52 protein-coding genes (1 of these 52 running past the window's edge) are annotated in these 57671 nt (G+C 69.6%); 14 read left to right on the forward strand and 38 right to left on the reverse strand.

Annotated elements, in window-relative coordinates; all coding sequences use genetic code 11:
* Window positions 1-33: 33 nt before the first annotated feature.
* The 3 genes from ACFUEJ_RS10185 to ACFUEJ_RS10195 all read right to left on the reverse strand — a co-directional run bounded on the left by ACFUEJ_RS10185 (window position 34) and on the right by ACFUEJ_RS10195 (window position 4166).
* Window positions 34-2337 (reverse strand): polyribonucleotide nucleotidyltransferase, encoded by a 2304-nt coding sequence (locus ACFUEJ_RS10185; RefSeq protein ID WP_058250140.1) that lies wholly within the window; start codon window positions 2335-2337, stop codon window positions 34-36.
* 470 nt (window positions 2338-2807) lie between these two features.
* On the reverse strand, window positions 2808-3077 hold the full coding sequence (gene rpsO, locus ACFUEJ_RS10190; protein WP_004021887.1) for a 30S ribosomal protein S15: 270 nt from the start codon (window positions 3075-3077) through the stop codon (window positions 2808-2810).
* Between the two features lie 120 nt (window positions 3078-3197).
* The gene (locus tag ACFUEJ_RS10195) at window positions 3198-4166 is read right to left on the reverse strand and encodes a bifunctional riboflavin kinase/FAD synthetase (RefSeq protein WP_078112280.1); all 969 of its coding nucleotides are present in this window, start codon (window positions 4164-4166) and stop codon (window positions 3198-3200) included.
* A gap of 100 nt (window positions 4167-4266) precedes the next feature.
* Between ACFUEJ_RS10195 and ACFUEJ_RS10200 the strand changes: the two genes are divergently transcribed.
* Window positions 4267-4935, forward strand: coding sequence for a metal-dependent transcriptional regulator (locus ACFUEJ_RS10200; protein WP_082652845.1), 669 nt, complete (start codon window positions 4267-4269; stop codon window positions 4933-4935).
* 22 nt (window positions 4936-4957) lie between these two features.
* Here the strand turns inward: ACFUEJ_RS10200 and truB are convergent, their stop codons facing one another.
* The 10 genes from truB to rimP form a co-directional block, all read right to left on the reverse strand.
* Window positions 4958-5857 (reverse strand): tRNA pseudouridine(55) synthase TruB, encoded by a 900-nt coding sequence (truB, locus tag ACFUEJ_RS10205; protein WP_259937589.1) that lies wholly within the window; start codon window positions 5855-5857, stop codon window positions 4958-4960.
* 1 nt (window position 5858) lies between these two features.
* A complete protein-coding gene (locus tag ACFUEJ_RS10210) occupies window positions 5859-6515 on the reverse strand; it encodes a 4'-phosphopantetheinyl transferase (protein ID WP_058250136.1) in 657 nt (218 codons plus the stop codon).
* Entirely contained in the window at window positions 6512-7513 is a 1002-nt protein-coding gene (locus ACFUEJ_RS10215) for a metallophosphoesterase (RefSeq protein WP_175404254.1), read from the reverse strand. The genes ACFUEJ_RS10210 and ACFUEJ_RS10215 overlap by 4 nt, the downstream gene beginning before the upstream one ends.
* Before the next feature lie 28 nt (window positions 7514-7541).
* Window positions 7542-8894 carry an MATE family efflux transporter gene (locus tag ACFUEJ_RS10220; protein WP_175404253.1) on the reverse strand — a complete coding sequence of 451 codons (1353 nt, stop codon included), beginning with the start codon at window positions 8892-8894 and terminating at the stop codon, window positions 7542-7544.
* Between the two features lie 38 nt (window positions 8895-8932).
* Window positions 8933-9889 (reverse strand): bifunctional oligoribonuclease/PAP phosphatase NrnA, encoded by a 957-nt coding sequence (locus ACFUEJ_RS10225; protein ID WP_058250134.1) that lies wholly within the window; start codon window positions 9887-9889, stop codon window positions 8933-8935.
* Complete coding sequence (gene rbfA / locus ACFUEJ_RS10230; RefSeq protein WP_065628950.1) at window positions 9886-10341, reverse strand: 30S ribosome-binding factor RbfA; 456 nt, start codon at window positions 10339-10341, stop codon at window positions 9886-9888. The genes ACFUEJ_RS10225 and rbfA overlap by 4 nt, the downstream gene beginning before the upstream one ends.
* 194 nt (window positions 10342-10535) lie before the next feature.
* On the reverse strand, window positions 10536-13394 hold the full coding sequence (infB, locus tag ACFUEJ_RS10235; protein ID WP_272499192.1) for a translation initiation factor IF-2: 2859 nt from the start codon (window positions 13392-13394) through the stop codon (window positions 10536-10538).
* A gap of 99 nt (window positions 13395-13493) precedes the next feature.
* Window positions 13494-13778 carry a YlxR family protein gene (locus tag ACFUEJ_RS10240; RefSeq protein ID WP_058250131.1) on the reverse strand — a complete coding sequence of 95 codons (285 nt, stop codon included), beginning with the start codon at window positions 13776-13778 and terminating at the stop codon, window positions 13494-13496.
* Window positions 13779-13879: 101 nt separating this feature from the next.
* The gene (gene nusA / locus ACFUEJ_RS10245) at window positions 13880-14890 is read right to left on the reverse strand and encodes a transcription termination factor NusA (RefSeq protein WP_058250130.1); all 1011 of its coding nucleotides are present in this window, start codon (window positions 14888-14890) and stop codon (window positions 13880-13882) included.
* Window positions 14891-14906: 16 nt separating this feature from the next.
* A complete protein-coding gene (gene rimP / locus ACFUEJ_RS10250; RefSeq protein ID WP_165630191.1) occupies window positions 14907-15500 on the reverse strand; it encodes a ribosome maturation factor RimP in 594 nt (197 codons plus the stop codon).
* A gap of 96 nt (window positions 15501-15596) precedes the next feature.
* Between rimP and ACFUEJ_RS10255 the strand changes: the two genes are divergently transcribed.
* Window positions 15597-16160 carry a hypothetical protein gene (locus tag ACFUEJ_RS10255; protein ID WP_058250128.1) on the forward strand — a complete coding sequence of 188 codons (564 nt, stop codon included), beginning with the start codon at window positions 15597-15599 and terminating at the stop codon, window positions 16158-16160.
* Window positions 16157-16642 (forward strand): ferritin-like domain-containing protein, encoded by a 486-nt coding sequence (locus tag ACFUEJ_RS10260; protein ID WP_159370651.1) that lies wholly within the window; start codon window positions 16157-16159, stop codon window positions 16640-16642. The genes ACFUEJ_RS10255 and ACFUEJ_RS10260 overlap by 4 nt, the downstream gene beginning before the upstream one ends.
* 6 nt (window positions 16643-16648) lie before the next feature.
* On the opposite strand, the gene ACFUEJ_RS10265 is transcribed toward ACFUEJ_RS10260, so the two are convergent.
* Window positions 16649-18379 (reverse strand): proline--tRNA ligase, encoded by a 1731-nt coding sequence (locus tag ACFUEJ_RS10265; RefSeq protein ID WP_388029215.1) that lies wholly within the window; start codon window positions 18377-18379, stop codon window positions 16649-16651.
* Between ACFUEJ_RS10265 and yaaA the strand changes: the two genes are divergently transcribed.
* Window positions 18378-19160, forward strand: coding sequence for a peroxide stress protein YaaA (yaaA, locus tag ACFUEJ_RS10270; protein WP_388029067.1), 783 nt, complete (start codon window positions 18378-18380; stop codon window positions 19158-19160). The two genes, ACFUEJ_RS10265 and yaaA, sit on opposite strands and share 2 nt — an antisense overlap.
* A gap of 22 nt (window positions 19161-19182) precedes the next feature.
* On the opposite strand, the gene ACFUEJ_RS10275 is transcribed toward yaaA, so the two are convergent.
* The 5 genes from ACFUEJ_RS10275 to ACFUEJ_RS10295 all read right to left on the reverse strand — a co-directional run bounded on the left by ACFUEJ_RS10275 (window position 19183) and on the right by ACFUEJ_RS10295 (window position 24040).
* Complete coding sequence (locus ACFUEJ_RS10275; RefSeq protein ID WP_068971273.1) at window positions 19183-19728, reverse strand: pyridoxamine 5'-phosphate oxidase family protein; 546 nt, start codon at window positions 19726-19728, stop codon at window positions 19183-19185.
* A 30-nt stretch (window positions 19729-19758) separates the two neighbouring features.
* Window positions 19759-21204: a DHA2 family efflux MFS transporter permease subunit gene (locus ACFUEJ_RS10280; protein ID WP_176455899.1), complete on the reverse strand. Its 1446-nt coding sequence runs from the start codon at window positions 21202-21204 to the stop codon at window positions 19759-19761.
* 187 nt (window positions 21205-21391) lie between these two features.
* On the reverse strand, window positions 21392-22696 hold the full coding sequence (cobA, locus tag ACFUEJ_RS10285; protein WP_277243936.1) for a uroporphyrinogen-III C-methyltransferase: 1305 nt from the start codon (window positions 22694-22696) through the stop codon (window positions 21392-21394).
* 28 nt (window positions 22697-22724) lie between these two features.
* On the reverse strand, window positions 22725-22961 hold the full coding sequence (locus tag ACFUEJ_RS10290; protein WP_277244019.1) for a hypothetical protein: 237 nt from the start codon (window positions 22959-22961) through the stop codon (window positions 22725-22727).
* A 71-nt stretch (window positions 22962-23032) separates the two neighbouring features.
* Window positions 23033-24040 carry an acyl-ACP desaturase gene (locus ACFUEJ_RS10295; protein ID WP_058250123.1) on the reverse strand — a complete coding sequence of 336 codons (1008 nt, stop codon included), beginning with the start codon at window positions 24038-24040 and terminating at the stop codon, window positions 23033-23035.
* A 138-nt stretch (window positions 24041-24178) separates the two neighbouring features.
* Here ACFUEJ_RS10295 and ACFUEJ_RS10300 point away from each other — a divergent pair, with 138 nt between their 5' ends.
* Window positions 24179-24874 carry a response regulator transcription factor gene (locus ACFUEJ_RS10300; RefSeq protein WP_226513099.1) on the forward strand — a complete coding sequence of 232 codons (696 nt, stop codon included), beginning with the start codon at window positions 24179-24181 and terminating at the stop codon, window positions 24872-24874.
* A gap of 1 nt (window position 24875) precedes the next feature.
* On the opposite strand, the gene ACFUEJ_RS10305 is transcribed toward ACFUEJ_RS10300, so the two are convergent.
* Genes ACFUEJ_RS10305 through mqo form a run of 6 tightly spaced genes read right to left on the reverse strand, consistent with a single transcriptional unit; the run spans window position 24876 to window position 32708 of the window.
* A complete protein-coding gene (locus ACFUEJ_RS10305) occupies window positions 24876-26534 on the reverse strand; it encodes a GAF domain-containing sensor histidine kinase (protein ID WP_277243937.1) in 1659 nt (552 codons plus the stop codon).
* On the reverse strand, window positions 26534-28003 hold the full coding sequence (locus tag ACFUEJ_RS10310; protein WP_388029072.1) for a cobyrinate a,c-diamide synthase: 1470 nt from the start codon (window positions 28001-28003) through the stop codon (window positions 26534-26536). Before ACFUEJ_RS10310 ends, ACFUEJ_RS10305 begins: the two co-directional genes overlap by 1 nt.
* Window positions 27997-28614 carry a cob(I)yrinic acid a,c-diamide adenosyltransferase gene (gene cobO / locus ACFUEJ_RS10315; protein WP_288815688.1) on the reverse strand — a complete coding sequence of 206 codons (618 nt, stop codon included), beginning with the start codon at window positions 28612-28614 and terminating at the stop codon, window positions 27997-27999. The genes ACFUEJ_RS10310 and cobO overlap by 7 nt, the downstream gene beginning before the upstream one ends.
* 41 nt (window positions 28615-28655) lie before the next feature.
* The gene (locus tag ACFUEJ_RS10320) at window positions 28656-30635 is read right to left on the reverse strand and encodes a VWA domain-containing protein (protein ID WP_388029074.1); all 1980 of its coding nucleotides are present in this window, start codon (window positions 30633-30635) and stop codon (window positions 28656-28658) included.
* Complete coding sequence (locus ACFUEJ_RS10325; protein WP_277243941.1) at window positions 30632-31135, reverse strand: GNAT family N-acetyltransferase; 504 nt, start codon at window positions 31133-31135, stop codon at window positions 30632-30634. Before ACFUEJ_RS10325 ends, ACFUEJ_RS10320 begins: the two co-directional genes overlap by 4 nt.
* Before the next feature lie 46 nt (window positions 31136-31181).
* Window positions 31182-32708: a malate dehydrogenase (quinone) gene (gene mqo, locus ACFUEJ_RS10330; RefSeq protein WP_388029077.1), complete on the reverse strand. Its 1527-nt coding sequence runs from the start codon at window positions 32706-32708 to the stop codon at window positions 31182-31184.
* A gap of 196 nt (window positions 32709-32904) precedes the next feature.
* Between mqo and ACFUEJ_RS10335 the strand changes: the two genes are divergently transcribed.
* A complete protein-coding gene (locus tag ACFUEJ_RS10335; RefSeq protein WP_065628966.1) occupies window positions 32905-33933 on the forward strand; it encodes an alpha/beta hydrolase in 1029 nt (342 codons plus the stop codon).
* Window positions 33930-35327, forward strand: a complete 1398-nt coding sequence (gene mtr, locus ACFUEJ_RS10340) for a mycothione reductase (protein WP_388029080.1) — start codon at window positions 33930-33932, stop codon at window positions 35325-35327. Before ACFUEJ_RS10335 ends, mtr begins: the two co-directional genes overlap by 4 nt.
* A gap of 21 nt (window positions 35328-35348) precedes the next feature.
* Here mtr and ACFUEJ_RS10345 read toward each other — a convergent pair whose 3' ends face one another.
* Both ACFUEJ_RS10345 and ACFUEJ_RS10350 read right to left on the reverse strand, forming a co-directional pair.
* Window positions 35349-36152, reverse strand: a complete 804-nt coding sequence (locus tag ACFUEJ_RS10345) for an alpha/beta fold hydrolase (RefSeq protein ID WP_078112257.1) — start codon at window positions 36150-36152, stop codon at window positions 35349-35351.
* Between the two features lie 75 nt (window positions 36153-36227).
* Complete coding sequence (locus ACFUEJ_RS10350) at window positions 36228-37823, reverse strand: cobyric acid synthase (protein WP_388029218.1); 1596 nt, start codon at window positions 37821-37823, stop codon at window positions 36228-36230.
* Between the two features lie 153 nt (window positions 37824-37976).
* Here ACFUEJ_RS10350 and ACFUEJ_RS10355 point away from each other — a divergent pair, with 153 nt between their 5' ends.
* Window positions 37977-40202, forward strand: coding sequence for a protein kinase (locus tag ACFUEJ_RS10355; RefSeq protein ID WP_388029083.1), 2226 nt, complete (start codon window positions 37977-37979; stop codon window positions 40200-40202).
* A gap of 42 nt (window positions 40203-40244) precedes the next feature.
* Here the strand turns inward: ACFUEJ_RS10355 and map are convergent, their stop codons facing one another.
* Window positions 40245-41108, reverse strand: coding sequence for a type I methionyl aminopeptidase (gene map, locus ACFUEJ_RS10360; protein WP_058250111.1), 864 nt, complete (start codon window positions 41106-41108; stop codon window positions 40245-40247).
* Between the two features lie 120 nt (window positions 41109-41228).
* Here map and ACFUEJ_RS10365 point away from each other — a divergent pair, with 120 nt between their 5' ends.
* From ACFUEJ_RS10365 to ACFUEJ_RS10375, 3 genes are read left to right on the forward strand one after another with little or no spacing between them, the layout of a single operon-like run.
* Window positions 41229-42251 (forward strand): hemin ABC transporter substrate-binding protein, encoded by a 1023-nt coding sequence (locus tag ACFUEJ_RS10365; RefSeq protein ID WP_388029086.1) that lies wholly within the window; start codon window positions 41229-41231, stop codon window positions 42249-42251.
* On the forward strand, window positions 42248-43384 hold the full coding sequence (locus ACFUEJ_RS10370) for an iron ABC transporter permease (RefSeq protein ID WP_058250109.1): 1137 nt from the start codon (window positions 42248-42250) through the stop codon (window positions 43382-43384). The genes ACFUEJ_RS10365 and ACFUEJ_RS10370 overlap by 4 nt, the downstream gene beginning before the upstream one ends.
* Complete coding sequence (locus tag ACFUEJ_RS10375) at window positions 43378-44181, forward strand: heme ABC transporter ATP-binding protein (protein ID WP_388029089.1); 804 nt, start codon at window positions 43378-43380, stop codon at window positions 44179-44181. Before ACFUEJ_RS10370 ends, ACFUEJ_RS10375 begins: the two co-directional genes overlap by 7 nt.
* Before the next feature lie 27 nt (window positions 44182-44208).
* Here the strand turns inward: ACFUEJ_RS10375 and ACFUEJ_RS10380 are convergent, their stop codons facing one another.
* The 5 genes from ACFUEJ_RS10380 to dxr form a co-directional block, all read right to left on the reverse strand.
* Entirely contained in the window at window positions 44209-46050 is a 1842-nt protein-coding gene (locus ACFUEJ_RS10380; protein WP_388029092.1) for a penicillin-binding transpeptidase domain-containing protein, read from the reverse strand.
* Window positions 46051-46108: 58 nt separating this feature from the next.
* The gene (locus tag ACFUEJ_RS10385) at window positions 46109-46945 is read right to left on the reverse strand and encodes a GNAT family N-acetyltransferase (protein WP_065628972.1); all 837 of its coding nucleotides are present in this window, start codon (window positions 46943-46945) and stop codon (window positions 46109-46111) included.
* A 32-nt stretch (window positions 46946-46977) separates the two neighbouring features.
* A complete protein-coding gene (ispG, locus tag ACFUEJ_RS10390; protein WP_078112440.1) occupies window positions 46978-48165 on the reverse strand; it encodes a flavodoxin-dependent (E)-4-hydroxy-3-methylbut-2-enyl-diphosphate synthase in 1188 nt (395 codons plus the stop codon).
* A 70-nt stretch (window positions 48166-48235) separates the two neighbouring features.
* A complete protein-coding gene (locus tag ACFUEJ_RS10395; RefSeq protein ID WP_078112253.1) occupies window positions 48236-49468 on the reverse strand; it encodes an RIP metalloprotease in 1233 nt (410 codons plus the stop codon).
* 51 nt (window positions 49469-49519) lie between these two features.
* Window positions 49520-50695 (reverse strand): 1-deoxy-D-xylulose-5-phosphate reductoisomerase, encoded by a 1176-nt coding sequence (gene dxr / locus ACFUEJ_RS10400; protein WP_388029096.1) that lies wholly within the window; start codon window positions 50693-50695, stop codon window positions 49520-49522.
* Between the two features lie 143 nt (window positions 50696-50838).
* Here dxr and ACFUEJ_RS10405 point away from each other — a divergent pair, with 143 nt between their 5' ends.
* Window positions 50839-51141 carry a DUF2631 domain-containing protein gene (locus ACFUEJ_RS10405; protein ID WP_065628975.1) on the forward strand — a complete coding sequence of 101 codons (303 nt, stop codon included), beginning with the start codon at window positions 50839-50841 and terminating at the stop codon, window positions 51139-51141.
* A gap of 101 nt (window positions 51142-51242) precedes the next feature.
* Here the strand turns inward: ACFUEJ_RS10405 and rlmN are convergent, their stop codons facing one another.
* The gene (gene rlmN, locus ACFUEJ_RS10410; RefSeq protein ID WP_065628976.1) at window positions 51243-52349 is read right to left on the reverse strand and encodes a 23S rRNA (adenine(2503)-C(2))-methyltransferase RlmN; all 1107 of its coding nucleotides are present in this window, start codon (window positions 52347-52349) and stop codon (window positions 51243-51245) included.
* Window positions 52350-52379: 30 nt separating this feature from the next.
* Here rlmN and ACFUEJ_RS10415 point away from each other — a divergent pair, with 30 nt between their 5' ends.
* Window positions 52380-52787, forward strand: a complete 408-nt coding sequence (locus ACFUEJ_RS10415; RefSeq protein WP_058250101.1) for a lipopolysaccharide assembly LapA domain-containing protein — start codon at window positions 52380-52382, stop codon at window positions 52785-52787.
* A gap of 25 nt (window positions 52788-52812) precedes the next feature.
* On the opposite strand, the gene ACFUEJ_RS10420 is transcribed toward ACFUEJ_RS10415, so the two are convergent.
* From ACFUEJ_RS10420 to ACFUEJ_RS10435, 4 genes are all read right to left on the reverse strand, one after another.
* On the reverse strand, window positions 52813-53664 hold the full coding sequence (locus ACFUEJ_RS10420; protein ID WP_159370638.1) for a phosphatidate cytidylyltransferase: 852 nt from the start codon (window positions 53662-53664) through the stop codon (window positions 52813-52815).
* On the reverse strand, window positions 53661-54218 hold the full coding sequence (gene frr / locus ACFUEJ_RS10425; protein WP_058250099.1) for a ribosome recycling factor: 558 nt from the start codon (window positions 54216-54218) through the stop codon (window positions 53661-53663). Before frr ends, ACFUEJ_RS10420 begins: the two co-directional genes overlap by 4 nt.
* 57 nt (window positions 54219-54275) lie before the next feature.
* Window positions 54276-55010 (reverse strand): UMP kinase, encoded by a 735-nt coding sequence (gene pyrH, locus ACFUEJ_RS10430; RefSeq protein ID WP_058250098.1) that lies wholly within the window; start codon window positions 55008-55010, stop codon window positions 54276-54278.
* 99 nt (window positions 55011-55109) lie between these two features.
* On the reverse strand, window positions 55110-56141 hold the full coding sequence (locus tag ACFUEJ_RS10435; protein WP_388029101.1) for an alpha/beta hydrolase: 1032 nt from the start codon (window positions 56139-56141) through the stop codon (window positions 55110-55112).
* Window positions 56142-56443: 302 nt separating this feature from the next.
* Between ACFUEJ_RS10435 and ACFUEJ_RS10440 the strand changes: the two genes are divergently transcribed.
* Window positions 56444-57671, forward strand: partial view of a condensation domain-containing protein gene (locus ACFUEJ_RS10440; protein WP_388029104.1) — the 5' portion only. The gene runs 194 nt beyond the window's last position; only the first 1228 of its 1422 coding nucleotides appear in the window; it begins with the start codon at window positions 56444-56446; its stop codon lies beyond the right edge, outside the window.

Here is a 57671-nt window from a genome sequence, read left to right on the forward strand (position 1 = left end):
ATGGACGGCGGGCCCCGGTGGGTCGTTCTCAGATCAGGCGTCGGCCTTCACCGCGTCATCCTTGACCGCGTCGGGGGCGGGCGCGTCGGCCTTGTCGGCGTCGTCGTCGACCGGGACGAGGCTGATCTTGCCGCGCTCGTCGATGTCGGCGATCTCGACGCGGAGCTTGGAGCCCACGTTGACCACGTCCTCGACCTTGTTGATGCGCTTGCCCTTGCCGAGCTTCGAGATGTGCACGAGGCCGTCGCGACCCGGGAGCAGCGACACGAAGGCGCCGAATGCGGTGGTCTTGACGACGGTGCCCAGGAAGCGCTCCCCGACCTTGGGCAGCTGCGGGTTGGCGATCGCGTTGATGCGGTCGATCGCCGCCTGCGCGGACGGACCGTCGGCCGCGCCGACGAACACGGTGCCGTCGTCCTCGATGGAGACGTTGGCGCCGGTCTCCTCGGTGATGCCGTTGATCGTCTTGCCCTTCGGGCCGATCAGCTCGCCGATCTTGTCCATCGGGATCTTGATGGTGGTGATCCGCGGCGCGAACGGGCTCATCTCGTCGGGCTCGTCGATGGCCTCGGCCATGACGTCGAGGATGGTCAGTCGGGCGTCCTTGGCCTGGCTGAGCGCACCCGCGAGCACCTGCGACGGGATGCCGTCGAGCTTGGTGTCGAGCTGCAGGGCGGTCACGAAGTCCTTGGTGCCCGCGACCTTGAAGTCCATGTCGCCGAAGGCATCCTCGGCGCCGAGGATGTCGGTCAGTGCGACATAACGGGTTTCGCCGTCGACGGTGTCGGAGACGAGGCCCATGGCGATACCGGCGACCGGGGCGCGCAGCGGCACACCGGCATTCAGCAGCGACATGGTCGACGCACAGACCGAGCCCATCGAGGTCGAACCGTTGGAGCTCAGCGCCTCGGACACCTGGCGGATCGCGTACGGGAAGTCCTCGACGCTCGGCAGCACCGGCATCAGGGCACGCTCGGCGAGCGCACCGTGGCCGATCTCGCGACGCTTGGGCGATCCGACGCGACCGGTCTCGCCGGTCGAGTACGGCGGGAAGTTGTAGTGGTGCATGTACCGCTTGGACGTCTCGGGTCCGAGCGAGTCGATCTGCTGCGCCATCTTGACCATGTCGAGGGTGGTGACACCCATGATCTGGGTCTCGCCACGCTCGAACAGCGCACTGCCGTGGGCGCGCGGGATGATCGCGACCTCGGCCGAGAGGGCACGGATGTCGGTGATGCCGCGGCCGTCGATGCGGAAGTGGTCGGTCAGGATGCGCTGCCGGACGAGCTTCTTGGTCAGCGACCGGTAGGCCCCGCCGATCTCCTTCTCGCGGCCCGCGAACTGCTCGCCGAGCTGCTCGAGGACGTCGGCCTTGAGCTCGTCGGTCTTGTCGTCGCGCTCCTGCTTGCCGGCGATCGTCAGGATCTCCGACAGGCGATCGGTGGCGGCAGCCGCCACGGCGTCGTAGGCATCCGACTGGTATGCCGGATACAGCGGGAACTCGGCGGTCTCCTTGGCCGCGGCGGCGGCCAGGGACTTCTGCGCCTCGCAGAGGCGGGCGATGAACGGCTTGGCGGCTTCGAGGCCCTCGGCGACGATCGCCTCGGTCGGTGCCTGCGCGCCGCCGGCGATGAGGTCGATGACGTTGTCGGTGGCCTCGGCCTCGACCATCATGATCGCGACGTCGGCGCTGTCACCGGAGCCGGCGACGATGCGGCCCGCGACGACCATGTCGAACACGGCGCCCTCGAGCTGCTCGACGGTCGGGAACGCGACCCACTGGCCGGCCTTGTTCTCCTCGGTCGGGATGAGCGCGACGCGCACGCCGCCGACCGGACCGGAGAACGGGAGACCCGCGAGCTGGGTGGAGGCGGACGCGGCGTTGATCGCGACGACGTCGTAGAGGTCGTTCGGGTTCAGCGAGAGGACGGTCACGACGACCTGGATCTCGTTGCGGAGACCGTCGACGAACGACGGACGCAGCGGACGGTCGATGAGACGGCAGGTCAGGATCGCGTCGGTCGAGGGGCGGCCCTCGCGACGGAAGAACGATCCGGGGATGCGGCCGGCGGCGTACATCCGTTCCTCGACGTCCACGGTCAGCGGGAAGAAGTCGAAGTGCTCCTTCGGGTGCTTCGACGCCGCGGTGGTCGAGAGCAGCATGTTCTCGTCGTCGAGGTAGGCGGTCACCGAACCGGCGGCCTGCAGCGCGAGGCGTCCGGTCTCGAACCGGATCGTGCGGGTGCCGAAGCTCCCGTTGTCGATGACGGCGGTCGCCTCGGTGATCGCGTCGTCGTAGTCGTCGGCGAAGTCTTCGGTGGTGTTCACATCTGTCATGTGGGGTGGAATCCCTTCGTAGCGGCTGCCGGTGGCGGCCGTCTGACGCGGCCACGAGAAGGTGGCCGCTTGTGCGGTTGGGGGTGGCCTTCGCGGAGGTGCGCAGCACGAACTCACGTGTGACGTCGAGCGGGCTCGCACAGGAGCGCACGCGCGGATCGGACCTACCCAGAACGCGCCGAGAATGTGCGGCAGCACGGTGAATGGCGCAGCGTGTCTGCGCCGGCTGAGTGCTCAGACGGCCTTCGATCGAAGCGGCCGGAATCCTGCGCGCCCGAGGGTTGCCCGGGCGAGGGTTCCGGCGGCCACTACCGAGGACCGATCTGGCTGGTCGTTCCGCACTGCCTCGAGTTCCGGCACGATCCGTCTGTCAGCGTATCACCGCCGACTGTCGATACCTCAATACGACAACCCCCGATACGACAAACCGGCCGCCCCCGTTTCGGGGGCGGCCGGTGGAAGTCGGGAGATCAGCGACGCAGGCCGAGACGCTCGATGAGCGAACGGTAGCGGTTGATGTCGACCTTGGCGACGTACTTCAGCAGACGACGGCGACGGCCGACCAGCAGCAGCAGACCGCGGCGGCTGTGGTGATCGTGCTTGTGCTGCTTCAGGTGCTCGGTGAGGTCGGTGATGCGCTTGGTCAGCATCGCGACCTGGGCCTCGGGCGAGCCGGTGTCGGTCTCGTGCAGACCGTACTCGGCGAGGATTTCCTTCTTCTGCTCGACAGTCAAAGCCATGGAGATACTCCTGTTTCTCAGTACCGCGTCCGAAACAACCACGGTGCGCCACCGCGGACTGCAGCAACACCGACTGATCAGGCTACCGCCCGGGTGGCACCCGGCCCAAATCCACCGGGCTCAGCCCTCGGCCGCCGCCAGGATCTCGCGCGTCTTCGTCACGTCGTCGCCCATGGCGGTGATCAGGTCGTCGACCCCGTCGAACTGTTCCATCCCGCGGATGCGGTGCACGAAGTCGACGGCGACGTGCTGCCCGTAGAGGTCGGCGCTCTTGTCCAGGACGAACGCCTCGACCGTTCGGGTGCGGCCGGAGAAGGTGGGGTTGGTGCCGACCGACACCGCGGCCTGGTAGCGCTCCCCCGGTTCGACCTCGCCGACGACCGGACCCGCGCCCAGGATCGTGAACCAGGCGGCGTAGACCCCGTCGGCGGGGATCGCGGCGTACATCGGCGGGGCCACGTTGGCCGTCGGGTATCCGAGGTCGCGGCCACGGCCGTCGCCGCGCACCACCACACCCTCGACCCGATGCGGGCGTCCGAGCGCCTCGGTCGCGCGGTCGACGTCACCGGCCGCGACACACGAGCGGATGTAGGTCGACGAGAAGGTCACCGCATGTTCACCGAACAGCGAGACCGATTCCACCGAGAAGCCGAACTTCCCACCGAGTTCGGCGAGCTTGGCCACGTCGCCGGCCGCCTTGCGCCCGAACGTGAAGTTGTCGCCGACGACCACGACGGCCGCGTGCAACGTCTCCACGAGGATGTCGTGGGCGAAGTCCTTGGGCGACCGGGCGGCGAGTTCGGGTGTGAACGGCATGACGCAGAAGACGTCGATGCCGAGCTCCTCGGCCAGCTCGGCGCGTCGTGTCAGCGTCGTCAGTTGCGGCGGATGGGATCCCGGGCGGACCACCTCGGACGGGTGCGGGTCGAACGTCATCAGCACCGCCGGGACGCCGTGCTCCTTCGCCGCCTTCGTGGCGGCGTTGATGAGCTCGGCATGTCCCCGGTGAACACCGTCGAAGACACCTATGGTGACCACGCACCGTCCCCAGCCCGCGGGGATGTCGTCCAGACCTCGCCAACGCAACACGCGACCAGACTACGGGCACCCGGTGTTCCAAACCACCACCGCCACTCGCGTTTGCGGTGGGGTTAAGCTCTTGGTCATGCCTCGGGGAACGGATCGTCCGGTGACAGAACTGTCACAGGTGACCCAGGACTATCTGAAAGTGATCTGGACCAGCCAGGAGTGGGAAGACGTCAAGGTCACCACCAAGCTGCTGGCTCAATCCCTCGGCGTGTCCGCATCGACCGCGTCGGAGGCGATCCGCAAACTCGCCGACCAGGGCTTCGTCTCGCACGAACCGTACGGCGCGGTCACCCTCACCGCCGCGGGCCGGTCCGCGGCCATCCTGATGGTGCGCCGCCACCGGCTGATCGAGACCTTCCTGGTGCGCGAGTTGGGCTACCGCTGGGACGAGGTCCACGACGAGGCGGAGATCCTCGAACATGCGGTGTCCGACCGGCTGATGGCCCGGCTCGATGCGAAACTCGGCTTCCCCGACCGGGATCCGCACGGCGACCCGATTCCCGCACTCGACGGCTCGATCCCCGCACCGGACGCGGCACTCCTGGCCGACCTGGAGGTCGGGGCGTCGGGCGCCATCGCCCGGATCTCCGACACCGATCCCGAGATGCTGCGCTACTTCGACCAGGTGGGCGTCGCCCTCGACTGTGTGGTGACCGTCGCCGAGAAGCGCCCGTTCGCGGGCACGATCTCGGTGTCGCTCGACGACGGCGATCCCATCGACCTCGGCGACATCGCCGCGCGCGCCATCTTCGTCGTCCCGCGCGGCTGACCCGTTTCTTCGGCAGGGCGCGTCAGCGCAGGGTCGCCGGGCGCACCACCATCACCGAACTCGCGCGGCGACCCTTTTCCTGGATCAGCGCGATCGCCTGTTCCCGCGGATCGACGACGACATAGATCTCCTTGCGGCCGATCGGCTCCAGCCATCGACCCTGACTGATCGACTCGGCCTCGTCATCGTCGATGTCGCGGCGCGGGAACGAGATCTTGACCGCCTCGTCGATGTCGAGGCTGACGCGCGGCTCGTCGCGGACATCGTCGAGCGTCCGCGCATGGTCGAGGGTGAACGGGCCGACCGCCGTCCGCCGGAGTTCGGTCAGGTGCCCGCCGACCCCGAGCGCGGCGCCGAGATCGCGCGCCAGTGACCGGATGTACGTGCCCGACGAACAGTCAACGGCCACATCGAGATCGACGAACTCCGCATCGCGCCGGGCGTCGAGCAGCTCGAAGCGGGACACGGTGACCGGGCGCGGCGCGAGGTCGAAGTCGGCACCCGTCCGCACCAGTGCGTGCGCTCGCCGGCCGTCGACCTTGATGGCGCTGACCTTCGCCGGGACCTGCTGGATGTCACCAGTAAGATCGGCCATGGCCGTGGTGATGTCGGCGTCGAGGGCCCCGGATGCGTCTGCCGTATCGAGGATCTCGCCTTCGCGGTCGTCGGTCGTGGTGGACGCGCCGAGTCGGATCGTCGCCGTGTACGACTTCGTCGTCAGCGACAGCAGTCCGAGAAGCTTTGTGGCCCGCTCGATCCCGACGACCAGGACCCCGGTGGCCATCGGGTCGAGGGTGCCGGCGTGCCCGACGCGGCGGGTGTTGAAGATCTTCCGGCATCGGGAGACGACATCGTGGCTGGTCATCCCGGCCGGCTTGTCGACGACGAGCAGGCCGGCGTTCTCGATGGTTGCGTCGGCCACGTCAGGTCAGCGCGATCGTGGTGGTGATGATACCGCGCTCGACCAGCCAGCGTCCGGAGAACTCCAGCAGCGGCGGCCCACCGTCGGCGGCGGCCGGGTCGATGAGGATGCGGGAGGTGAACGTCCCCGACGTCGGGGTGGACTGTTCGAAGGTGATGTGCGCGTCCTCGAAACCCAACCAGCGCTTGGCGACCGGGAACCAGGCCTTGTAGGTGGCCTCCTTCGCACAGAACAGCAGACGGTCCCAGTGCAGGTCACCCGACCGGGTCGCGAGCACCTCGCGCTCGGCGGGCAGGCTGGTGTGCTCGAGCACACCGTCGGGCAGGCTGTCGTGCGGCTCGGCGTCGATACCGAGGGAACGCACCGACATCGCGTAGGCGACCGTCGCGGCGCGATAACCGTCGCAGTGGGTGAGGCTGCCCACGATCCCGGCCGGCCACACGGGTGCCCCCTTGTCCCCCTTGAGGATCGGGACGGGCTCGTAACCCAGCTCCCCCAGCGCCTGCCGGGCGCAATGCCGAACGGTGGTGAACTCGCGACGACGCTTCTCCACCGCGCGCGAGATCAGGCTCTGCTCGGCCGGCAGCAGGACGAGATCCGGCGGATCGGCGAACGCCTCCGCCGAGGCGACGCCGGCCGGCAGGAGCTGTTCGATCATCGGTTGTCCTCTCGCGCTTGCCGTTCGGCTTGCCGCTCGGCCTGTCGTGTTCGTCGTTCCGCCTGCCGCTGCTCGACCCGCTGCCGGAACTCGGCGGCCCGTTCGGCGTAGTCGGGCGGCAGGTCGAACCGGACTCCGTGCTCGGGCAGATCGGACGCACCGAGCCCGTCTCCGGGAACGATGTTGCGCATCAATGGGTTCGGGAGTCCGCGGCGCTTCCACTCCCGCGGGTAGCCGACCGACACCTCCTCGAACCGGATGCCGTCGTACCAGGTGGTCCGGGGGATGTGCAGGTGCCCGTACACGCAGCACGCTGCGTTGAACTCGGTGTGCCAGTCCGCGGTCAGCTCGCTGCCGCACCACAGCGCGAACTCCGGATAGATGAGCGCGTCACACGGTTCGCGGCGCAGCGGCCAGTGGTTGATGAGGACCGTCTTCTCGGCGGGGTCGATGGCCTGCAGCCGACGCCGGGTGATCTCGATCCGCGCCCGACCCCAGGCGTCCCGGGTCGGGAACGGCTCGGACGACAGCAGGAACTCGTCGGTGGCCACCACATTGCGTTCCCGGGCGAGCGCGAGCGCGGTCAGTTTGTTGGCCGTGCCCTCCGGGCGGAAGGTGTAGTCGTACAGCAGGAACATCGGGACCACGCGGACGGGATCGGAGCCATCGCCCGGATCGAACAGCGGGTAAATGTCCTCCGGGGTCACCACGCCGATGTCGCGGCAGGCCTGGACGAGGTAGTCGTACCGCGCGACCCCGAACACCTGCAGCGGATCCTTCGCCGTCGTATACAGCTCGTGGTTGCCCGGGACCCACACGACGGTGGCGAACCGAGCCCGCAGACGACGCAGGGTGTCGACGATGTCGTCGGTGCGTTCGGCGACGTCACCGGCGACGATGAGCCAGTCGTCCGGCGAGGTCGGCCGGATGCTGTCGATGATGTGCTCGTTGCCCCGATGCGCGATGTGCAGATCGCTGATCGCCCACAGAGTAGCCACGAGGATCCATCGTGCCAGAGGATCGCGATCAGGCGCGGACCGCACCTGCCCGGCGCCATCGCCCCGAGCGGATCCGCCACACCACGGTGGCCAGACGCACGAGCATGAACACCACCAGGCCGGACCACACACCCGCGAGTCCCCAGTCGAACACGAGCGACAGCCAGATCAGCGGCAGGAACCCGATGAGGGCGCCGGCGAGGGTCGCGGTGCGCAGGAAGGCGGCGTCGCCGCTGCCGAGGAGCACGCCGTCGAGCGCGAAGACCACGCCGGCGATCGGCAACATGCCGACGAAGAACCACCAGGGCACCCCGACGGCGTCGAGGACGGCGGCGTCGGAGGTGAAGATACGCGGGATCAGCGTCGCACCGGCCGCGAAGAGGGCAGCCATCGCGGTGGCGGCGACCACGGACACCGCGGTGACGCGCCGGGCGACGGAGTCGGCTGCGCCGAGTCGTCCCGCTCCCAGCGCCGCGCCCACCAGCGCCTGGGCGGCGATGGCCACCGAGTCGAGGAACAGAGCCATGAACTCCCACAGCTGCAGCACGAGCTGGTGCGCCGCCACCTGGGCGACCCCGAATCGCGCCGCGACCGCGGCCGCCGAGACGAAGCAGATCTGGAACGACAGACTGCGCACGATGAGATCCCGCGCCATGACCAGTTGCGCGCGGATGATCGACCAGTCGGGTGCGAAGGCGCGCGAGCCGGGCCCGTGGCCGGCACCCACGGCGACCCGCCGTGCCTCGCGGACCACCCGCACGGCGAACAGCACGCCCGTCACACCCTGTCCGATCACGTTGGCCACCGCGCTGCCGTCGAGACCGAGACGCGGGAACGGGCCGACGCCGTGGACCAGTCCGACGACGAGGACCGCGGCGAGGGACAACCCGACCACGACGTAGACGACGGGACGACGAGTGTCCTGGACGCCGCGCATCCACCCGTTCCCGGCCATCGACAGCAGGATCAGCGGGACGCCGAACATCGCGATCCGCAGCCAGCCCGCCGCGTCCTCGGCCACCGCGGCGGACTCCGGCGAGGACGTCCCGACCAGCAGACGCATCACGACCGGGGCGCACGGGTAGGCGACGGCGACGATCGGGACGCCGACCGCCACCGCGATCCAGCTCGCCTGTACGCCTTCGACGACGGCGCCGGGCCGGTCACCGGAGCCGAAGCGACGCGCGGAGCGGGCGGTGGTGCCGTAGGACAGGAAGGTCAGCTGCGTGCTGACGATCGAGAGCACCAGGGTGCCGACGCCGAGAGCGGCCAGTTGTTCGCCGCCGAGGCGTCCGACGACCGCCAGGTCCAGCAGGAGGTACAGCGGCGGCGCGATGAGGACGGCGAGAGCCGAGACGGTGAGGGTGGCGATGCGTGCCACGCCCGGGGCGTCCCCGGCGTCCGGCTCCGACGCGAGGCTCAGAGCGACTCCAGCAACCTGGCGACCACCTCGTCGGCGGTACCGGTGTCGCTGTACCCGGAGGCCTGACGATGCCCGCCGCCGCCGTGCGCCCGGGCGATCGGTACGAGATCGACGATGTCCTTGGACCGCAGCGAGACCGTCCAGACACCCGGCTCGCCCTCCTTGAACACCGCTGCCACCTCGGCCTCACGGGCGGTCCGGATGGTGTCCACGACGCTCTCGGACTCCTCCCAGCTCATCCCGGCCAGCGCCTGCTGGTCGACCACGGCGTACACCAGACCCTCACCGTCGCAGGCGGTCGGTACGAGCTGCGCCGACGCCAGGACACCCGACATCATCGAGAACCAGGCGAACGGATGGGAGTCGAACAGGATCCGGCTCCACTTCCGTGTGTCGACGCCGGTCTCCAGGAGCCGGGCCGCGACCCGGAACGACGCCGGACGGGCCCAGCGGAACGAGCCGGTGTCGGTGCTGAGGCCGGCGTAGACGCAGGTGGCGATGTCGGCGTCGAGTTCGACACCCAGGTCGTCGAGGACGTCGAGCACCAGCACGGCGGTGCAGTCGGCGGCCGGGTCCACCAGGTCGAGATCGCCGAAACCGGGGTTCGACGCGTGGTGGTCGATGACGATCGAGGTCTGCGCCGCGGTGAACGTCTCACCGAGCGAGTCCAGCCGCTCGAGGTTGGCGGCGTCGACCGCGACCACCAGTGGGTGTCCGACGACCTGCGCGGGAGCGCACAGCAACTTGCCACCGGGCAGCCCGGCGAGCGACGCCGGGAGCTGTTCGGTCCCCGGGTAGGAGACCTCGACGTCGACGCCCCGGCGGTCGAGTGCCAGCCCCAGCGCCAGACCGCTGCCGATCGTGTCCGCATCGGGGCGGACATGACAGCAGATGGTCACCGCGGTCGCGGAGGCCAGCGTCGCGGCGATCGCCGCACTCGACGAACTGCTCACTCGCGGGTACCGGTGGTGTCGTCGTCCGCCGAGCGGTACGGGTCGGACTCCCCCGCCGGCTTCGCCTCGGCAGCGCGTCGGGCGACGAGTTCGTCGTTCGCGCGGGCGCGGGCGACGAGCTCCTCCATCTGACGCGCGGCATCGGGAACCGTGTCGAGTACGAAGCGCAGGGTCGGGGTGAAGCGCACCCCGGTACCCGCACCGACCTTCGACCGCAGCACGCCGGTCGCCTTCGCCAGACCCGCGGCCGCGGCCTCGAAGTCGGGTTCGGCGTCGATGGATTCACCCATCACGGTGTAGTAGATCGTCGCATCGTGGAGATCGTTGGTCACCCGGGCATCGGTGACCGTCACATACGCCAGTCGCGGATCCTTGATCTCGTGCGCGATCGCCGACGCGACGATCGACGAGATCCGCTTGGCCAGGCGCTGAGCCCGTGCCGGATCTGCCATTCCAGGACTCCTTCCATAGCGCTGCGTGGGGGGCGGCCCCGGGCCCGGGGGGGCCCCCCCCCCCCCGGGGGGGGGAAAACAAACCCCCCCCCCCCCCCCCACCCCAAACACCGCGCGGCGTGCGCGCCGACGGCCGACGGGGCGGCGCCCACCACAGCTGTCGAGATGTCGTACGAGGGTGGTCGTCGCCGCGATCAGTCGCGCGGCTTCTCCCGCAGCTCGTAGGTCTCGATCACGTCGTCCACCTTGATGTCCGAGTAGGTCAGCGTGAGACCACATTCGTAGCCTTCGCGAACCTCGGTGGCATCGTCCTTCTCACGCTTGAGCGACGACACGGTGAGGTTCTCGGCGACCACCACGTTGTCGCGCAGCAGGCGGGCCTTGGCGTTACGCCGCATGATGCCCGACTGCACGAGGCAACCGGCGATGTTGCCGACCTTCGACGACTTGAAGATCGCGCGGATCTCGGCGCGGCCGAGCTCCACCTCTTCGTAGATCGGCTTGAGCATGCCCTTGAGCGCGCTCTCGATCTCGTCGATGGCCTGGTAGATCACCGAGTAGTACCGGATGTCGACGCCCTCGCGGTTGGCCAGCTCGGTGGCCTTGCCCTCCGCCCGGACGTTAAAGCCGATGATGATCGCATCCGAGGCCGCGGCCAGGTTGACGTTGGTCTCGGTGACGCCACCGACACCGCGGTCGATGATCCGCAGCGAGACCTCGTCGCCCATCTCGATGTTCAGCAGGGCCTCTTCGAGGGCCTCGACCGTACCCGAGTTGTCACCCTTGAGGATGAGGTTGAGCTGGCTGGTCTCCTTGAGAGCCGAATCCAGGTCTTCCAGGCTGATCCGCTTGCGGCTGCGTGCCGCCAGCGCGTTGCGCTTGCGCGCGTTGCGCCGGTCGGCGATCTGCCGGGCGATGCGGTCCTCCTCGACCACGAGCAGGTTGTCGCCTGCGCCGGGGACCGAGGTGAAGCCGATGACCTGGACCGGACGCGACGGCAGCGCCTCGGGGACGTCGTCGCCGTGTTCGTCGACCATGCGTCGGACACGTCCGTAGGCGTCGCCGGCGACGATCGAGTCGCCGACCTTGAGCGTGCCGCGCTGGACCAGCACGGTCGCCACCGGGCCGCGGCCGCGGTCGAGGTGCGCCTCGATGGCGACACCCTGGGCGTCCATGTCCGGGTTGGCACGCAGGTCCAGCGACGCGTCCGCGGTGAGCAGGACGGCCTCGAGCAGCGCGTCGATGTTCTCGCCCTGCTTGGCCGAGATGTCGACGAACATGGCGTCGCCGCCGTACTCCTCGGGGACCAGACCGTATTCGGTCAGCTGCCCGCGGATCTTCTGCGGGTCGGCGCCTTCCTTGTCGATCTTGTTCACCGCGACCACGATCGGCACGTCGGCCGCCTGGGCGTGGTTGACCGCCTCCACCGTCTGCGGCATGACGCCGTCGTCGGCCGCGACCACGAGGATCGCGATGTCGGTCGCCTTGGCGCCTCGGGCACGCATGGCGGTGAACGCCTCGTGACCCGGGGTGTCGATGAAGGTGATCAGGCGATCCTCACCATTGAGGTGGGTGTTCACCTGGTAGGCACCGATGTGCTGCGTGATGCCGCCGGCCTCGCCCTCCCGGACGTTGGCCTTACGGATCGTGTCGAGCAGTCGGGTCTTACCGTGATCGACGTGGCCCATGACGGTGACCACCGGCGGACGCTGTTCGAGGTCTTCCTCGCCGCCCTCGTCCTCGCCGTAGGTGAGGTCGAAGCTGTCGAGCAGCTCGCGGTCCTCGTCCTCGGGGCTGACCACCTGGACGCGGTAGTTCATCTCCGAGCCGAGCAGCTCGAGCGTCTCGTCGTTGACCGACTCGGTCGCCGTCACCATCTCGCCGAGGTTGAACAGCGCCTGGACCAGCGAAGCCGGGTTGGCGTCGATCTTGTCGGCGAAGTCGGACAGCGATGCACCGCGGGCGAGACGGATGATCTCGCCGTTGCCGCGCGGCAGCCGGACGCCACCGACGGCCGGTGCCTGCATGTTCTCGTACTCGGCGCGTTTCGCCCGCTTCGACTTGCGACCACGGCGCGGTGCACCACCGGGACGACCGAAGGCGCCTGCTGCGCCGCCGCGTCCACGGCCGCCACCGCCACCGCCGCCGGGACGTCCGCGGAAACCGCCACCGGGAGGTCCTCCGGGTGCACCGGCTCCGCCGCCACCGCCGCGGTAACCACCGCCGCCGCCGGGGCCACCACGGCCTCCGCCGGCACCGCCGCGACCACCCGGACGGGCGTCAGGACGGGCCGCACGCGACGGCATCGCGCCGGGACTCGGGCGCGGGGGCATGTTGCCGGGATTGGGACGGGGACCGCCCTGGCCGGGAGCGGGACGACCGCCACCGGGACGCGGACCACCCTGGCCGGCAGCGCCGGGACGGCCACCGCCGGGACGCGGACCGCCCTGACCCGGTCCGGGACGGGCAGCCGGACGCGGCGCGGGCGCCGGTGCCGACGAATACGGGTTGTTGCCCACCCGCGGCGTACGCGGACCCGGCTTCGGGCCGGGACGCGGACCCGGGCTCGACGTGGGGGCAGACGGTGCTGCCGACGCGGCCGGGGCCTGCGGCGCCGGTGCCGCGGGAGCGGGACGCGGGCTGGGACGTTCCGCCGCGGGGGCGGGCGCCGGGGCCGGGGTCTCCGCCGGTGCGGGTGCGGGCTTGGGTGCGCCCGGCTTCGGCGCGTTGGTGCGCGGGCCGGGGCTCGGACGGTCGGCGACCGGCGCCGACGGGGTTGCGGGTGCACCGGGCTTCGGTGCGTTCGTGTTGCCGGACGGCTTGGGTCCGGGCTTGGCGCTCTGGCGCGGGCCGGGGGCCGGGGACGACTTGGAGTCCTTGGCTCCCCCGTCCTTGCCGGGGAACGATTCACGCAGTCGACGGGCCACGGGGGCCTCCACCGTCGACGACGCCGATTTGACGAACTCGCCCTGCTCCTTCAGACGCTCGAGCACCTGCTTGCTCGTGACGCCGAGCTCTTTGGCCAGTTCGTGCACGCGGGCTTTGCCTGCCACTGCTCTCCTCACTTGGAGGCCAAGCGGCTCACCCGCTACGGCCTCGATTTAAGTCCGGTACATGCTCATCGTGACTTCACGGTGTGCTCATGTCTTCTGCTACCTGTTCCGGCTCCGGGGAGCCATCCTCTGGTGGGTGATCGCGCCGAGCTGTTCGGTGAGATCGTCCGGGTCCACGGTCAGACCGGGGGTCCGGAGTGCCGCGGCGAAGGCCCGGCGTCGCGTCGCGGTGGAGATGCACTCCGACCGCGCGTGCAGCCACGCGCCTCGTCCCGGCATGGTCTTCGCGGGATCGACCACGACTGTCGGGGTGTCACCGCACAGCTGTGCGACGACACGGACCAACTCGCCGGCCTCTGCCCGCTGCCGGCAACCGATGCACATCCGGATGGGTGTGCCGCCGGCTGGCGAACGGGGGGCGGATCGCTGAACCATCGATCAGTCTAGCGCGAGCGGGCCCGGCGGGGACAATCGGCCGCTGCGCGTCACTCCGGCCCGCCCTCGGCCGCCGGCGCGGCGTCGGACCGGATGTCGATCCGCCACCCCGTGAGCCGGGCCGCGAGCCGGGCATTCTGGCCCTCTTTGCCGATGGCCAGCGACAGCTGGTAGTCCGGCACGATGACCCGCGCGGCCTTGGCGGCGGCGTCGACCACCGTCACCGAGACAACCTTCGCGGGCGACAACGCATTCCCGACGAAGACCGCCGGGTCGGTGTCGAAGTCGATGATGTCGATCTTCTCGCCGGCGAGTTCGCTCATCACGTTCCGTACGCGCTGGCCCATCGGACCGATGCACGCGCCCTTCGCGTTGAGGCCGGCCACGCCGGTGTGCACCGCGATCTTCGACCGGTGGCCGGCCTCGCGCGCCACGGCGACGATCTCGACGCTGCCGTCCTCGATCTCGGGCACCTCGAGGGAGAACAATTTCCTCACCAGGTTCGGGTGGGTCCGGGACAGGGTGATCTGCGGACCGCGGGGTCCGCGGCTCACGCCGACGACGTAGCACTTGATCCGGTCGCCGTGGGTGTAGACCTCGCCGGGCACCTGCTCGGCGGGCGGGATGATCCCCTCGGTGGAATTGGCGTCGCTGCCGATCTGGACGACGACCATCCCGCGTGCATTGGCGCGCGAGTCCTGCTGCACGACGCCGCCGACGATCTCACCCTCGTGGGCGACGAGGTCGCCGAAGTTCTTCTCGTTCTCGGCGTCGCGCAGGCGCTGGAGGATGACCTGCCGTGCGGTCGTCGCCGCGATGCGGCCGAAACCCTCGGGGGTGTCGTCCCATTCGTGGACGACGTTCCCATCCTGGTCGACCTCCTGCGCCATCACGCGGACGGCGCCGGACTTGCGGTTGACGTCGACACGGGCGTGCGGCGCGAAACCGTCGGTGTGGCGGTAGGCCGTCAGCAAGGCGGTCTCGATGGCGGTGATGACGGTCTCGATCGAGATGCCCTTGTCGGCCTCGATCATGCGCAGGGCGGCGATGTCGATGTTCATGTCGTCGGTCTCCTATTCACTTGTCGTGTTCATTTGTGGTGTTCAGTTGTCGCGCGGCGGGGGCGCGGCGCGCTTCGATCTCGTCGGGTTCGAGGCCGCACAGTTCGAGCTCGCGGACGCTCGGCTGAGAGAAATCCACCTGCACCACGGCTTTGGTCACCGAGGCGAGGTCGACGGTCTCCACCGCGATCCGCCCCTTGTGGTTCGCGACCACCTCGACCGCCGGCGCCGGGTCGTCGAGCAGCCTGCCGATGCGTCCGGCGACGGTGCGCGGCTGCGATCCGGGTCCGCCGTCGACCTCCACGACGACGCGCCGACCGGTGTTGCGACGCCAGTGCCGGGGCAGGGTCAGCGGGCTGTCGACGCCGCGCGAGGTGACCTCGAGCACATAGGCGAGGTCGGCGAAGTCGGGCGTGGCGTCGAGGAGGTCGGAGATCTCGGTGCTGAGTCCGGCGAGGACGTCGAGGTCGCTGCCACCGTCGCGGTCGACCACGATCGACAGTTCCTCCTGGCCGTCCCGGCTGCGCACCGTGATGTCCTCGAGGTCGAATCCCCGCTCGGCGACGAGCTTTTCGACGAGTTCGCGCACCTGCGTCGGGCTGATCGGCATGCCACTCCCCTCGTCTTCAGTTGTCGGGCCGTGCCGGGTCTCGCACGACGTTGCTCCGAACATCCTAGTGGATCGATCGCGCGGAGAACTGCTGGCATGATGTCCCGGGTGAGCATGCCCCCGATCGAGCGACGGACCCTGCGGCACCCGATCGACCGGCGCACCGCCTTGCGCGGCGGACTCCTCGCGGGCGCCGTCGTCGTCGGTGCCGGGGCGGCCGGCGTCGGACTGACCGGTTGCGATTCGTCGCCCTCCGCGGAGACCCTGCTGGCCGAGAGCCTGGTGCCCCTGGTGCGCTCGGCGTCCGCGGACGAGAGCACCGCGCGCGCCCTGGTCGCCGTCGAGCCCGCCTACGCCACCGCACTCGGTGTCGTGGCCGATCAGCGCGCCCAGCACGCTCGCGCACTGCGCGAGGAGATCATCCGGCTCGACCAGGAGGTGGCGGCGACACTCGACCGTCCCGCCACCTCGGCGACCGCCTCGACATCCCCTGCGGGTGCCCCACCGGCGGCGCCGTCCCTCGCTCGACTGCGCGTCGATCTCGACGCCGCGGCCGGGCAGGCCCGCCGGGTCGCGCTCGGCGCCGCCGGGTACGCAGCCGGGCTGACCGGGTCGGTCGCCGCGGCCGTCACTTCGATGCGAGAGGTGCAACTGGCATGACGTCCCCCGTGAACACACCGGCGTCGAACTCACCGGCCGCGCAAGCAGATCCCGACGACCCGCTGGTCGTCGCCGCCGAGACCGAGAACGCCGCGATCTTCACCTACGGCGTCATCACCGCCTTCGTCGCCGCCTCCCGTCGACGCACCGTCGCCGAGTACGCCGACGCCCATCGCGCCCGACGCGACGAGATCGACCGGACGATCGAGGCGGCGGGGAACACGCCGCCGCTGGCGGCCGCCGGCTACACGCTGCCGATCGAGGTCACCGACCCGACCACGGCGGCCCGCGCCGCGCTCGGCGCCGAGAACGACTGTGCGAGCGCCTATCGTGCGTTGCTGGAGCAGGCCGACGACGAGACCGGACGCCGGATCGGCGCCGACGGGCTGTCGGACAGCGCGGTGCGCGCCGCGCGCTGGCGGGTGGCTCTGCAGGAGAGCCCGGTCACGGTGGCGTTCCCCGGCTCCCCCGCGGACGGCTGAGCCGCCTCAGCCGCGGGCGGCCGCCACCACCGCGTCGACCGCGGTGTCGACCGCGACCTCGGTGGCCTCACCGGTGAAGCGGTCGCGGATCTCGATGGTGCCGTTGGCATATCCGCGCCCGACGACCACCACGGTCGGCATCCCCAGGAGTTCGGCGTCCTTGAACTTCACTCCGGGCGACGCCTTCCGGTCGTCCAGGAGCACCGCGAGACCGGCCGCGTCGAGGTCGGCGGCGAGCTGCTCGGCGCCGGCGACGGCGGCCTCGTCCTTGTTGGCGATGACGAGGTGAACCGCGAACGGCGCCACCGACTTCGGCCAGCGCAGGCCCTTGTCGTCGTGGGACTGCTCGGCGATGACCGCGACGAGACGCGACACCCCGACACCGTAAGAACCCTGGGTCAGGCGGACCGGCTTGCCGTTCTCGCCGAGGACGTCCACCTCGAAGGCGTCGGTGTACTTCTGGCCGAGCTGGAAGATGTGCCCGATCTCGATGCCCTTGGCGCTCACCAGGGGTCCGGCGCCGTCCGGCGACGGATCGCCGTCGCGGATCTCGGCGGCCTCGACCGTCCCGTCGGGCGTGAAATCGCGGCCGGCGACGAGTCCGACGTAGTGCCGGCCCGGCTCATCGGCGCCGGTGATCCAGGAGGTCCCCTCGACCACCCGCGGATCGACGAGGTAGCGGATGCCGTTGTCGGCCAGCGCCTTCGGTCCGATGTATCCCTTGACCAGGAACGGGTTGGCGGCGAAGTCGGCGTCGGTGAGCAATTCGACCTCGGCGGGTTCGACGGACGCCTCGAGACGCTTGAAGTCGACCTCGCGATCGCCCGGAACACCGATGCCGGTGATCTCCCAGTCACCGCCCGGCACACGGAGTTTCACGAGCACGTTCTTGAGGGTGTCGGCGCCGGTGTACTGCCCGTCGAGCGTCGCGTTCGCCCAGTCGACCAGGCTGTCGATCGTCGGGGTACCGGGCGTGTCGTGGACGACCGCCGCGGGCAGGTCGTCGTAGGGCAGCGGGTCGGGCGCGCGGGTGATGACCGCTTCGACGTTGGCGGCGTAGCCGGATTCGACGCAGCGCACGAACGTGTCCTCGCCGACCGCCGACTCGGCCAGGAACTCCTCGGAGGCGCTGCCACCCATCGCGCCGGAGGTCGCGGCGACGATGACGTACTCGATCCGCAACCGCTCGAAGATCTTCTGATACGCCTCACGGTGCGCGTTGTAGGCGGTCTTGAGTCCGTCGTCGTCGAGGTCGAAGGAGTAGGCGTCCTTCATCACGAACTCACGTCCGCGGAGGATGCCCGCGCGCGGCCGTTCCTCGTCGCGGTATTTGGTCTGGATCTGGTAGAGGATGACCGGCATGTCCTTGTACGACGAGTACTCGCCCTTGACCAGCGTCGCGAACAGTTCCTCATGGGTCGGGCCGAGGAGCATGTCGGCACCCTTGCGGTCCTTGAGGCGGAAGAGCGAGTCGCCGTATTCGGTCCAGCGGTTGGTGGTGTCGTAGGGCTCGCGGGGCAGCAGGGCGGGCAGCAGGATCTCCTGGCCGCCGATGGCGTTCATCTCCTCGCGGACGACGTTCTCGATCGCCTTCAGCACGCGTAGACCGAGCGGCAGCCACGAGTACACACCGGGCGCGACTCGGCGGATGTAGCCGGCTCTGACCAGCAGCTTGTGGCTGGGGACCTCCGCGTCGGCGGGGTCGTCGCGCAGGGTCCGCAGGAACAGGGTCGACATGCGTGTGATCACGACCAACCAGCTTAGTTATGGTGTTGCGGTGCTCGTCATCCTGCCTCCCTCCGAAACAAAATCCGACGGCGGGCGCGGCGCTCCCCTGGATCTCGACACGCTGTCCTTCCCCGAGCTGAACCCGGTCCGCAAGCAGGTCGCCGACGCGCTCGTCGCCCTGGCCGACGACCTCGAGGCCAGTCGTACCGCGCTCGGGCTCGGCGCCACCCAGCTCGACGAGGTCGACCGCAACGCCGACCTGTGGCTGTCCCCCACCCGGCCGGCTCTCGAGCGCTACACCGGCGTCCTCTACGACGCCCTCGATCACCGGTCGCTGACTCGGGCAGGCAAGACCAAGGCCGCCGACCGGCTGGCGATCGGGTCGGCGCTGTTCGGTGTCGTGCGGGCACCGGATCCGATTCCGGCGTACCGGCTCTCGGGCGGTTCCAAGCTGCCCGGCATGCCCACGCTGGCGGCGCTGTGGAAGCCGGAGCTGTCCCCCGCACTGGACGCGGTCGACGATTTCGTCGTGGACCTGCGCTCGGGCGTCTACCACCAACTCGGACCGGTACGGGGTGCGGTGACGGCGACCGTCATGACCGAACAACCGGACGGCTCACGCAAGGTGGTGAGCCACTTCAACAAACACTACAAAGGTCTGATGGCCCGCGAGCTGGTCCGCACGCGCCGCACCGTCCGCGACATCGACGGACTGGCCGCGGTCCTCGCCGACGCCGGGCAGCGGGTCGAGATCGAAGCGCCGGACCGCATCGTCGTACTGACCGACTGACCCGGCACCGAGGTCCGCGACGCTACTGCGCGTCGAAGTCGAAGAGGGTTGCGCCACCGGGCTCCACGGTCTGCAGGACGGTCGCCCGCCGCGGCGTCACCCGGTAGACGTACCAGGGCGGCGGGCCGGCCGACGGCGCACTGAAGTCGGCGGTCAGCGCGGCACCCGACTCGTCGACGCGGCACGGCCACCCGTCGCTCACCCACAGCTCCAGCTCCGCCATCTCGGCGACGACGGCGGGCTCGGTGACCAGGTTCGCGTCGCCCTCGACCACCAGGTCGGCCTCGTCGAGTGCCACCGACAGGGTGCAGCGCGGGTCGCGGGCGAGGTTGCGCGCCTTCCGGGTCGACGGACCGGTCTCCAGCCATATCGCGTCCCGATGCCACAGCGCCCCGATGCCGGTGACGTGCGGGCTGCCGTCGGCGTTGATCGTGGCGATCCACCACGTGTGCCGGTCGGGCCCACCGGTCCCGGGTGCCTGGGACACCCCGGCGGTCAGTCGGGCCGCGACGGGCTGCCAGTCGAGCGTGCCGATGTCGTAGAGCTCAGCGAGATTCTTGGCCTCCATAGCGGGACCGACCGTGCGTCCGCCCGGAATTCATCGCCGGGTGTCGGACCCCGGGGTGCTCGTATCGGCGTCGAGCCCGGCGTCGGCGGCTTCCTGGGCGGCCTGTCCCTCGGCGACCTGCTCCGGCGTGAACCGCATGAACAACACCACGACCGCGGCGAGGACGGCGATGCCCGCGCAGGCGGCGAAGGCCAGCCCGTAACCCTCGGCCTGCGCGGCGAGCTGGGTGGGGTTCATCGTCTCGACCGGCGCGGTGGTGCCGCCTTTCGACAGCGCGCGCGAGGTGACCATCGCACCGACGACGACCAGGCCGACGGCCCCGCCGAGGTTCTGTGCGACCTGCGCGAGCGCGGTCAGGGGGCCGATCTCGGTGGTGCCCACCCCGGCCACCACGGACAGGGTCAGCGGGATGACCGCCAGACCGACGCCGAAGCCGATCACGACGACGGGGACGAAGATGCTCGGGAAGTAGTCCGGTGAGTCGGTCGCGATCGACGATGCGTAGAGGCAGCCGACGAGGATCACCGCGCCGCCGACCAGGACGAGCCAGCGCGGCTGGATCATCAGCGCCAGCTTCGACGCGATCGCCGCGGCGATGCCCAGCCCGAACGCGAACGGCACGACCGCGAGCCCGCTCTGGATCGGCGAGTACTGCAGGATGCCCTGCAGGTACAGCGAGATGAACACCGCCATGCACATCATGATCATGCTGGCGAGCAGGATGGCGAGCAGGGCTGCGACGCGTGAGCTGTTGTCGAAGAGGGAGAACGGCAGCAGTGGGTTCCGGGCGCGCCGTTCGACCACGATGAACGCGGCCAGGGCGAGGGCGCCGAGGATGAACGAGCCGACCACGACCGGCGCCGTCCAACCGTTGGGCCCCTCGTTCACCGCGAGCACCAGCAGGGTGCAACCGAGGGTGCCGAGGACCGCGCCGGGCACGTCGAGGGGCAGCCGCTCACCCTGGGATTCCCGCAGCGCGACGATCGCCCCGACGACGACGATCAGACCGATCGGCACGTTGATGAGGAAGACCAAGCGCCACGACAGCTCGGTCAGCACCCCGCCGAGGATGAGCCCGGCGACCGATCCCACGCCGGTCATGGCCGCGTAGACCGCGAAGGCCTGACTGCGCGGTTTGCCGGGCGCGAAGGTGGTGGCGACCAGCGCCATGGCGGTGGGCGCCGCGATCGCCGCCGACGCGCCCTGCAGGGCCCGGCCGGCGAGGAGGCTCGCCTCGTTCCAGGCCAGTCCGCACAGCAGCGAGGTGAGGGTGAAGGCGACCACGCCGACGATGAACATCCGCTTGCGGCCGAACGTGTCACCGAGACGGCCGCCGAGGAGCATGAGACCGCCGAACGCCAGCACGTAGCTGCTGATGACCCAATTGGCGCTGGACTCCGAGAGCGTGAGCGCGTCGCGGATGCTCGGGAGCGCCAGCGCGGCCACGGTGCCGTCGAGCACGACGAGCAACTGCATCCCGGACAGCACCAGGATCGGCAGGCCGAAGACCGGACGGAACTGCTCGCTGTTCCCCGTTCCTGTGTTCACCGTTCCAGTGTTCACGGTTCCGGTGTTCGCAGCTCCGGGAGTCGACATAGTGAACGACCGTACCGGCCGATCGCCGGGACATGCCAATCTGCGTTGATTCGGTCTGGGTATCTGTTCAGGCGCCCTCGGTGAACGCGGCCACGTCGCCGATGACGACGATCGCGGGCGGACGCAGCCCCTGCGCCTCCGCGACCTCGCCGGCGTGGGCGAGATCGGTACGCAGCAGACGCTGGGTCGGCAGGGATCCGTTCTCGATCATCGCGACCGGGGTGTCGGGCCGCCGGCCGCCGTCGAGCAGTGCGTCGGCGAAGACCTCGACGCGTTCGACCGCCATCATCAGGACCAGGGTGCCACGCAGCTTGCCCATCGCCGACCAGTCGATCAGCGAGTCGGGGTGGCCGGGCGGCACGTGGCCCGAGGCGATCACGACCTCGTGGGTGACGCCGCGGTGCGTCACCGGGATGCCCGCCGATGCCGGTGCGGCGATCGAGCTGCTGATCCCCGGCACCACGGTGACCGGGACCCCGGCGGCCACACAGGCCTGCAGTTCCTCGAAACCCCGCCCATAGACATAGGGGTCGCCGCCCTTGAGGCGGACCACGAACTTGCCCTCCTTGGCCTTCTCCACGAGGACGTCGTTGATGGCTTCCTGCTTCATCGCGCGGCCGTAGGGCACTTTGGCGGCGTCGATCACCTCGACCTGCGGGCCGAGTTCGGCGAGCAGTTCGGGGGGCGCGAGCCGATCGGCCACCACCACGTCGGCCTCGGCGAGGAGCCGTTGGCCGCGGACGGTGATCAGGTCGGGGTCGCCCGGACCGCCACCGACGAGGGCCACGCCCGCGGCGTGCGGGGCGGCGTCGTCGACACTCAGCGACCCCTCGGCGAGGGCACGACTCATCGCGGCGCGGAGTGCGGCCGACAGTTTGTGGTCGCCGCCGGCGAGGACGCCGAACTGGACGTCGCGGTGACGGCCGGATGCCGGGGTGACGGCGGTGCCGTGGCGGGCGTCGTCGGCCCGGACACAGAACGTGTGCCTGCGCTCGGCCTCGGCCACCACCGCCTCGTTGACGGCGGGATCGTCGGTGCAGGCCATCGCGTACCAGGCGCCCTCCAGATCACCGTCGGCGTAGCGGCGCTGGGTGACGGTGATGCCGGTGAAGGATTCGACGGCCGGGGTGGGATCGAGCGCGATGACGTGCACGTGGGCACCCGCGGCGACCAGATTGGGCAGCCGCCGCTGCGCGACGGACCCGCCGCCCACCACGACGACCTTGCGTCCGCGGAGGTCGAGGCCGACCAGGTAATGCCCCTCGCCGGAGGGGAAGGCGTCGGGCCCGGGGACGTGCGGGGGTCCTGGGACATTCGACCCCGATACATTCGACCCCGGGATATTCGACACGGCGGAGGCAGGCTCGGACATGGGAGCTGACCTTACCGGGACAGCTGATCTAGAGCGGCAACTCACCCGTCCGGCGGACGTGGGCCCACACATCGGCAGCCGGGACACCGAGCCGGTGGGCCGCGGACTGCAGCAGCGCCCCGAGCAGGCTCGACGTGCAGAACGCGGCATCCAGCGAGTCGTCGGCGTTGATCCGGATCTGGTTCCACCACAGCGGGTTCCGGTCCGCGGCGGCCTCGGCCATGGCGATCGCGGTGGCGAAACCGGCAGGGGCGGAAGCGGCCATCCGAGCGCCGGTCCCCCTCACGTCGGTCACGGTCACGTCGGTCACGGTCACGTCGGTCACGGTCACGTCGGTCACCGGGCCCGCAGTTCCCGTGCGTGCTGGCGCTGCAACGCCCGCTCCCGCGACTCCTCGAACTTGCGCACCTTGACGTCCATCTCCTCCAGGAACTCCGCGAGGCGTTCGCGGTAGTGCTCGCCGACCGGCCCGAAGTCGTCGCGCTCGAAGATGCGCCACTTCCGCAGCACGGGCATGACGACATCCGACATGTGTTGCGGCAGATCGTAGATGCCGCCCTTGGCGATCAACACGGCGTTGCGCCGGAAGTTCGGCATGGTCGCGCCGGGCATCTGGAAGTTGGTCACGATCGCGTGGATGGCGGCCATGGTCTGGTCGGGAACGAGGTCGAGCGCGCCGGCGACGATGTTGCGGTAGAAGAGCATGTGCAGGTTCTCGTCGGCCGCGACACGTTGCAGCATGCGGTCGGCGATCGGGTCCCCGCATGCCTTCCCGGTGTTGCGGTGCGAGACCCGGGTGGCCAGTTCCTGGAAACTGACGTACGCGACCGCGAACAGCATGTCGAAGCTGTGGTCGCGCTGCCCGTCGTCGTCGGGCAGCGGGTTGAACCCCGACGTCATGTGCGCCATGCGTATCTCTTCGAGCTCGACCGGGTCGACACCGCGGGTCACCACCAGGTAGTCGCGCATCACGATCGAGTGGCGGTTCTCCTCGGCCGTCCAGCGCCCCACCCACCAGCCCCAGGCATCGTCGAGGGTGAAGTTGTCGGCGATCACCCGGTGGTACGACGGCAGGTTGTCCTCGGTGAGCAGATTGGTGATCATCGCGGCCTTGGCGACATCGGAGAGGCGCGACTGCGACGGATCCCAGTCGAGTCCGCCGAGAGCCGCGAAGTTGCGTCCGTCGTCCCAGGGCACGTAGTCGTGCGGGTGCCAGTCGCGCGTCATCTTCATGTGCCGCTCGACCTCGGTCTCGCACACGGGCAGCAGTTCACGCAGTAGATCCGAACCGGTCATGCCGCGGTCGGCGGGTTCGGCGTCGGGGGGTCCGATGAGGGTGGTCACGTGCTCTCCTGATCACAGCGGGGTCGTACCATCCACTCTGCGCGGCGGGACGGGTGGTGCTCGTGAGGCGAAGGTCCCGCCTGTATGGGGTCCGACGTCGCGACTTCCCGACGCCGCACATCCGGTACTTTCAGACCCATGTCCCCTGTCACGACCGATTCGGCCACCACCGATCCGACCCCGTCCCCGAATCCGGTCCGCGCCTACCTCGTCGACGACCACGAGCTCGTCCGGCGCGGTCTGCGCGACCTGCTCGGGACCGCCGGCGACATCGAGGTGGTGGGCGAGGCGGCCTCGGTCGGCGAGGCCCTCGTCGGCATCCTGGCGACCAAACCCGATGTCGCCGTGCTCGACGTCCGGTTGCCCGACGGCAACGGGGTCGAGCTGTGCCGGGACGTCCGCGCCGCCGAACCGGGGATCAAGTGCCTGATGCTCACGAGCTACGCCGACGACGACGCGCTGCTCGCCGCGGTCCTCGCCGGCGCCTCGGGTTTCGTGCTCAAACAGATCCTGGGGCACAACCTGGTCGCCGCGGTCCGGACCGTCGGCCGGGGCGGTTCACTGCTCGACGATCGGTCCACGGCGGCCCTGCTCGCCAAGCTGCGCAACGAGAAGCAGACCGAGAAGGATCCGCTCGCCGAGCTCACCCATCAGGAGCGCGAGGTGTTCGCCCTGATCGGCGAGGGCCTGACCAATCGCCAGATCGCCGGCCGGATGTTTCTGGCGGAGAAGACGATCAAGAACTACGTGTCCCGCATCCTGGGCAAGCTGGACATGCAGCGACGCACCCAGGTCGCCGTGATGGCGACCAGACTCCGCGACGGCAAGGAGTGAGCTAACCCACCAGCGGCACCGACCAGGTGAGCGTCGTCCCGCCGCCGCTGGTCCGGCCCTCGCTCGTCCCGCCCCCACTCGTCCCCCGCGGGCGGGTGACGATGCTGAACGTCCCGTCGCAGTCCTCGGCCCGGCGCGTCAGGTTCTCGAGACCGCGATAGGTGACATCGGCGCCGATGCCGACCCCGTCGTCGCTGATCTCGACGGTCAGGACGTCGTCGGCGGTCACCGACACCGCGATGTGGTCGGCCCGCGCGTGCCGGAGCGCGTTGCTCAAGCCCTCTCGCAGGACGGCGTCGATGTGTGGTCCGAGAGAGTCTGGAACCACCGTGTCGACGGGACCGTCGAACTCCACGCTCGGCGAGATCGACGCGTGCCCGGACAGTTCGGAGACGATGTCGAGCACCCGCCGCCGCAGCGTCGGGCCCATGTCGGTTCCGTAGGGCGTCTGCAGGTCGAAGATCGAGGTGCGGATCTGCGCGATCGTGCGATCGAGGTCGGTCATGATCTGCTCCAGGCGCGCGGCCGCGGCGGCCGGATCGGTGGTCCCGGCCAGCAGCGTCTGTACCGACATCCCGACCGCGAAGAGTCGCTGGATCACATGATCGTGCAGGTCGCGGGCGATGCGGTGCCGGTCTTCGAGGACCTCGAGATCGCGGGCGATCTGTTGCTGCTCGGCGTAGACGACCGCCAGCGAGGCGACCTCGGCGACACCGGCGAGCCCGGCGATCTCCTCGTCGTCCCAGTAGGGGCGGTTGCGGTGGGTGATGAGCATCCAGCCGAACGCCCCCGATGCGCGCTGCAGCGGTTGCACCGAGGTCCAGCGGGCGCCGCGCCGGATCAGCGACTCGGCGATCTGACCGGAACGCTGCACCCGCAGCGCCGTGGCGTCCGGCGGGATGAAGTTCTCGATCTCCACCGGATCGCCGGTGTGCCCGCGCAGTTCCACCTCCCCCGCCATCTCGGTGAGCAGGTAGACATCGACCGCGCCGACGAGATCGGCGACATCGGCGCACATCCGGGACATGGTGTCCGACAGCGCGATTCCGGCCAGCGGCTCCGACCCACGCCGGGCCAGGACCTGCATCCAGCGGTGGCGGGTGCGGGCCCGTTCGAAGAGACCCGCGTTGTCGACGGCGATCCCGGCGGCCACCGCCAGCACCGCTACGACGGTCTCGTCGACCTCGGAGAAGTCCTCCGCGGACCGCTTCTCGGTCAGGTACAGACTGCCGAACACCTCGCCGCGCACCATGATCGGAGCACCGAGGAAGGTGTGCATCGGCGGGTGGTTGGGCGGGAACCCCACCGACGTCGGATGAGCGCCGAGGTCGTGGATGCGGTGCAGGCGGGGATCGTCGATGAGCAGGCCGAGGACCCCGCGGCCGACCGGCAGATGTCCCATGGTGGCGCGTTGCGCATCGGTGATGCCGATGTGCACGAATTCACTCAGCCCGCCGTCCGGTCCGCGCACGCCGAGGGCACCGTACTGGGCATCCACGAGTCCCGCCGCGACCTCGACGATGCGCTGCAGCGCGCGGTCGAGTTCGACCCCCTGCCCGACCACCAGCACCGCCTCCAGCAGTTCCCGGAGCAGGGCGGGATCGTCGGCACCGTGATCGGCGAGCGCGTCGAGCGTCTCGCGGAGCCGGTGCGCCAGCATCAGGACGCCCCGGGGGCGTCGCCGACGGACTGGGGCGTCGGCACCCGCCCACTATCGGAAGATCGGGACACGAAGCGGCACAACGCTTCCGGGATCGCGGCCGGATGCAGATGCAGGTACGAGGCGTGCACTGCGGCCGTCGCGACCCCGTGCATCGACGCGCGGCCCGCCGAATCCCGCCAGGCCCAGGCCGGGGCGAGCGCGCCGTCGCCGACCCCGCTGCGGTGGAACTCGTGACCGGTGACGCGTTCGCCGGTCCGGAACAGGGCCGAGTCGCCCACGGCCACGGCATCGCGGTATCCCAGCGTCAGGGTCGGGCCGAAGTGGCCGGGGATGTCGAGGACGCCGCTCATCGGGTGCCCGTCGAGTTCGGTGCACAGGTACAGCAGGCCCGCGCACTCGGCGTGGATCGGCCGACCCGCCGCGGCGTGCGCCCGGAGGTCGGCGCGCAGGAGATCGTTGGCGGCCAGCGCCTCGGCGTGTTCTTCCGGGAATCCGCCACCGATCACCACGCCGGCCGCTTCCGCGGGCAACCGGTCCACGAGCGGGTCGAAGACGACGACGCGCGCGCCGGCGGCGGTCAGCACCTCGGCGTGCTCGGCGTAACCGAAGGTGAACGCCGCGCCCCCGGCGACCGCGATCACCGGCGAACCGGCCGACGCGGCGGGACGATACGGCGCGACGGCTTCCGCAGCCGACCAGGCCGCGGCGTCGGGGACCGCACGTCCGCGGGCGGCGGCCACGATCGCCGGCAGGTCGAGGGCGCCGCGCAGGTGCGCGGTCATCGCGTTCACGGCGGCGACCGCGTCGGCGTTGCGTTCGGCGGCCGGGATCAGGCCCAGGTGCCGGGAGGGCACCGTCAGCGACGGGTGGCGCCGCAGCACACCGAGAACCGGCAGTCCCACCCGCGCGGCGGCCTGTCGCAGCACCATCTCGTGGCGTGGCGAACCGACCCGGTTGAGGATGACGCCCGCGATCGACACCGAGGGGTCGTAGGAGAGGAACCCGTGCAGCACGGCGGCCAGCGACTGGCTGTGGCCCGCGGCGTCGACGACGAGGATCACCGGCGCACCGATGATCGACGCGACGTGCGCGGTGGAGCCGACTCCGAGGGAGCCGGCGTCACCGCCCGTGCCGCTGCCGCTGTCGGAATCCACGATCCGGCCGTCGAAGAGGCCCATCACGCCCTCGACGACCGCGATGTCGGCGCCCGCGGCGCCGTGGGCGAAGAGCGGCGCAATGCGTTCGGCGCCCACGAGATTCGGGTCGAGATTGCGTCCGGGTCGTCCGGCCGCGACGGCGTGGTATCCGGGATCGATGTAATCGGGGCCGACCTTGAACGGCGCCACCCGGTGTCCGGCCGCCCGCAGAGCGCCGATGAGGCCGGTCGTCACGGTGGTCTTGCCGCTGCCCGACGACGGCGCGGCGATCACGACGGCGGGCGTCGACGCCCGCACGGAGGTCACCATTCGATCCCCTTCTGCCCCTTGCGTCCGGCGTCCATCGGGTGGGCGATCTTGTGCATCTCGGTCACGAGATCGGCAGCGTCGACGAGGGCCTCCGGGGCGCGCCGGCCGGTGATGACCACATGCTGGCGTCCGGGTCGGCGGGCGAGGGTGTCGAGCACCTCGACGGTGTCCACCCAGCCCCAGTGCAGCGGATAGGTGAACTCGTCGAGGACGTAGAAGTCGTGTTCGCCGGCATCGAGACGGCGTGCGATCTCCGCCCACCCGGCCCGGGCGGCGGCGGCGTGGTCGTCGTCCTGGTCGTCGTTGGCCCGCAACCAGGACCAGCCCTGCCCCATCTTGTGCCATTCCACCGGCCCACCGGCGCCGGTCTCCGCGTGCACCCGGTCGAGGGTGAGCATCGTCGACTCCTCCCCCACCTTCCATTTCGCACTCTTCACGAACTGGAACACCGCGACCCGCATACCCGCGTTCCACGCGCGCATCGCCATCCCGAAAGCGGCGGTCGACTTGCCCTTGCCGTCGCCGGTGTGCACCGCGAGGACGGGCTGATTACGGCGCTGTCGCGTCGTCAAGCCGTCATCGGGGATGCTGACCGGAACTCCCTGGGGCACTCGACTTCTCCTCTGGTCTCAGTTCGGGGTGGCGGGGGCGGTCAGGCCGCTCCACGCGCGGGTGCGTGTCCCGTCAGCGCGGTGGCGGACAGTTCGTCCATCGGGATCAGGCTCGCGCCGAGATGGGCCGCGAGATCGCCGGCGAGTCCGAGCCGGACCATCCCCTGTTCGCAGTCGACGACCACGGACGCGATGCCGCGCCGACGGATACCGTCCGCGGCTTCCCGCGCCCGGGCCATCGCGCCTCGTCCTGAGGTGGCACGACCGTCGGTGAGGACCACCAGCAGCGGCCGCCGGTCGGGCTCGGCGCGGCGACACCGCTGCACGACATCGGCGGCGAGCTGCAGGCCCTCGCCGAGCGGTGTCCGGCCGCCGGTACGGATCTCCTCGAGGCGGCGCACCGCGATCTCGACCGATTTGGTGGGCGGCACCGCAAGCGTCGCGGAGGAACCCCGCGCCACGACCACCGCGACGCGGTCGCGCCGGGTATACGAGTCGCGCAACATCTCCACGCACAGTTCGGACACCGCGGCCAGCCGACGCCGGGCGGTCATCGACCCGCTGAGGTCGACCACGAAGACGACGAGGTTGGCCTCCTGGCCGACCCGCTGCGCCGACCGCAGGTCGGGGGCCGCGATCCGCACACCGCGCTCGGACCCGTCCCCGCCGCGACCGGCCCGGCCCGCGGCGGCGAGCACCGTGCCGAACAGATGCACCGGTCGGCCGGCATCGAAGTCCACGGCATGGGTGGTGTGTCCGCGACGGCTCCGCGCCTTCGAGCGGCGACCCGGGTCACCGTCGCCGAGTCCGTCGACTCGCAGGGTCGGCATACGGCGAGCCGTCGAGGTCGGCACGGACCCGAACGCCGGTCCGGGCGCGTGCTGCGGGGCGTCGGTGTCGCCGGTCTCGGGCGCCGCATGGGAGTCGGGGTCGGTGTCGGGCGCCGGGCCGGTGTCGGATGCGGAGTCCGGGGCCTCGCCGCCGCCACCGGGCGGTGGTGTCTCGGGCGGTTCCGGGTCGTCATCGGGTGAGTCGGGTCCGGCCGCGTCCTCGCCCGCCGACATCGCCTCGTCGAGCTGGTCGCGGCTGAGCCCCGACTCGTCGAAGGGGCTGCGGCGGCGCCGATGCGGCAGCGCGAGCTCGACGGCCGCCCGGACGTCGACGTCCTCGACGGCGGTGGCCCCGCGCCAGGCGGCATGAGCGAGCGCGGTCCGGGCCACCACGATGTCGCCGCGGAGTCCGTCGACGTCGAGGTGGGCGCAGATCCCGGCGATACGGCGCAACTCCCGGTCCGGCAGGGCCACCGCACCCACGGCGGCTCGTGCGCTCGCGATCCGTTGTGTCAGTTCGTGTTCGGCGGCGGCGTGGGCGGCGACGAACGACGCCGGGTCGGCGTCGTACGCCATGCGGCGGCGCACCACCTCCACGCGTTCGTCGACCTCGCGGCCGGCGGCCACGTCGACGGCGAGCCCGAACCGGTCGAGCAGCTGCGGGCGCAACTCCCCCTCCTCCGGGTTCATCGTGCCGACGAGTACGAAATCGGCCGCCATGGTGTGCGACACACCATCACGTTCGATCGTGACCCGTCCACTGGCCGCCGCATCCAGCAGCACGTCGACGAGGTGGTCGGCGAGCAGGTTGACCTCGTCGATGTACAGCACCCCGCGGTGCGCCCGGGCGAGCAGACCGGGAGTGAACTCGGCACGGCCGTCCCGCAGCACCGAGGTGAGATCGAGCGAGCCGATCACACGGTCCTCGGTCGCACCGATGGGCAGTTCGACCACGCGGCCGGCGGTGTCCTCCGTGGAACCGGGGACGCTGAGCAGCGGCCCGAGCCCGCGCACGATGGTCGATTTCGCGGTGCCCTTCTCCCCGCGGATCAGGACACCCCCGATACCCGGCGAGATGGCCGACAGGATCAGTGCGAGTTTGAGCTGCTCCTGCCCCACGACGGCGCTGAACGGATAGCGCACGTCAGCGTGCGTGTCCACCGAAGCGGGAAGGTCACCGAGGGTCGTCATCGTGACCCGGCGCGGAGCATCGACACGTGGGGAATCCCGTCCTCGAGGTAGTCGTCGCCGTCGCGGACGAAACCGAACTTGCCGTACATCTCGGTGAGGTAGGTCTGCGCCTCGATCCGGCACGGGCGCTCCCCGACCTCGGCGAGCGCGGCGGTCATGAGGGTCGCCACGAGGCCGTGACCCCGATGGTTGCGTTCGGTGCAGACACGGCCGATCCGGAAGACCTGTCCGCCGTCGGCCTCCGGTTCCTCGAGCAGACGCAGCGTCGCCAGTACCGCACCGGGGTCGGGCCCGTCCTCGTCGCCTCCGTCGGTCCGGTCCCCACCGTCGGTGATCCAGAACTGGCGCGTCGCCGGTTCCAGGTCTCGGCCGTCGAGTTCGGGATACGGACAGGCCTGCTCGACGACGAAGACCTCGACCCGCAGCCGGAGGACCCGATACAGCGTGGCTGCGTCCATGTCGTCGGCCAGGGCGCGGTGCACCCGCGGTTCAGAGATCATGTGTCGTGGTTAGCACACAAGGCGACCGGACTTCACCTCGCGCGGATCAGCCGGCGGTGGCGGGCGCGAGCCGGCCGGTCTCGGCCGGGACCTCGTTCCGGTCGGTCAGCTGCAGCGTCTTGTTCGTCCAGTCCCACACCTGGCGGTACAGGTCGCGGTTGTCGTTGAGCTTCTGACCGAAGGACGGGATGATCGCCGTCAGCTTCGACGACCAGCCCGCGTACTCCTTCGGGAAGCACTGTTCGAGCACCGAGATCATCGCCGGCACGGCGGTCGAGGCGCCGGGGGACGCACCGAGGAGCCCGGCGATGGTGCCGTCGCCGGCCGCGACGACCGCGGTGCCGAACTCCAGCTGACCACCCACCCCGGTCTTGCGGATGACCTGCACGCGCTGTCCGGCGGTGATGAGCTCCCAGTCGGCGCCGAGCGCGCGGGGGACGAATTCCGACAGCGTCTTCACCCGGTCGGCCGGCCCGGCGGCGAGTTCGCTGATGAGGTACTTCAGCAGCCCGAACTCCTTGGGAGCGATCGACACCATGGGGAGCAGGTTGCCCGGCTTGATCGAGGCGGGCAGGTCGGTGATCTTGCCGCTCTTGAGGAACTTCGGCGACCACCCGGCGTACGGGCCGAACAGCAGGCCCGGCTTGTGGTTGATGACGCGGGTGTCGAGGTGCGGCACCGACATCGGCGGGGCACCGACGGCGGCCTGCCCGTAGACCTTCGCGTGATGCTCGGCGACGAGATCGGGGTTGGTGCAGCGGAAGAACTCACCGGACACCGGGAACCCGCCGAACCCCTTGGCTTCTTTGATGCCCGACTTCTGCAGCAGGTGCAGCGCACCGCCGCCGGCGCCGACGAACACGAACTTCGCATGCACGGACAGCTTCTGCCCGGTCCGGCCGTTACGGACCTTCACGATCCAGCTGCCGTCGGACTGCTTGGACAGATTGGTGACCGAATGGCCGAAGTAGATGTCGGCGCCCTGGGCGACATGATTGAGGAGCTGCTGGGTGAGCGCGCCGAAATCGACGTCGGTGCCCTGGTCGAACCAGTTCAGCGCGACCGGATCCGCGAAGTCGCGTCCCTCCGACATCAGCGGCAGTCGTGCGGTGAACTCGGCCGGGTCGTCGATGAACTCCATGCCCTCGAACAGGGTCTGGGTCGCGAGATTGTCGTAGCGCTTGCGGAGGTACTTCTGGCCTTCGGCGCCGTGGGTGAAGGCGACGTGCGGGATGGGGTTGATGAACTCCGACGGGTCACCGAGGATGCCGTTGTCGACGGCGTGGGCCCAGAACTGGCGCGACACCTGGAACTGCTCGTTGATGGTGAGCGCCTTGTCGATGTTGACGTCGCCGTCGGCGGTCTTCGGCGTGTAGTTCAGCTCGCAGAGTGCCGAGTGTCCGGTGCCGGCGTTGTTCCACGGGTCGCTGCTCTCGGCGGCGGCGGCGTCGAGCTGCTCGAACAGGCTGATCGACCAGTCGGGCTGAAGCTGTCGGAGCAGCGCTCCGAGCGTCGCACTCATGATTCCCGCACCCACCAACGCGACGTCGGTCGTGATCACCGTTTTCGACACCTGGACTCCACTTCACCTGGAGGGACACTGTGACCGGTGTTCGTCGCGGCACGTCGTCCCGGATGGCAACTTGTCGACCGGGCACTTCTCACCCGGTCCTTCTCAACCGTCATTGTCCAGCATGGCACGTCCAGCACGAGAATCGACCTTCGCAACTGTGTGCTGCACGACATCCGGGCAGTCCTGACCTGTCACTATGCTGGTCGCCGTGAGCGCATCCGCAGCCGCCGACTGGCAGCCCGACCGATTTCTCGAGGACTACCGGCAACGCGTCCTCCCCCTGGGCCCCGATCCCGACGGTGAATCGCCGATCACCGCGACCCTGGTGCGACGCGCCGAGTCGTCACCCGCGCGCGGCGCAGTGCTCTACGTCCACGGGTTCACCGACTACTTCTTCCACGAGCCGCTCGCCGACTTCTTCGTCGACCGCGGGTACGCGTTCTATGCCGTCGACCTGCGAAAATGCGGGCGATCGCGGCAATCGCACCACACGCCGCACTTCACCACCGACCTCGCGATGTACGACGAAGAGCTCAACGCGTCGCTGCGGATCATCCTCGACGAGCTGGGACCCGACTGCCGGGTCGTGGTGGCCGGGCATTCGACGGGCGGCCTCATCACAGCACTCTGGCTCGACCGGTTGCGGCAGCGCGCACCGGCGCTGCACGCGGCGGTCGACGGACTCCTGCTCAACTCACCCTGGTTCGATCTGCAAGGTGACGCCGTACTGCGCACCCTTCCGGTCACGCTGCTCATCAAGGCGGTTGCCGCCGTCGCGCCGACCAGGGTGATACCGAAGGAACTCTCGCAGGCCTACGGCGAGAGCCTGCACGACAGCGCGCACGGCGAATGGAACTACGACCTGGCGGCGAAACCGCTGGGCGGATTCCCGGTCACCTTCGGTTTCCTCGACGCGGTGCGCAGTGGTCAGCGTCGCCTGCACCGCGGCATCGACGTCGGGGTTCCCGCACTCGTGTTACGTTCGGACAAAACGCATTTCGCCAGGACCTACTCGGCGTCCACCGATCATGCCGATGCCGTCCTCGACGTCACCCACATCGCCCGCTGGAGCGGGTGCCTCGGCGGCCGCGTGACCGCGGTACCCATCCCCGACGCCCGGCACGACGTCTTCCTCTCCGTCGCGCACGCCCGCGAGCACGCCTATCGCGAGGTCGACCACTGGCTGTCCGCCGTCCTCTCAACCGAAAGCGAGAATCCCCTATGACCGCCACGCAGGTCGTCGACCTGGCCATCATCGGCTCCGGCAGCGGCAACGCCATTCCCGATGACCGCTTCGCGGACAAGACCCTCGCGATCTTCGAGGAGGGCGTCTACGGCGGCACCTGCCTCAACGTGGGGTGCATCCCGACCAAGATGTTCGTCTACGCCTCCGAGGTGGCCGAGATCGCCACGCACGGTGCGCGCCTGGGCGTGCACTCGAAGGTGGACTCGGTCGACTGGCCCGGCATCGTCGAGCGCGTGTTCGGCCGCATCGACCCGCTGTCGCAGGGCGGCAAGGAGTACCGGGTCGACCGGTGCGAGAACATCACCGTGTACGACTCCCATGTCGAATTCGACGGCCGCGACGACGACGGCCGGTACCGGTTGGTCACGCGAGACGGCGACACGGTCCTCGCCGACGAGGTCGTGCTCGCCGCCGGATCGCGCGCGGTCATCCCCCAGATCGTCGCCGACTCGGGGGTCACCTACTACACCAACAACGACGTCATGCGTCTCCCCGAGCTGCCCGAACGCCTGATCATCGTCGGGAGCGGTTACATCGCAGCGGAATTCGCACACGTCTTCGGCGCGCTGGGCTCACATGTGTCGATCATCGCGCGCGGCCCGGGTCTGCTCCGCAAGCAGGATGCCGACATCTCCAACCGCTTCACCCAGGTGGCCCGGGAGAAGTGGGACGTGCGGCTGGAGACCACGATCACCGAGGCCGAGGACCTGCCCGACGGCGGTGTGCGGGTCGGGCTCTCCGACGGCGCGACACTCGAGGCCGACGTCCTGCTGATCGCGACCGGCCGGCAGCCGAACGGCGACCGGCTCAACCTCGACTCCGTCGGTATCGAGCTCGACGACGAAGGTCGCGTGCGCTGTGATCAGCACGGCCGCACCGCTGCCCGCGGAGTGTGGACGCTGGGCGACGTCAGCTCGCCGTACCAGCTCAAACACGTCGCCAACCACGAACAGCGGGTGGTGCAGGCCAATCTCCTGAAAGGCTGGGACGCAACCGATCTGGACGCCTTCGACCACCGGTACGTCCCGGCGGCCGTGTTCACCCACCCGCAGATCGCCGCGGTGGGCCTCACCGAGGACGAGGCTCGCGAGGCCGGCCACGACTTCGCGGTCAAGGTCCAGGCCTATGGCGATGTCGCCTACGGCTGGGCGATGGAGGACACCACCGGATTCTGCAAGCTGATCGCCGAACGCGGCACCGGCCGGCTGCTGGGCGCACACCTCATCGGCCCGCAGGCACCGACGGTCATCCAGCCGGTCATCCAGGCGATGCACTTCGGCCAGACCGCACACGAACTTGCCCGCGGCCAGTACTGGATCCACCCGGCGATGCCCGAGGTCCTGGAGAACGCGATCCTCGGCCTGGACATCTGACCCCAGGCCCTCCGCGCGACCTCAGAAAATCGTTGAGCGCAGGGCGATCTCGCTGGCGAGGGCCGGGGCCGCGCGCTGCGGGATCCAGTGGTCCACGCCCGCGAGTTCGCAGTAGCGGAAGTCGCCGTAGACGTACCGACCGCTGCCCTGCGCCTGTTCGCGACCCAGGGCGGTGTCGGCGTCGCTCCACAGCAGCGTGGTCGGGATCTCGACCGGCGGGCACGCCATGGTCGCCTTGATGTCGCCGGTGAAGTTCGCGCGGTACCAGTTCAGCGCGGCGGTCAGGGCGCCCGGTTCCCGCAGCGGGGCGAGTTCGTCCTCGGAGATCCCCACCGCCCGCAGCTCGGCGGCGTCGTCGGCGAGCAGCCTCTCCTCGGCCCCGTCGGCCACGAAATCGAGGATGTACGAAGAACGTTCACGCTGGTCGCTACCGACGAGCGCGTCGCGCATGGCCGACGGATGCCCGGTGCTGGCGACGACGAGACCGGTGAACCGGTCGGGGTACTTCCCGGCGAGATGCCACGCGACGATGCCGCCCCAGTCGTGCCCGACGAGGATCGCGTAGCCGATGCCGAGGGCGTCGAGAACCCCGATCACATCGGAGACGAGGTGGGTGAGCCGGTAGTCGTCCACCCCGGGCGGCCGCGCGCCGGGGCTGTACCCACGTTGATCGATGACCAGTGTCCGCAGCCCCGACTCGTGCAGGCGCGGCAGTACGTCGTCGTAGCAACTCCCGTTCACCGGGAACCCGTGCAGCAGCAGAACCCACGGACCGGTCTCCGGTCCCCCGATCCGGACGTCGAAGGTGAGGCCGCCCACGGTCACCTGACGTCGGTCGTCGATCATGGGGCGGTCTTCAGTCATGGCGCCCACGATAACCCGTCTCCACGACCCCGGCGTCTACAAGTCCTCGAGGTGGTGACGGATGACCTTGGGGTGGCGCGGCGGCCCTTGTTCGATGAGGCGCGTCACGGCGTCGAGGTCGAGGTGTTCGGTGACGAGATCGGCCATCGCGTCGACCTGTCGCCGACGTACGGCGTCGACGTCGGTGCCCGGCGCCACGCGGAATCCTCGGACACCGGCCTCGGCCGCCACGTCGGCCAGAAGTCGACGCCGGAAGTCGTTGCACGCCAGCAGTCCGTGCCAGTGGGTACCCCGGACCGCCCCCCGCACCGCGCCTTCCGGACCGTGCCGGTCGTCGACGATCCACGTGTTCTCGGCCGATCGGGTCACCCGGCCGTGATGGATCTCGTAGCCACTGATCGGCACCCCTGACATCGGAACACCGGACACCTCGCCGCCGGTCCCGGTCACCTCGCCGCCGGTCCCGGTCACCTGCCGCACGGTTTTTTCGGCGTAAAACTCGATGTCGAGGTCGAACAACCCCAGTCCGGGCACCCGCCCGCGACCGGACTCCACTCGGTCGTCGAGGGTGCGGCCCAGCATCTGGAATCCGCCGCACACGGCGACGATCGGACGTCCGCGGGCCGCGCGTTCGGTAAGTGCCTCCCCGAGACCGCGCGCCCGCAGCCACTCGAGGTCGGTGATGGTGGCGCGGGTGCCGGGCAGCACGACGAGGTCGGCGGCCGCCACCCCGGCCGGGTCGTCGACCCAGGTGACGTCGACACCGGGTTCGCAGGCCAGCGCCTCGACGTCGGTCGAGTTGGAGATCCGCGGCAGCCGGATGGCGGCGACCCGCAATCGAGGTACTCCGGTCGCGGAGGATTCGGTGAACGAGCGCGGTGGCCCGACCCGCCGCCCGACCGGCGCCGCGAGCGAGTCCTCGGCGTCGAGCCACAGGTCGTCGGCGAAGGGCACCACCCCGAGCGTCGGCCGTCCCGTGATCGCCTCGACCTGCCGAAGTCCCGGCTCGAGGATCGACGGGTCACCACGGAACTTGTTGACCACGAACCCCGCGATCAGCCGCTGATCGGCGTCGTCGAGGACCGCGGTGGTACCGAACAGATGGGCCAGCGACCCGCCGCGGTCGATGTCGGTGACCAGCACCACCGGGAGGTCCGCCGCCTGTGCGAGACCGAGATTCGCGATGTCGTTGGCGCGCAGATTGATCTCCGCGACCGAACCCGCACCTTCACAGATGACGACGTCGAAGTCGCGTTGGAGACCGGCCAACTCGTCGGCGACGACGGCACGCAGCCGCGCCCGCCAGTGCAGGTAGTCGGCGGCCCCGACGTCTCCGGCGGGCCGACCGCGGAGGATCACGTGCGAGCGACGGTCACTGCCCGGTTTCAGCAGCACCGGGTTGAACCTGGTGGAGGGTTCGAGGCCACAGGCGAACGCCTGCAACGCCTGGGCACGACCGATCTCGCCGCCGTCGAGGGTGACCACCGAGTTGTTGGACATGTTCTGCGCCTTGAACGGTGCGACCCGCACACCGGTGCGCCGCAGCGCACGGCACAGCCCGGCGACGATCAGGCTCTTCCCGGCATCGCTGCTGGTACCGCCCACGAGCAATGCGCCACCGAGTCCGTCCACCCGGAACAGACTAGAGGCCGAACCCGAGGCCGCGACCACGGTGGCGTCGTTCACAAGTCCCACCGTTGCGCTCGCGGTCGTGCGGGTCTGGATACAGTGACCCGGACGAACAGGTCGACAGCCGGTCGTTCAGAGTCGAGGGGGTCATCGGACGTGGAGGTCGTGAAGCCGGGGTCGGTGTTCGCCGGATATCGCGTCCTGGAGATGCTCGGGCGAGGCGGCATGGGACAGGTCTGGCTCGTCGAACACCCCACCCTGGGCCGCCGCGAGGCCCTCAAGATCATCTCGCCGAACCCCGCCGATCCCAGTTTCGCCGAGCGGTTCCGCAACGAGGCCCGCACCGCCGCGGCCCTCGATCACCCCGGCATCGTCACGGTCTACACCCACGGCGTGGAGAACGGCAGCCCGTGGTTCTCGATGTCCTACCTCGAAGGCGAGGACCTCGCCGCCGCATCGGCCCTGCCGGTCGATGACGTGGTGACGGTCGTCGGCAAGGTCGCCGACGCGCTCGACTATGCCCATACCCGGCGCGTCATCCACCGCGACATCAAACCCGCGAACATCGTGGTCGCCCGCGGCCCCGACGGCCGGATCGCCCGGGTCACCGTGCTCGACTTCGGCATCGCCCGCCTGATGGACGGCGCGAAGATGACCGCGACCAACCTGTTCGTCGGCACCCTCGCCTACGCCGCACCCGAGATCCTCACCGGCGAACCGGCGATCCCGGCGTCGGACCAGTACGCGCTCGCATGCACGACGTTCCAGCTGCTCACCGGATCGCAGCCCTACCCCGGGCAGACCCCGATGGCCCTGATCGCCGGCCACGTCAACACGCCCGCACCGCGGATCTCCGAGCGCCGCCCCGACCTCGTCTACGTCGATGCCGTGTTCGCGCGCGCCCTCGCCAAGAACCCCGCCGACCGGTTCGCGTCCTGCTCCGAGTTCGCCGCGGCGCTCGCCCGGGCGGTCGAGATCGGGTCGACAGCGCCCTCCGTCGTCGCGGCGCAGGCACCCGGCCGTCCGTTCTCACCACCACCGCCGCCCACCCAGCAGGCCTCGGTGAACCCGGTGGCCCACCGCGCTCAGCCACCCGGCGGTCACCCACCGTTCCCGGCGTACGGTCCCGGCGGACCGCCGCCGGGCCCACCTCCCGGATATGTGACCGGGCCCGGCGGACCCCACGGCCCCGGCCCGGGATCACGGGGAACGGGCTCACGCACCGCGTGGATCGTCGCCGCGGTACTCGGCGTCGTCGTCCTCGTCGTCGGTGTCGTCGGCGCCGCGATCGCCCTCAGCGGATCGGGATCCGATCCCGGGACGGCGCCGGTCGCCGGGTCATCGACGACGGCGCCGAGCAGTTCCGGCGGATCCTCCACCGGCAGCGATGAGTTCGAGTCCATCGCTTCCAGCGGCGACAGCACGTGTGCGGTGCGCGAGGCCGAGCTGTACTGCTGGGGCGACAACGAACGGGGCACGCTGGGCGACGGTACGACCACCGACCGCCCGCGCCCGGTCCCGGTCACCGGCATCTCCGACGTCTCGGCGGTCAGCATGGGCGGCCTCGGCACGACCTGCGCGATCAGTTACGGAGACCTCTACTGCTGGGGTTACGGGATCGGACCGCCCGGGCAGAACGTGCCGCTGCCGACGAAGGTGTCCGGCCTGTCCCGGGTGTCGGCGGTGTCGGTCGGGCTGACGATCTGCGCGATCAGCGACGGCGACGCCTACTGCTGGCGCAACAACGCGAGCGGCCAGGTCGGCAACGGCAGTACCGGGTCGGTGGACGTGCCCACCCGCGTCGCCGGTCTCTCGGACGTGACCGCCGTGTCCACGTCGCACACCACGAGTTGCGCCATCGCCGGCGGTTCGGCGTACTGCTGGGGCAACAACCGGGAAGGCCAGATCGGCGACGGCGCCACACTCGACCGCCTCACCCCGACCCGGGTCCTCGGACTCGACTCGCCCACGTCGATCAGCACGAGCCTGTACTCGACGTGTGCGGTCGCCGGCTCCGGCGGCGTGTTCTGCTGGGGCCAGAACACCAGCGGCCAACTCGGCGACGGTACCGAGCAGAACCGGCGGACCCCGACCCGCATCGACGTCCGCGGGGCCACCGAGGTGTCCACGGCGGCCTATGGCGGATGCGCCGCCGCGGGCAGCTCCGCCTACTGCTGGGGTTCGCGCAGCGATCAGCCGGACAAAAGCCCCGACCGCGTCAACGGACTGTCGGGGGTCACCGAGGTCACCACCGGTTCGGCGAACGTGTGCGCGGTCGCGGACGACGAGATGTACTGCTGGGGCCTCAACGGCCAGGGTCAGCTCGGCAACGGGACGACCACGACGAGCAGCGAACCGCAACCCGTCCGCTTCCCCGCCTGAACGTCTCGGCTGTCGGTCGAACCTCAGTTGTCGGGCCCGAACCTAGTTGTCCGGCACCGTGAGGATCTCGGCGCCGTCGTCGGTGACGACGAGGGTGTGCTCGAACTGCGCGGTCCACCGGCGGTCGGCGGTCACCACGGTCCAGCCGTCGTCCCACATCTCCCACGGCAGTGCGCCGAGATTGATCATCGGCTCGATGGTGAAGACCATCCCGGGTTCGAGGACCGTGTCGACGTTCGGCTCGTCGTAATGCAGCACGATCAGTCCGTTGTGAAAGGTCTCACCGATGCCGTGGCCGGTGAAATCGCGCACGACCGTGTAGCCGAACCTGTTCGCGTAGGACTCGATGACCCGACCGATGACATTCAGCTCGCGACCCGGCTTCACGGCCTTGATGGCCCGCTCGGTCGCGATCCGCGTCCGCTCGACGAGATCGGCGGCCTCCTGGTCGACGTCGCCGGCGAGGAAGGTCGCGTTGGTGTCGCCGTGCACGCCGTGGATGTAGGCGGTGACGTCGATGTTGACGATGTCCCCGTCCTCGATCACCGTCGAATCCGGGATGCCGTGGCAGATCACCTCGTTCAGCGAGGTGCAGCACGACTTCGGAAAGTCCTTGTAGCCCAGTGTCGACGGGTAGGCACCGTGGTCGATCATGTACTCGTGCGCGATCGCGTCGAGTTCGTCGGTGGTCACGCCCGGGGCGACGGCCTTGCCCGCCTCGGCGAGTGCGTTGGCCGCGATCTTGCTCGCGATGCGCATCTTCTCGATCGTCTCGGCGGTCTGCACCCAGGGCTCATGGCCCTCGTTCACCGTCGGCTTCCACACGTATTCAGGACGTTCGATGGAGTCGGGCACGGACCGGATGGGCGACACGATCCCCGGCGTGAGGGCACTGCGAACTGGCATGCGACCAGACTATCCCGGCCCGTCGCGGCGAGGCCCGTGGGCGGACACCGCGGCGAACGTCACTAAGCTCGCCGGGAGGAGCCGATGGGCGGGCATCGGAGTCGACGATGGAGGTGTGCGGTGCGGACCAGGGGGTTACGGGCGGCGCTGGTGATGGTGCTGACCGTGCTGAGCCTGTCGGCGTGCTTCGTCACCCCGATCGAGCAGGAGCGGCACTCGCCGGGCGCGCATCTGCGCGACGGTCCGCAGACCGCGACGCTCGCGGAGTCCGACGTCGCACCCGTCGTCGAGAACCCCACCCCGCGACTCCCCGCCACCGTCGACTCGCTCCGGTACGGGGACGTGACTGTCGCCGATGCCGACCGGATCATCGCCGTGGACATCAACGGAACACTCGGCAACATCGTGTACGCCCTCGGACTCGGGTCGCACGTGGTGGGGCGCGACACGTCCACCGCCTTCCCCTCGGCGAGATCGCTGCCGGTGGTGACCAACCGCGGACACAGCCTCAACGCCGAATCCGTTCTCGCCCTTGACCCGAGCGTGCTGCTCGTCAGCGAGTCCACTGTGCCCACCGCCGCCGTCGACCAGATCCGCGACTCCGGCGTCGCGGTCGTCGTGTTCCCTGCCGCCCGCAATCTGGAGTCGAACGACACCCTGATCCGCTCGGTCGCAGCCGCACTCGGTGTCTCCGATGCCGGCGAGAAGCTCGTCGCCCGGACCGACGCCCAGATCGAGGAGGCGCGCGCGCTGGTCCCGGATCCGTCCGGAGATCCCACCATGGCGTTCCTCTACATCCGCGGACGCAACCTGCTGCTGCTGGCCGGGCCCGGATCGGGTGCCGACGACCTCATCGAGGCGCTCGGTGGCCGGGATGCCGGCGCGGCAGCCGATCTCACCGGCGCGTTCACCGCGATCAGCGCCGAGGCCATGATCACGGCCGACCCGGACGTGATCCTCGTGATGACCCAGGGCGCGGCCACCGTCGGCGGACCCGAGGGGGTGCTGACCCTGCCGGGTGTGGCCGACACCGAGGCCGGCCGCAACGGACGGGTCGTGCAGATGGACGAGAGTCAGATCCTGGCGTTCGGTCCCGAGGTCGGACTGGTGCTGGGTGCGCTGGCGAGGTCGATCTACGCATGACCGACCCAGCGCGGACCACGACGGACCCGGCGACCGAGCCGACGACCCCGTCGGCCGTCGTCGCTCCCCCGGCCGGCACGTCACATCGGGTCCGTGACCTCACGGTGGTGGCGGTGATGCTGGTCGCCTTGGTCGTGCTCGTCATCGTGTCCGCGGGCACCGGAAAGGTGTCGGTGCCGCCGCTCGAGGTGCTCGGCAGCCTCGCCCACCATTTCCACCTCGATCTCGGACCGCTCCCCTCCCACCCGAACGGCGAAGGCGCGCTGTGGAATGTGCGCTTCCCGCGCATCGTGCTCGGACTGTTCGTCGGAGCCGCGCTCGGCGCCGCAGGGTGTCTGCTGCAGGGAGTGCTGGCGAATCCGCTGGCCGAACCGGGGATCATCGGTGTCTCCTCCGGCGCCGCGGTCGGCGCCTGCCTGATGATCGTGCTCGCCGGCGGGACCGCCGGAGCCGGTGGCGCCGCGGGCAATTGGGCTCTCGCCGGGGCCGCCTTCGTGTTCGGCCTCATCACCGCGGCGGCGGTGTACGTGTTGTCACTCCGCGACGGCTCGTCGTCGGCGATCATGCTGGTGCTCACCGGGATCGCGGTCAACGCGTTCGCGGCCGGGATCATCGCGTTCCTCACCTTCGTGGCCACCACCGCAGCCCGCGAGCAGATCATCTTCTGGCAGCTCGGCTCGCTCGCCGGACGCACCTGGAGCGAGATCTGGGTCGTCGCACCGCTCGTCGTCGTGGGTGTCGCGGCGTGCCTTTTCCTGGTCTCGAAGCTCGACCTGCTCGCGCTGGGCGACATCCAGGCCGCCTCCCTCGGTGTGAACGTGGAAGCCGTCCGCCGGCAGGCGATCGTCCTCACCGCGGTACTGACCGCCGCGGCGGTCGCCTTCGCCGGGATCATCGCCTTCGTCGGCCTCATCGTGCCGCACGTGATGCGTCTCATCGTCGGACCTCGCCACGCGATCCTGTTACCCACCAGCGTGATCGGCGGAGCGCTGGTCATCACCGGCGCCGACCTCGCCGCCCGGACGATGCTCGGTGACGCCGACCTCCCGCTCGGCATGTTCACGTCCCTGATCGGTGGCCCGGTCTTCTTCATCCTGTTGCGTCGCAGCCGTCACGCGGGTGCCGGATGGTGACCGAAGCCGCCGCGACGACGACCCCGGGCATCCACGCCCGAGACGTCTCGGTCGTTCTCGGCGGACGCGAGGTGGTGAGCGAGGTGACCCTCGACGTCGGGCGCGGTGAACTCGTCGCCCTCGTCGGTCCCAACGGGTGTGGCAAGTCCACGCTGCTGTCGGCGCTGTGCGGTACCCGCACACCGCACCGCGGTCACATCGAGGTCGACGGCCGGGACGTCGCGACGACCTCGATGCGCGAACTCGCCCGCCACCGCTCGCTGGTGACCCAGCAGAACCGGGTGGACACCCCCTTCACCGTGGCCCAGGTCGTCGCGATGGGCCGCTACCCGTGGCTGCGGACACCGCGCGCGGCGAACTCCCCAGCGGTCATCGCCGACGCGATGGCACTGTGCGAACTCGGCGACATCGCCGACCGGCCGTTCGGACAACTCTCCGGCGGCCAGCAGGCACGCGTCTCCCTGGGTCGTGCCCTTGCCCAGGACACCCCCGTCATGATGCTCGACGAGCCGACCGCGGCACTCGACATCCACCATCAGGAGCAGGTCCTCGACATCCTGCGCGTCCACCGCGATGCCGGGAACGCCGTGCTGCTGGTGGTGCACGACCTCTCCCTCGCGGCCGCCTACGCCGACCGGGTGGCCGTGATGAAGGACGGCCGGCTGCTCGCGATCGGGCCGACGCCGGAGGTGATGACCGTCGACCTGCTCAGCCACACCTACGACCACCCCGTCGAGGTCATCGAGCATGCCGGGCGACGGGTGATCCTCCCCGTCCGGACACCCGGGGGCGCCTAAACGATGGTGCCACCGGGGTGAGGCGTCTCAGGAGAGAGGGCGCACCGCGTAGCCCGGCCCGAGACCGGCGAAGAAGTCGCGGGTGACGGCCACCGCGTTGTTCGAGTCACCGCCGCCCACGACGAGGGTGGCGAACGCGATGTCGCCGCGGTAGCCGGCGAACCAGGCGTGTGACCCGCCGGCGAACTCCGCCTCACCGGTCTTGCCGAACACCGCACCCTGGCCATCGATCACCGACGCCGTACCGCTCGTGATGACCTCACGCATCATCGGGCGCAGCTGGGCGTAGACCTCGGGTGCCATCGTGGGCGTCGGTCCCTCGACCTTCGTGGGCTTGTCCAGGATGAGTTGCGGCACCGGCGCCTTCCGACCGTTCGCCACGGTGGCGGCCACCAGAGACAGCCCCAGCGGCGAGACGAGGACCTTGCCCTGCCCGAAGCCGTCCTCACTGCGGGCGACGAGTTCGTTCTCGATCGGCACCGAGCCGGACACGGCGTCGAGGCCGGCGATCTCGTAGTGTTGTCCGACGCCCATCGCGGCCGCGGCGTGCGCGAGATCCGACGGCCCCATCTCGCTGGCGAGTTTGGCGAACGTGGTGTTACAGGACTGCGCGAACGCCCGCAGCATCGACACCGTCCCCAGCGAGAACCCGTCGTAGTTCGGGATCAGGCGCGGACCGATCTGGATCGCGCCGGGACATCCGACGGGGGTGTCGGGGGTGGCCATCCGATGGCTGATCGCGGCCGCGGCGGTCACCATCTTGAAGGTCGACCCGGGCGGGTACAGACCGGTCGTCGCGATGGGCCCCGACCGGTCGGCCGCGGGATTCTGGGCGACCGCGAGGATCCGCCCCGTGGACGGCTGCACGACGACCAGCGCGATCTGGAACCGGTTGGTGGCGTTGACCGCTCGCTGGGCCGCGTTCTGCACCGTCCGCGACAGACTCAGCGAGACCGCCGGCGCGGGGTCCGGGTCGTGGTCGGCGAGGACGTCGGCGTCGAGACCGTTGGGGTTGACCGTCACCACCCGCCAGCCCGCCCGCCCCGACACCTCGGAGTCGACGACCTTCTTGACCTCGGTCAGCAGGGCGGGCGCGAATCTCGGGTCCTCGGGAACCAGTTCGGCCTGTTCGTTGGTCACGACGCCGGGGATCGCCAGTTGGTCACGCAATCGGTCGAACTGGTCGTGGGACAGCCGGGCGAGCGGGTACTGCTGCCGGTTCGCGGTGACCTGCTCGATGATCGTCTGCTCGTTGAGCGAGGGACTGAACCGGCGCAGTACCGCGACCGCACCGGTCACCGACTCGGCGACCGACGCGCCCTGTTCCGCGGCAGCGGTCGCATCGAAGTTGACGCCCACGACGGTGCCGTTGACCATCACCTCCGAGCCGTCGGACTCATTGACCGTCGCGCGCGGCGCCTCGACAATCTGGAGCGAAAGGCGTTGATCGGCACCGAGTTTCGGATGGATGTTCGTTGACGCCCAGCGCACCGCCCAGCCGTCGTCGGACCGGCCCATCCGCAGGGTGGCGTCGTAGGCCCAGTCGCGGCCCCGCGGCAGCGCCCACGTGTAGTCGACGTCCACCTCGGCGGTGTCCCCGGTGACGCGGACCCGCCCGGCCTGCGACTCGAGTGCCTCGGCGTTTAGCCCGGCCCAGACCGACTCCATCGCGGACTCCGCGGCAGCGGGGGTGTCGGTCAGCGCCGCCGCGGACGCGACCTCACGATCGGCGTAGGCCTGCAGGAAGCGCTCCGCGGCGCGGCGCGGGCCGTCGTCCTCGGAGGCCGAGCAACCGACGGTGGCCACCGTCACGGCAGCACACACCGCGACGATCACCGCCGGGGTCCATCGAGTTCGCATGCGCCACATCGCGGTCGAGTCTAGGGTGGCCCGGCCGGAATCCCGCGACGCCACGCGGGGCGGGCACTCAGTCGACGAGGACGGTCGCGAAGGTGCCGACCTCGGTGAACCCGATGCGGTCGTACACCGCGCGCGCGGTCACGTTGAAGCTGTTGACGTACAGACTCGGAATGCGGCCGTGAGCGGCGACGGCCTCCGCGACGGCCGCGGTACCACCCAGTCCCAGTCCCTCACCGCGCCGGTCGGGATCCACCCAGACTCCCTGGATCTGGCCGACCCGGCGGGACAGCGAGCCGATCTCGGCCTTGAACACGACGTCGGGGCCGTCGAACCGGGCGAACACCCGCTGCGCGGTGATGAGCGAGGCGAGGCGTCGTCGGTAGGAACGACCGCCGTCGCCGGCCGTCGGATCGACACCGACCTCGCCGATGAACATGTCGATGGCCGCGGGCATGTACGCGTCGAGGTCGTCGAGGGTCACCAGCCGCACGAGCGGGTCGGCGGGTACCGCCGCACAACACGTGAGGGCGAGCAGTGGCTGCACCGGCCGGACCTCACGCGCCGGACCCCACACCGGCTCGATCTGTTCCCACATCTGCATCACGAGGTCGGCGCGGCCGACGATGGAGGAGCATGCCCGCGGCCCGGCGATGGCGCGGTCGGAGAAGTAGTCGAGATCCTCGGGCGAACCGGTGAGCGGGATCAGGTTGGCGCCGGAGAAGCAGAGGGACGACGCGGGATTCTGCGCGGTCCACAGCTCGCCGCCCAGCAGCCGGGGGTTGATCCCGTGCGTCTCGAAGCGGGCCGCGACCATGCACATCGCCACCGGGTCCGAGGTGAGGACACGTTCGACAGCAGCCGCATCACGAGCGCCGAGCGGCTTGTCGCCCAGTAGCTTCAGCAACGCCGCTCCTCCCTCTCGAGCCTCCCGCCGACCTAGGAAACGGTCACCACGGGCGGGCCCACGTGAGTACCGTCTCCAGTTTCTCCTGATTCCTCGGCGATCCGCAGCGCTTCTTCGATCAAGGTCTCCACGATCTGCGCCTCGGGAACCGTCTTGATGACCTCGCCCTTGACGAAGATCTGCCCCTTGCCGTTTCCGGAGGCCACGCCGAGGTCGGCCTCGCGGGCCTCACCGGGGCCGTTGACGACGCACCCCATCACGGCCACGCGCAGCGGGACCTCCATGCCCTCGAGTCCGGCGGTGACCTCGTCGGCCAGCTTGTAGACGTCGACCTGGGCGCGGCCGCACGACGGGCATGAGACGATCTCGAGTTTGCGCGGGCGGAGATTCAGCGACTGCAGGATCTGGTCGCCGACCTTGATCTCCTCGGCCGGCGGGGCCGACAGGGACACCCGGATGGTGTCGCCGATGCCCTCGCTGAGCAGCGCGCCGAAGGCGACGGCGGACTTGATCGTGCCCTGGAAGGCGGGCCCGGCCTCGGTGACCCCGAGGTGCAGCGGGTAGTCACAGGCGGCGGCGAGCTGGCGGTAGGCCTCCACCATGATCACCGGGTCGTTGTGCTTCACCGAGATCTTGATGTCGCCGAAGCCGTGCTCCTCGAACAGCCCGGCCTCCCACAGCGCCGACTCGACGAGCGCCTCCGGGGTCGCCTTGCCGTACTTCTGCAGGATCCGCTTGTCGAGGGACCCGGCGTTGACGCCGATCCGGATGGGGATCCCGGCATCACCGGCCGCCTTGGCGACCTCCTTGACCCGGCCGTCGAACTCCTTGATGTTGCCCGGGTTGACACGCACGGCGGCACAGCCGGCGTCGATCGCGGCGAAGATGTACTTCGGCTGGAAGTGGATGTCGGCGATCACCGGGATCTTGGACTTCTTGGCGATGATCGGCAGCGCCTCGGCGTCTTCGGGACGCGGGCACGCGACACGCACGATGTCGCACCCCGAGGCCGTCAACTCCGCGATCTGCTGCAGGGTGGCATTGATGTCGTGGGTCTTGGTGGTCGTCATCGACTGCACCGAGATCGGGTGGTCGCTGCCGACGCCGACCGAGCCGACGAAAAACTGCCGGGTCTTCCGACGCGGGGCGAGCACCGGCGGTGGTCCGGCGGGCATGCCGAGTCCGATCGGCACAGCGGTCGCGGGAGTCGGGGCGTTCATCTCGTTCACCTCTGGGGGTTTCGGTTCTCTGATGGTATTCGGCGCCGGACGGCGACCCGGATCGTCCGGGTCACTGCCACGGGTTGATCGGGTTGATGATGTCGGCGGTGAGCGTGAGCACCATGAAGCCGGCCATGATCACGACGGCGGCGTAGGTGATCGGGAGCAGTTTGTAGTAGTCGACGGCCCCACCGGGTGCCCGGCCGAACCAGCGCCGCACGGTGTCGCGCCCCTTCTCGTAGCCGACGATCGCCATGTGTCCGCCGTCGAGCGGGAGGAGCGGGACCAGGTTGAACAGTCCCAGGAAGAAGTTGATGCTGATCAGCAGCATCCAGAACAGGTCCCACAGCCCGCGCTCGACGGCCTGTCCGCCCAGAACCGAGGCGCCGTAGACGCTGACCGGGGTGTCGAGGGCGCGTTCGCCGCCGGTGACCGCGGTCCACAGCGCACCGATCTTCGACGGCAGGGACAGCAGCGCGTTCCAGGTCTCGACGAACAGGTCGCCGGTGAAGCCGATCGCGCCGGGCACGATCTCGAAGCCGCTGTAGGTGATGACGGTCGGCGGGACGTCGTAGGCGATCCCGACCATGTTGTAGGTCTGGGTCTCGCTGGTGCCGTCGGCGTTCGTCGTCGTCACAGTGGTGGGCTCGGGGGTCATCGTCAGGTCGAGTCGCTGACCGTCGCGGTCGACCGTCAGCGCGACCGGGCCGGCGGACTCGCGGATCACCGGGGTCAGATCCGACGCCCGGTCGACCGGCTGGCCGTTGATCGCCACGATGTCGTCGCCGGGGAGCAACCCGGCGACCTCCGCGGGACCGGTGCCGGCGGCACAGGGCGCGTCCTTCTTCTCACCGTCGACGATCGTGCTGGTCGCCGGCACGCACTGCGTCTCGGCGACGCGTGCCGGGGTCGGCCCCGGGTTGAGGTTCGGCAGTCCGAACGTCAGACCGACGATGATGATGAGAACGAAACCGAGGAGGAAGTTCTGGGCCGGTCCGGCGAACAGCACGACCAGGCGTTTCCAGGCCTTCTGCTTGTACATAGCCCGGTCCTTCTCGTCCCAGGCCAGCTCCTCGTGCGGGGTCATTCCGGCGATGTCGCAGAATCCGCCGAGCGGCAGCGCCTTGATCCCGTACTCGGTCTCGCCGCGACGGGTGGACCAGATCGTGGGACCGAAACCGACGAAGTATCGCCGCACCTTCATGCCCGTCGCCTGCGCGGCCCACATGTGACCACATTCATGCCAGGCGACCGACAGCAACAGCGCCACGGCGAACAGCGTGACGCCGATCGCGAAACTCACGTACCTACTCCATCCGGATCACGGGGCGCACCCGCTCACGAGGGCCGCCGATCAGACGGATGCGGCCGCGACCAGCTGCGCAGCACGATCCCGGGCCCACCGATCGGCGGCGAAGACCTCTTCCACAGTACCTGGCGTCCGGCGCCACTGATCTGCCTCGCCGAGCACCTCCTCGATGACCTCGACGATGCGCGGGAACCGGATCGCACCTGCGAAGAACCCTGCTGCGGCGGCCTCGTTGGCGGCGTTGTAGACGGCCGTCAGGCTGCCTCCCGCCGCACCGGCGCGTCGAGCCAGGTCGATCGCCGGGAACACCGCGTCGTCGACGGGCTCGAACGTCCACGACGACGCAGTCGAGAAGTCGCAGGCCGTCGACGAACCGGGCACCCGGTCCGGCCATCCCAGGGCCAGGGCGATGGGCAGCTTCATCGACGGCGGTGAGGCCTTCGCCACCGTCGCCCCGTCGACGAAGGTCACCATCGAGTGCACGATCGACTGCGGGTGGACGGTGACGTCGATGTGGTCGTAGTCGACGCCGAACAGCAGGTGCGCCTCGATGACCTCGAGGGCCTTGTTGACCAGGGTCGCGGAGTTGAGCGTGATCATCGGGCCCATCGACCATGTGGGATGTCGGCCGGCCTGCTCGGGGGTGACGTCCTCGAGTTGCGCACGGGTCCATCCGCGGAACGGGCCACCCGACGCGGTGAGGACCAGTCGATCCACCTCGGCGGCCGTTCCCGCGCGCAGGCATTGCGCGATCGCGGAGTGCTCGGAGTCGACCGGGACGATCTGCCCGGGAGCGGCGGCGTCGAGGACGAGCGCCCCGCCGGCGACGAGTGATTCCTTGTTGGCCAGCGCGAGCCGGGCACCCGATCGGAGTGCGGCGAGGCTGGGCGCCAGGCCGATCGAGCCGACGACGGCATTGAGGACGACATCGACCCCGGTGTCCGCGGCGACGGCGTCGATCAGATCGCACATGGCGTCCGGTCCATTCAGGACCCGGCCGCCGAGACGTTCGCCGAATTCCTGCGCCCGCGTGGCGTCGGCGACGGCGATCCGCGAGGCCGGCACGCCGAACGCGGCGGCCTGATCGGCGAGCAGATCGGGATTCGACCCGCCGGCACCCAGACCGGCGACCTCGAAACGATCCGGATGCTCGGCGATCACCTCGAGAGCCTGTACGCCGATGGAACCGGTGGAGCCGAGGATCAGCACGCGTGTGGGCACGCACCCATTCTGGACCATCCTCGTCGAGGAACCGCCGCCGCCGGTGACACCGGACCGACCTGCGGGCAGGAGGTGCCGCTATGCTGCTCGGAGAACTACTACCGATCGTCAGACATCTGACGTCCGCGCTGTGAGGAGTGGCTGTGGCAAGCACCGATGTGGAGCACACTGTGGGGCACGGCGATGGGGGGCATGGCGAAGTCGAGGTCATCGACACCGGCTGGCGCCGCGAGCCCGCCGATGCCCCGTCCGCCCGGTTCGGCTGGCACGGAGCGGCGACCAAGACCTTCTACGGTGCGGCCATCTTCTTCGCGCTGTTCCTGCTCGCGATGATCATCGGCAACCACACCGGACGCATCGAGGACCTGTATCTCATCGCCTTCGCCGCGGGCACCCTGTTCTTCGCCGTGCGCGGATGGTGGATGAACCGCGGAAAGTGGTCCTGACCGGCCACCTCGCCACATCTACGACAAACGCCGAGCGGTGATCCGCTCGGCGTTTGTCGTCTGCGCGGTCTGAGCCGGTCCCTGTCCGGCACATCGAGGTCTCAGCGCTCTTCGGCCGCCAGCTGTCCACAGGCAGCGGCGATCTCCTGCCCGCGCGTGTCGCGAACGGTGCACGAGACTCCCTGCTCGCGGACCCGGCGTACGAACTCGCGTTCGACCGGTTTGGGACTGGCGTCCCATTCCGAACCCGGCGTCGGGTTCAGCGGGATGAGATTCACGTGAACGAGTGACCCGAGGGCCCGGTGCAGCTTCTCCCCCAGCAGGTCGGCCCGCCAGGGCTGGTCGTTGACGTCCCGGATGAGTGCGTACTCGATGGAGACGCGCCGTCCGGTGGTGTCGGCGTAGTAGCGGGCCGCCTCGAGCACCTCGGCGACCGACCACCGGTTGTTGACCGGGACGAGGGTGTCGCGCAGTTCGTCGTCGGGCGTGTGAAGCGAGACGGCGAGCGTCACCGCGAGCCCCTCGTCAGCGAGACGGCGGATCGACGGCGCGAGACCGACGGTCGACACGGTCACCGAGCGGGCGGAGATCCCGAGGCCCTCCGGCGCCGGCGATGTGATCTGCCGGACGGCGCTGACCACGCGCTTGTAGTTGGCCAGCGGCTCACCCATTCCCATGAACACGACGTTCGAAAGGCGTCCGGGCTCGCCGAGTTCCCCGTCGCGCAGCGCGCGGGCCGCGGCCCGCACCTGATCGACGATCTCGGCGGTCGACAGGTTGCGGTCCAGTCCGCCCTGCCCGGTGGCACAGAACGGGCAGGCCATGCCGCAGCCCGCCTGGCTCGAGATGCACAGCGTGTTGCGATCGGTGTAGCGCATGAGGACGCTCTCGAGGAGCGTGCCGTCGTGCAGGCGCCAGAGCGTCTTGCGGGTGGAGTCGTCGTCGCAGGAGATGTGCCGGACCGGGGTGAGCAGCTGCGGGAAGAGCTTGTCCCGCACCGATTCGCGCGACGCCGCCGGCAGATCCGTCATCTCGTCGACGTCACCGTTGAGGCGCGCATAGTACTGGCGGGCCAGTTGATCGGCCCGGAACTTCGGCAGCCCCAGGTCGGCCAGCGCCGCGACGCGACCGGCGGGGTCGAGGTCGGCGAAGTGTGTCGGCGGCCGCCCACGCTTGGGCGCGTCGAACACAAGTGGCAATGAGGTCATTTCGCCATTGTCGCATGTCATGATGAAGTGATGACGACACCCGAGGACCGACGGCACACGGGTTCGGTACCGGCGTGGGGCGAACAGCCCGCCGGGTCACCGCCACCGGCGACCGGTCACGCGCACACCCCGGAGCAGCACGCCCCTGACCCGGACCATCGCGATCGTCTCCGCCGCACGGTCGCCGACGTGGAGCACACGCGGACGCGCGCCACCTGGTTCGGCGTGGTGATCGGCGCGATCATCCTGGTCCTGTTGCTCGTCTTCATCGTGCAGAACCTCCAGTCGCAGACCATCGACTTGCTGTTCTGGGAGGTCAACCTGCCCCTCGGGGTCAGCCTGCTGATCGCGGCCATCGCCGGTGCACTGGTCGTCGCGCTCGTGGGCGGCCTGCGGATGCTGCAACTGCGGCGCGCGCTGAAGAAGGCAGCCAAGTAGCGTCCGGCGGCGCGGTGGCGCGTGCTCAGAGCAGCGCGGTGAGCACGACCCACACCACGAACGCCGACGGCAGCAGGCTGTCGAGCCGATCCATGATGCCACCGTGGCCGGGCAGCAGCGTGCCCATGTCCTTGATCCCGAGATCGCGCTTCACCTGGGATTCGACGAGATCGCCGAGGGTCGCGCAAACCACCAGGACCGGCCCCAGGATGATGCCGATCCACCAGTGGCTCTCGAGCAGGAACACCACGCAGCCGACGGCACCGACAGTGCCGACGACGAGCGAGCCCACCATGCCTTCCCAGGACTTCTTCGGACTGATCGCCGGCGCCATCGGGTGCTTGCCGAACATCACGCCCGCGGCATAGCCGCCGACGTCGGAGCACACCACCACGACCATCAGCGTGGCCACTCTGGCAGCCCCGTCGTCCTGTACCACCAGGTGGGCGCCGAACGACGCGAGCAGTGGCAACCACGCCAGCACGAACACGGTGACGGCGAGGTCGCGGAGGTAGTTGACCGGCGCCTTGTCGATGCCCTGCCCGAGGAGCTTCCACACCATCGACACCAGGGCCGTCGCCACGAAGGCGACGAGGGCTCCGGTCGGACCCCAGGGCCAGCTCGCCCAGATGATGGCCTGGCCGCCGATGAGCAGTGGCCAGAGGGCGACGTCGTAGCCGCCGGTGCGGAGACGTTTGATGACCTCCCAGGTGGCGACCGCGAACGCGACCGCCACGAGGCCGTACCAGACCTTCGGGACGAAGATCAGGATCGCGATGATGCTGATGCCGAGTGTGCCGCCGACCGCGATCGCGGCCGGCAGGTCGCGGCCGGCGCGCGACTTCTTCTCACCGCCCCGTTGCGGAACCTCGTTCACACCTCGAGCAATTCGTCTTCTTTGTGCTTGACCAAGTCGTCGATCTGGTGCACGTAGGTCGCCGTGGTCTTGTCCAGTTCCTTTTCGGCGCGCGACACCTCGTCCTCGCCGGCCTCGCCGTCCTTCTGGATGCGCTTGAGTTCGTCGGCAGCCTTGCGGCGCACGTTGCGGATCGCGACCTTCGCGTCCTCACCCTTGCCCTTGGCCTGCTTGACCAGATCGCGGCGACGCTCCTCGGTGAGCTGCGGGACGGCGACGCGGATGATCGTGCCGTCGTTGGTCGGATTGACCCCGAGGTCGGAGTTGCGGATCGCGGTCTCGATGTCGCGCAGCGTCGACGCCTCATACGGCTTGATCACGACGAGTCGCGGTTCGGGCGTGTTGATGCTCGCGACCTGGGTCACGGGGGTCATCGAGCCGTAGTACTCGATGTTGACCTTGTTGAACATGGCCGGGTTCGCCCGCCCGGTGCGGATGGAGCCCATGTCCTCCTTGGCGACGTTGACCGCCTTCTCCATCTTCTCCTCGGCGTCGAGCAACGCGTCGTCGATCATCTTCGTCCTTGTTCCGTTCGGTCGGTGTTCTCGTCGATCTCGGGGTCAGGCGCCGGTTCAGGTGCTGACCAGGGTGCCGATGCGGTCGCCTGCGACCGCACGGGCGATATTGCCCTGCTGGAGCAAATTGAACACCAAGATCGGCATCTTGTTGTCCATACACAGGCTGAAGGCCGTCGCGTCGGCGACCTTGAGCTCCTTGTCGAGCACCTCGCGGTGAGTGATCTCGGTGAAGAGGGTGGCGTCGGGGTTGGTGCGCGGGTCGGCGTCGTACACGCCGTCGACCGCCTTGGCCATCAGGACCACCTCGGCCTTGATCTCCAGCGCACGCTGGGCCGCGGTGGTGTCGGTGGAGAAGTACGGCATCCCCATGCCGGCGCCGAAGATGACGACGCGGCCCTTCTCCAGGTGCCGCTGGGCACGCAACGGGAGATACGGCTCGGCGACCTGCCCCATCGTGATGGCGGTCTGCACCCGGGTCGAGATCCCGCGCTTCTCCAGGAAGTCCTGCAGCGCAAGGCAATTCATGACCGTGCCGAGCATGCCCATGTAGTCCGAGCGACTTCGGTCGAGCCCTCGTTGCTGGAGCTCGGCGCCGCGGAAGAAGTTGCCGCCGCCGATCACGACGGCGACCTGGACACCGGAATTGACGACGTCGGCGATCTGGTCGGCGACGGTACCCACGACGTCGGGGTCGAGCCCGACTTCGCCGCCACCGAACATCTCGCCGCCCAACTTCAGCAAGACCCTACGGAATCCATCCCGCCGGATGGGGTCGGACGCTTCACTCATCGGCTTCCTCACTCGTCGGTTCGGTGAACTATCGTACGTCGTCACCGGAACCGACCCGCGATACGCGTCGTGCGCGCCGCGCGAGGGTGCCCTGGGGATTCAGCCGCGTAGGGCCGCCTCGAACTGCGGCCAGGCACGATGCAGTTCGTCCTGCCAGTACGGCCACGCATGGGTCCCGCCCTCGTAGAGGTGGAACGTCGCCGGCACACCGATGTCGCGCATCCGCCGCTGGAGGTTCCTCGTGCACTGCGCCGTGGCGGTCTCGATCACCGCCCCGATCGCGATCTGGTCGAACAGCTTGGAGCCGTTGCCCTCGATGCCGGGGCCGTCGAGGGTGTCGTACCGGCCCGGCATCCCGGATCCGTTCGAGACGTAGATCGACGTGCCCCGGAACGCCTCGGCATGCAGGTACGGATCGTTGGCACGCCACGCGGGATCGTCGGGAGGTCCCCACATGTTCAGGGTGTTCGCACCGCCGCGGCCCTCGACGACCATCCGGACGACGGCCTGGCCGAGCGGATCGCTGGTCTGGGCGCAGCCACTGAATGAGCCGATCGCCTGATAGACCGACGGCGCGTGCAGGGCCAGCTGGAACACCGACGTGCCCGCCATCGAGATCCCGGCGATCGCGTTGCGCCCGGCGCCGTCGAAGCGCTCGTCGATCGTTGCCGGCAACTCCTCGGTGAGGAAGGTCGCCCACTTCTGCCGCCCCAGCACGGGGTCGGACCGCTGCCAGTCGGTGAAGTAGCTCGCCGCGCCGCCCATCGGGACGACGACGTTGACGTTCTCGTCGGCGAAGAAGGTCCGGATGTCGGTCCGGTCGAACCAACTGCTCCCACCTTCGCCGCCGGCCGCGCCGTTGAGGAGGTAGAGCGTCGGGGCGGGCCCCTGTCCGCGGGCCGGCCACACCTTGACCGGGACCACCCGACGCATCGCCACCGACCGGACGGCGACCTCGATCTCACCCCCGCGCTGTACCGTCTCGCCGACGATGCGAGCGGGCGCGGGTGTCGCGGCGGCGGGCGCCGCCAGTCCGAGTGTCGCAGCGAGCAGCGCGATCACGAGGGTCGCGGTCCGCACCGTCGTGTGCAGGTTCCCCGGTCGGTCACCGTTGGCAGACCCGTCGTCCATACCCCTCGCCTTCATTCGGGTGCGACCGCCGTCACACGCGCAACCCCGGCAGTGTGCCCGACGCACCGCCCGATGTCCACATGGGTCAATCGTCCAGCACCGCAACGGCATTCGATGAGACAGGGAGACAGGGACTGATACAACGTCTCATCGCACCACGGTTGTCCCGTTTCCCCGGCCGTCGAGGTTACCGTGCGGTAGGGTGCGTCCCGGTCGGCCGCTCCACCGTCGGGGACACCTCGGACATCTCTGGTGCGTCGGTCGCCGGATCCACTTTCCCGCAGGCGAATCGAGGAGCACACATGATGAAGTTCGGCCTCATCGAGGAATGGGAGCCCCGTCCCGGTCACCTGACCAGCTGGGTGGCCTCCCTCGCTTCGGTGACGAATGCCGATCGGGCTCCTGTGCATCCCTCCCCACCGTCCCACCAGCAGGAGGAGTACCTGCGTGTGGCGTGGCGCAACGAGTCCGCGGGTTTCCGTTTCGCGCGGCTCTGCCTGATGGCGTTCGACGTCTCGGCCCCACTCGACGTGTCCGCCATGACGAGCGCGGTCAACGAGTTCGTGCGGCGCCACGACAGTTTCCGGTCGTGGTTCTCGATGGAGGACGGCGGTTCGGTCCTCCGCCATCTCGTGCCCCCGGAGGTCGTCGAACTCATCCCGGTCGTATACGGAGACCGCGACGCCGTACAACTGCGGACGCACGTGCAGGACGAGACCTCGGGGCCGTTCAACTGGGACTGCTTCACCTTCGGGGCCATCGAGTGGGAGGGCGGGTTCACCCTCTACGCCGCCGCCGACCATCTCAACACCGACGGGATCTCCCAGGCCATCACCTGCGTGGATCTGTTGACCCTCTACATGAATGCGGCCTTCGGCGGCGACGCCGAGCTGCCCCCGGTCGGCAGCTACCTCGACTACTGCGCGCGCGAGCGCGCCGTGTCGCGCCAGTTGACCCGTCGATCACCGTACGTCCAGCGTTGGATCGACCTGGTGCAGGCCAACGGCGGCCGGCTGCCCGGTTTTCCGTTGCCGCTCGGCACCCGCGCGCAGACCTACACGCGCAGCGCGATCGTGAACTCGACCCTGTTCGACGAGCCGACCGCCGCGCGCTTCGAGCAGATCTGTCGCGATCTGGGCGCCAACATGATTGCCGGGATCATGACGGCGGCCGCCCTCGTGTACGCCGAATTCACCGGTCGAAGTGAGTATTTCGGGATGACACCGAAGAGCACGAGATCGGGCGCCGCGGAGTTGAAGTCGGTGGGCTGGTTCACGAGCCTGATCCCCGTTCCACTCACCGTCGACGACGACACCACGTTCCGCTCCCTGGTGCCGGAGGCTGCGCGCAGCTACGAGTCCGGAAAAGAACTGACCGACATCTCGTTTCACCGGGTTCTCGAACTCGTGGAACCCGCCGACGAGATCGCGGTCCGGTCCGGCTGGGCGGTGCCGATGGTGTCCTACATCGACGTCCGCAAACTACCCGGTGTCGAGATCTTCGAAGCCGGGAACGGGTGCCTCTTCGGCA

Origin of the sequence: Gordonia sp. NPDC057258, assembly GCF_042668985.1 — a bacterium.
In the GTDB taxonomy this organism is placed as follows: domain Bacteria; phylum Actinomycetota; class Actinomycetes; order Mycobacteriales; family Mycobacteriaceae; genus Gordonia; species Gordonia hongkongensis.

Coding starts and splice junctions, on each gene's coding strand:
- cobA (WP_277243936.1), bottom strand. CDS start 22,696: ATGTCCGAGCCTGCCTCCGCCGTGTCGAATATCCCGGGGTCGAATGTA.
- ACFUEJ_RS10260 (WP_159370651.1), top strand. CDS start 16,157: ATGACGTCCCCCGTGAACACACCGGCGTCGAACTCACCGGCCGCGCAA.
- rimP (WP_165630191.1), bottom strand. CDS start 15,500: ATGCCGATCAGCCCGACGCAGGTGCGCGAACTCGTCGAAAAGCTCGTC.
- rpsO (WP_004021887.1), bottom strand. CDS start 3,077: ATGGCTTTGACTGTCGAGCAGAAGAAGGAAATCCTCGCCGAGTACGGT.
- ACFUEJ_RS10380 (WP_388029092.1), bottom strand. CDS start 46,050: ATGTGGCGCATGCGAACTCGATGGACCCCGGCGGTGATCGTCGCGGTG.
- yaaA (WP_388029067.1), top strand. CDS start 18,378: ATGCGTGTGATCACGACCAACCAGCTTAGTTATGGTGTTGCGGTGCTC.
- ACFUEJ_RS10240 (WP_058250131.1), bottom strand. CDS start 13,778: ATGTGCATCGGTTGCCGGCAGCGGGCAGAGGCCGGCGAGTTGGTCCGT.
- ACFUEJ_RS10210 (WP_058250136.1), bottom strand. CDS start 6,515: ATGATCGAACAGCTCCTGCCGGCCGGCGTCGCCTCGGCGGAGGCGTTC.
- mtr (WP_388029080.1), top strand. CDS start 33,930: ATGACCGCCACGCAGGTCGTCGACCTGGCCATCATCGGCTCCGGCAGC.
- ACFUEJ_RS10325 (WP_277243941.1), bottom strand. CDS start 31,135: ATGATCTCTGAACCGCGGGTGCACCGCGCCCTGGCCGACGACATGGAC.
- pyrH (WP_058250098.1), bottom strand. CDS start 55,010: ATGAGTGAAGCGTCCGACCCCATCCGGCGGGATGGATTCCGTAGGGTC.
- ispG (WP_078112440.1), bottom strand. CDS start 48,165: ATGAACGCCCCGACTCCCGCGACCGCTGTGCCGATCGGACTCGGCATG.
- ACFUEJ_RS10435 (WP_388029101.1), bottom strand. CDS start 56,141: ATGGACGACGGGTCTGCCAACGGTGACCGACCGGGGAACCTGCACACG.
- map (WP_058250111.1), bottom strand. CDS start 41,108: ATGCCAGTTCGCAGTGCCCTCACGCCGGGGATCGTGTCGCCCATCCGG.
- ACFUEJ_RS10310 (WP_388029072.1), bottom strand. CDS start 28,003: ATGGTGACCTCCGTGCGGGCGTCGACGCCCGCCGTCGTGATCGCCGCG.
- ACFUEJ_RS10185 (WP_058250140.1), bottom strand. CDS start 2,337: ATGACAGATGTGAACACCACCGAAGACTTCGCCGACGACTACGACGAC.
- nusA (WP_058250130.1), bottom strand. CDS start 14,890: ATGAACATCGACATCGCCGCCCTGCGCATGATCGAGGCCGACAAGGGC.
- ACFUEJ_RS10300 (WP_226513099.1), top strand. CDS start 24,179: ATGTCCCCTGTCACGACCGATTCGGCCACCACCGATCCGACCCCGTCC.
- frr (WP_058250099.1), bottom strand. CDS start 54,218: ATGATCGACGACGCGTTGCTCGACGCCGAGGAGAAGATGGAGAAGGCG.
- ACFUEJ_RS10375 (WP_388029089.1), top strand. CDS start 43,378: ATGGTGACCGAAGCCGCCGCGACGACGACCCCGGGCATCCACGCCCGA.
- ACFUEJ_RS10305 (WP_277243937.1), bottom strand. CDS start 26,534: ATGCTGGCGCACCGGCTCCGCGAGACGCTCGACGCGCTCGCCGATCAC.
- ACFUEJ_RS10335 (WP_065628966.1), top strand. CDS start 32,905: ATGCTGGTCGCCGTGAGCGCATCCGCAGCCGCCGACTGGCAGCCCGAC.
- ACFUEJ_RS10280 (WP_176455899.1), bottom strand. CDS start 21,204: ATGCAGTTGCTCGTCGTGCTCGACGGCACCGTGGCCGCGCTGGCGCTC.
- ACFUEJ_RS10275 (WP_068971273.1), bottom strand. CDS start 19,728: ATGGAGGCCAAGAATCTCGCTGAGCTCTACGACATCGGCACGCTCGAC.
- ACFUEJ_RS10265 (WP_388029215.1), bottom strand. CDS start 18,379: ATGTCGACCCTGTTCCTGCGGACCCTGCGCGACGACCCCGCCGACGCG.
- rbfA (WP_065628950.1), bottom strand. CDS start 10,341: ATGGCAGATCCGGCACGGGCTCAGCGCCTGGCCAAGCGGATCTCGTCG.
- rlmN (WP_065628976.1), bottom strand. CDS start 52,349: ATGACCTCATTGCCACTTGTGTTCGACGCGCCCAAGCGTGGGCGGCCG.
- ACFUEJ_RS10370 (WP_058250109.1), top strand. CDS start 42,248: ATGACCGACCCAGCGCGGACCACGACGGACCCGGCGACCGAGCCGACG.
- ACFUEJ_RS10415 (WP_058250101.1), top strand. CDS start 52,380: ATGACGACACCCGAGGACCGACGGCACACGGGTTCGGTACCGGCGTGG.
- ACFUEJ_RS10255 (WP_058250128.1), top strand. CDS start 15,597: ATGATGTCCCGGGTGAGCATGCCCCCGATCGAGCGACGGACCCTGCGG.
- ACFUEJ_RS10320 (WP_388029074.1), bottom strand. CDS start 30,635: ATGACGACCCTCGGTGACCTTCCCGCTTCGGTGGACACGCACGCTGAC.
- ACFUEJ_RS10290 (WP_277244019.1), bottom strand. CDS start 22,961: ATGGCCGCTTCCGCCCCTGCCGGTTTCGCCACCGCGATCGCCATGGCC.